Here is a 57,671-nt window from a genome sequence, read left to right on the forward strand (position 1 = left end):
GTCCACGACCTTGCGGAACTCTGCCGTGACGGCCGACTCCATCGCGTCGAAGTTGCGCCGCAGCTCCTCGGCGATCTTCGGGAGCATCTCCGCCCGCATCTTCGGCAGTTGTGCCTCAGCGTCGGCCAGCACCTTCCTCCTGGCCTTCTCCACCAGTCCCGAACCGCCGACGAGGATGCTGCTCACCGCGGCCACCGCCAGCGCCACCGGCCAGAACACCGCCGTGCCCACAAGCCCCGCCACGGCCAGGACGAACCCCGCGGTCAGGCCGCCGGCCGCCGCGCCCACCGCGCCGCGCAGTCCGCCCGCGCCGCCGCCGAGGGCGCTGGGGAGATCCCCGATGAGGACCGAGCCGACCGCGGTGAGCAGCCTCTCCTTGGTGGTGACCACGCCCTTCCCGCTGGCCTCGGGGCGCCAGCCGGTCAGCTCCAGGTGGATGTCCTCCAGCTTGGCGCTGATGAGCGTCGCCTCGGCCTCGATCTCCTCGGACAGGTTCTCGAGCACCGGGCCGATGTCGTCCAGCGCCTGCCCGGACGCCCACTGCTTGACCTGGTTGTCGAGGTAGCCGCCCACCTCCTGGTAGAGCTCCGTCACCAGCTTCTTCTGCTGGAAGACCTTCAGGAGATTGTCGCCCGTGGGCGGCTGCACGGTATCGAGATGGCCGGGCAGGTCCTGGAGGATACGGGCGTGCAGCGACTGGAAGCTCGCGGACAAGGTCGCCTCCGCCTCACGGCGCGCCCGCCGGAACACCGGGGCCAGCTTGCCGGGGCGCGTGGACAGTTCGTCGAGGCGCGGCTGCACCGTCCGGTACGCGGCGAGCAGCTGCTGCTGGTCGGCGGCCACCGCGGCCCGCCGCTGCCCGATGTGCTGCTCGATGCCGTCGGCGAACCCGCCTGCCTGGGTGGCGAACTTGCCCAGGTGGATCTGGAGCCGTTCCCGCTGCAGATAGGCACCCAGATACTGCTCGAAGTCGGTGAGTCCGGAGCGTACAGCGTCCGTCTCGTCGCCTCCGTAGCGGGCCTCGCGGGCGGCCTGGGCGTCGACGAAGAAGACGCCCTGTGCGGTGAGGTCCCGCTCGGGGGTGTACTTGGGGCCGCCCAGCTCCTCGTGCACGTACCGGTTCCAGATGAACGCCCGCAGCCGTTCGTCGACGCGGCGGCCGTTCCACAGGTTCACGACGGAGAAGACGCTGGCGCCGCCGTCGACGGCCTTGGCGGCGTTCATCCGCTCGCCCTTGCCCATGGCGGCACTGGTGCTGTAGACGACGATCGCGACATCGCAGCGGCGTACGGCCTCCAGGGTGATCCCGTCGAGTTCGCCCTCGTCGTCCAGGCCCGGCGAGTCGTAGATCGTGAACCCGTCGGAGCACAGCAGTGCGGGAAAACCCATCTCGAACTGGCGTATCGGCTCGAACCGCTCCCTGTTCTCGTCCCGGTCCACGCCGAGCGCGGATTCGTTGAGATAGCGGCCGAGCGTCCAGGTCTCGCTCTTGCCGGTCTTCGACCAGGCGCGCACGTACGGCTCATCGGCGTAGCGCACCTCGGTGAGGACCGCGGTCGCCGGCAGGTCGTCCACGATCATGGGCCCCTGGTGCCCGTGCAGCTCGACCGGCCTGGTCGTGCCGCCGAGCAGGGCGTTGAGCAGGGTCGACTTACCGTTCTTGAAGCGGCCCATGATGAGGATCTTGAACGTATCAGCGCGCAGCTGCTGGCCGGTCTCCCGCAGTCCGGCCGCCGTCTCGGTCATGCTGAGCGCCTGGGCGATCCCGGTCAGTCCCACGATCGCCTCACCGGCCTTGGTCCGGGCGGCTTCGACGGCGGGGCGGAGTTTGTCACCGAGCGTGCTCTTTGCTGGCGTCTTGGGCACAGCGCTCTCGTCTGACTGCGGCATGGGGACGTTCCTTTCACGGTGAGCGGGGCACCGGCGGCGCTCGCGGTGTGCGGAGCAGGCAGGCCGGGGCCCGGGGAGAGGAGAGCGAGAACGGGCGGTCCGGCCCGTTCAGGTTCCGGTCGCCGCCCGCAGGCGGTCCCGCAGCTCGGTGACGCGTTGGCGCGGTGTGACAACGGCTGTGTCGGAGGGCGCTCCGGCCGCTTGCTGCTCGGCGCGGCGTACGGCGGCGGCGAGTTGCTGGTCGAGGGCGTCGAACGTGGCGGCGGCGTCGGTGCGGGCCGACTCCGCCGCGCCGCGCAGCCGGTCGCGGACGGTGTCGCGGATTTCTCCGACGCGCTGGGCGACGTCCCGTCGGGCCTCGGCCGCCGCTCGCCGTCCGTTCCCCTGTCCCACGAAGTGGGCGCTGGCCGCGCCGCCTGCCGCGCCGGCCGTCCCGAGCGCGAGGGTGAGCAACGGGTCGTCGCTCGTCGCGATCGCCGCGCCGACGCCGATCGCGACGGCACCCACCACAGCCCGCGACGGCCATGCGGAACGGCCGCCCTGAGCCGGGCGGTCATCGGTGGGCCGCGCCGCGCGGTCGAGCCCCTCGAAGCCGACGGCAAGGCATCCGCCGCTCAACAGCCATTCCCTGTACGGCATTTCGGCTTCCGTGACACCGTCGATCACTTCCCAGTCGAGCTCGTCGGCGAGGTGTACGAGGTCGCGGCGGTCCTCTGCTGTGCGGCGGGCGGCAAGCTCGCGCGCGGCCGCGGCCCATCTGCGCAGCTCCCGGTCCAACCGGTCGCGCACCGGCTGGGCGTGGCGCGGGTGCCGCCGGGCGTCCTCGCGCAGGGCGCTGAGCAGTTCCTGCTCCAAGACGTCCAGGGAGGCCTCCAGTTGCCGGGTCAGCGTGGCGCGGTCCTCGTCGAGCCGTTTGAGCCAGCGCCGGCGCAACTCCGCGGCCTGCGTGCGCGCCTGGGTGAGCCGGCGCGCGGCCGTCCCGGCTTCGCCGGCGGGCTGCTGGTGCTCGGCGGTGTCGGCGGCGTGTTCCATGAGGTCCAGCAGGTGCGCCGCGCGCCGGGCCTGGAGCTCGGCACCCGCCGCGCCGGGGCCGTCCGACCAGGTGGCCAGCCGGTCCGCGTCGCGGGCGAGCCGTGCGGCCAGGAACGCGGCGGGCTCGGCCGACGGGTCGGCCCACAGCAGCACCCCGTACTCGGCGAGGTCCTGTCCGGCCCAGGCGAGCGGTGCGTCGGCGAACAGAGTGCGCCAGATGCCGCGCTGGACGAGGTCGAGGTCGTCGGGGCCGGTCAGGACCTCGGCGTGGCTCAGTACGGCAAGGCCGCTGCCGGCGGGCCTGCGCACAATGGCCGCGGCGGCCTCGACGGCGGCGGGCGTGAGCAGTTCACCGCAGCGCAGCACGGCCAGGGCGCGGTTGGGGTACAGGGCGAGCCCGGCGTCGGCGTCGATGTCCTCCAGCGCGGTTACGTCGATCCGCGCCGCGCCGGGCCGTTCGGCAAGGCGGCCTCGCAGCTGCTCGGCCCCGCTGTCGCCGGCGGCGGCGAAGAGCCGTACGGCCTGGTCGTCGGCGGCGGGCAGAGCGGCGGCGAACTCCACGACGGGGCGCCAGCCGCACTCCTGGGCCAGCGCGAGCGCGTCGGCGATGGTCTGCTCGGCGGGCAGTGCCTTGTCATCGGTCATCGGGGCGCACCTCCTGCGACGGGTCGATGCCGAGCCAGCCGAAGAAGTCCGGGGCGAGCGCCGCGTACCAGGGCAGCAGTTCGGCACGGAGCACGAGCGGCAGCAGCTCACCCAGCTCGTCGCGCTCGGCGCGGGAGGCCGCCTCGCCCCCCAGGAATCGGGGGGCGGCCTGCGCCATCACCTCGTCGAACATGCGCAGTTCCTCCCGTACGGAGGCGATCGGGCGGCCGACGGGGGCCAGGGTGAGGGGGCCGGTGAGCGGGGCACCGGTGAAGCTCGCCACGGCGGTGAGGTTGTAGGTGAGCAGGGCGTGCCGTTCAGCGTCGATGACCCACCAGCGGTCGGGGGCGCCGACGATCTGCGGGCGGCCCGGCTCCCGGCGGGACGGCGCGGCGAAGGCGGCGTAACCGGGGCGTGCCCAGCGGAGGGTGGGCAGCGGAAGCGAGACCATGTGCCCGACCGGCACCTCGTCGCGGGTGAGCCGGTGCGTGGTGAACTCCTTGCGCACCCGGTCGTACGGGGTGGAACGGCCTGCGGCCGGCTGCTCGGGGCGGGAGTTGTTCACGGTGTCGTCCTCGTCGCTCGCTGATGCTGTTCTGCTGTCTCCGCCACATCCGTGGCCGCGCCGATCGTGTCACCGCGCCCGGTGCCGACCAGATCCGTGACGACGGCGAGCCCCCCGGCCTCCAGCCAGCCGGACGCCAGGTCGGCGGCGCTGACGAAGCGGGCTTCCTGGCCGGTGCCGCTGTCGTTGATGTAGAACCCCTGGATCCCCCCGGTGGCCGGGGCCCTGGCGACACCGGTGACCTGCACGGCATGGTTGGCCTGCCCGTAGTCCCAGTAGTCGGCGTCGTTCCACAGCACGCCGGCGTTCGCGGCGATGATCGCGGCGCGGCCCTCTTCGAGCATCGCCGCGAGCTCCTCCAGGGAGCGGTACTCCATGACGGCCGCGGGCACCCCGAGATCACTGAGGATGCGGGCCTGCTGCTCCATGGTGGTGCCACCGCACTCCGCGGCGACGTCGGAGACATGGCACAGGCCGTTGCGGACCGCGTGGTCGACCACGTCGTGCTCGGTGACCTCGATGCCGAACCAGCGCAGTACGCCCTCACAGGCGCACAGCCCGCAGGTGCCGAGGAAGCCGTAGCCGTTCTGGCCCTGGCGGTGTCCCGACGCGGCGGCGCCCTCCACATCACCGATGACCAGCGTCTCGCTGCCGTCCGGCAGGGTGTCCAGGTGACGCGGGACATCGCCGTCACGGACGAAAGCCACCTCGGGGCCACCTGGGGTGTCGGCCTCCCACAGGCGGGCCGGGATGCCCGTTTCCATGTGCTCCTCCCATCGGCCGGAAGAATCACTTGTTCAGACCCGAACGAGCTGCCCGCCTTACACATATGACGATCCATCAGAAAATTCGGCGCGCCCCGTAGCGAACCTGCTTGTGGAACGCGAGGTGGCGGACTACTCCAGGAGCCTGAGGTGCGCGACAACCTTCCCGCAGGCGCCCCGCAGGGCGCTGCGCCAGCCTCGCGCCCGGTAGCCGGGCTGCTCGCGCAGCACCAGGGCACGGAAGGCCGCCTCCTCCGCGGGGCTCAGCGGGTCGGCCGCCTGCGCGGCCGCCGCCGCGCAGGCCGCGGCGAGCGCCTCGGCCCCACCGAACCGCTCGGGCCGGCCCAGCAGAAGGAACACACGGAGCTTGGGCACGGCCCGGGTGTGTGCCACGGCGCAGCTGACGGCGCCTACCCCGAGCCGTTCGGCGAGCCGCTCCCAGCCGTCATCGGGGCGGACCAGGCGGTGCCGCACCACCTCGTACTCCAACTCCCCGAGCACACCGGCGCGTCGGGCCTCCAGGACCGCATCGCCGATCCACGAGGTGTCGGCGCAAGGAGTGTCCGAGTCGGCGACGAGCAGGGCCGCGGCCGCGTCGTCCCACCCGGCCTGCCGCGCCCGCTCGTTGGCGGCCTCGCCCGCCATCCGGGCCGCCTCGCGCCGGGCTATCGCCATCACCCAGGTCAGGAACTGGGCATCGCCCCGGAAGGCCGGATACCCGCGCCAGGCCCGCAGGGCCACCCGCTGTAACAGATCCTCGGCATCCTGCCTGCTGCGTGTGGCCCGACGGCAGTACGCCCCGACCACCAGCCGCGCCTCACTCCAGGCCACGGCGAACTCCCGCTGCGAAACCGCCCTTGCCGGCATCGCCCACCCCCACGCGCCCCGCTTCTCGCGAGCAGCAGAGTGCCGTAAACGCATATGCGTAGGAAATGGTTCCGCAGAGTATTCTCGGAAATTGGCCGCGCACGTGAGCCTCCCTCACATTTACTCGACCATGCGTTCCATCCGGAATCCAGGGAAAGAGAACGTCCGTTCGCATAATCGCCACGCCAGGAAAGGCCACGGCCTTGCCCAACGTAGTCCCGACCGCTTATGCCGCGCCGTCCACCGGCGCCTGATGGGTTGCCCGGTGCCTGGCATGATCAACGTGTGACCAGTGAATCCATGCAGCCCGGCCGCCGCACAAGGTACGTCCTGTTCGATGTCGATGGCACGTTGATCGACGCCCTGGAGAACCAGCGCCGGGTGTGGCGAGCGTGGGCGGAGCGCTACGGACTGGACCCGGACGAGGTCTACAGGGTGGCCCTGCGGACCAGACCCACCGAAACCTTCGCGCAGGTCGCCGCCTGCCACGATCCGCACGAGTGCCTGGCCGCGCTGCACGAGCTGGAGGACGAGGACGTCCGATCCGGCTGCTACGCGGCCTTCGATGGTGCGGCGGAGGTGCTGCGCGGCCTGCCGCCGGGTTCCTGGGCGCTGGTGACCTCGAACTACGAGCACCGGGTGCGCGGCCGTTTCCTGCGGACGGGCCTGCCGGTACCGGGCCTGATCGTGGACGCAGCCGCTGTCGAGGAGGGCAAGCCCTCTCCCGTTCCGTATCTGCGGGCCGCTGCCCGACTGGGTGCCGAGCCGGGAGACTGCCTTGTCATCGAGGACGCCCCGTCCGGAGTGCGGTCCGGGCTGCGTGCCGGTATGACGGTGTGGGGCGTGAACTCCGCTACCGCGGTGGAGGGCGTGCACCGCCACTTCAAGAGCCTGCGCGAAGCAGTCCCGCACATCCTGGACTTCGCGTCCGAATCCCGCGGAAACACCGTGGCCTGAGCCCGTCCGCCGACACCGGGCAGGGTTGTGGTGGGGCGGTCGCGCCGACAGGGTGCCCCGTATGTGTTCGTTCGCACGAGCGCGGGGCACCCCGTCGATCCGGTTGGAGAGTCAGTTCTCCTCGGTTTCGAAAGTGCGCAGCAAATCGGCGGCGACGCTCACGGCAATTGTCGCGGGTTCCTTGCCGGTGATGTCGGCCAGCCCGATCGGAGTCTTGATCCGATCGATGGTGGCCTCGTCGTGACCGCCCTCGGTGGAAAGGCGTTTGCGGAACCGCACCCACTTGGCCGCCGACCCGATCAGCCCGATGGAGCCGAGATGGGTCGTGCGCAAGGCGGCGTCGCACAGAGCGGCGTCCTCGGCATGATCATGGGTCATGATCAGGATGTGGGTGCCGCGCGGCAACTCCTCCAGCACCTCCTCGGGCAACAGCGGCGTATGGTGCACGTGCACCTGCGCCACCGCGTCTGCCAGCACGTCGAGCCGCTCCTTGGTGAGGATGTCGGCGCGCGTGTCGATCAGATGGAGGTCGAGGTCCTGACGTGCCAGGATGCGCGCCAGTTCCAGCCCGACGTGCCCGACGCCGAAGATCGCCACCGCTCGTACCACCGGCAGCGGTTCGAGCAGCACCGAGACCGTACCGCCGCAGCACTGCACGCCGTGCTGGTTGGTCACCTTGTCGTTCAGGGCGAAATCGATCAGCTCCGGCTCCGGCTTGGACGCGGCGATGATCTCCCGAGCGCGGTCGATCGCGACGGCCTCGACATTGCCGCCACCGATCGAGCCCCACGTCTCGGTCTGCCCTACGACGAGTTTCGCACCGGCGTCGCGCGGGGCATGGCCGCGCACGGTCGCGACGGTCACCAGCACGCCGGCCTCCCGGCGTGCCCGCAACCGTGCGACCGCGGCGACCCACGTCATGTCAGGCACCGCTCAGCGCTTCTGCGTCGGTTCGGATCTTGCCGTTGGCGGCATTTCCGTTCATGGCGTGGCCGTTGGCGGCAGACCCGTTCACGGCGTGACCGTTCGGCGAGGTGTCACCCTGCCGAGCCGCCTGGATCGCCCAGTACACCGCCTCCGGCGTCGCGGGCGAGGCCAGATCGACGCTGACCCCGCTCGGCCCGAACGCCGCGGCGGCCTGCCGCAACGCCTCGCGCACCGAGAACGCCAGCATCAGCGGAGGCTCACCCACCGCCTTGGACCCGTAGACCGCGCCCTCCTCGGTGGCGTTCTCCAGGAGCGTGACGTTGAACTCCTCGGGCATCTCCGAGAAGCTCGGCAGCTTGTAGGTGCTCGCGGCCTGGGTCTGCAGCCGACCGCGGTTCGGGCCGTCGCTGGTGTCCCAGCGCAGGTCCTCGAGCGTCAGCCAGCCCGCGCCCTGCACGAAGCCGCCCTCGACCTGACCGATGTCGATCATCGGCGAGAGGCTGTCGCCGACGTCGTGGACGATGTCCACGCGGCGAATCCGGTACGCGCCGGTGAAGCCGTCGACCTCCACCTCGGTCGCCGCGGCGCCGTGGGCGAAGTACTTGAACGGCGAGCCCCGGAACGTCTTCGCGTCCCAGTGCAGCCCCTCGGTCCGGTAGAAGCCGGACGCCGACAGCTGCACTCGCTGGAAGTACGCGGTGTGCACCAGGTCGTCCCAGGCCAGCTCCTTGTCGCTGCCCAGGGCACGCGCGACGCCCTCGACGATGCGCACGTCCGAGGCGTTCGCACCCAGCTGGCTGGCGGCCACCTGCAGCAGTCGCCCGCGCAACTGCTCACAGGCGTTCTTGATCGCCCCACCGTTGAGGTCCGCACCGGAACTGGCGGCGGTGGCGGAGGTGTTGGGCACCTTGTCGGTACGCGTCGGGGCGAGGCGCACCTTGTGCAGCGGGATGCCCAGCGTGGTCGCGGCCACCTGCATCATCTTGGTGTGCAGGCCCTGGCCCATCTCGGTGCCGCCGTGGTTGATCAGGACCGAGCCGTCCTTGTAGATCAGCACCAGCGCGCCGCCCTGGTTGAAGGCGGTGAGGTTGAACGAGATGCCGAACTTGATGCCGGTGATCGCGAGGGCCCGCTTGGTGTTCGGGTGCGCGGCGTTGAAGGCCGCGATCTCGCGCTTGCGGTCGGCGATGCCGGCGTCGTCCTGCACCTGCTGCCAGATCTTGGAGATCCGCTCGGCCTGCGTGACCGGCTGTCCGTACGGCGTCGTCTGGCCCTGGCCCGGCTGGTAGAAGTTGCGTTCCCGCAGCTCCATGGGGTCCAGGCCGAGCTGCGGCGCGCAGCGGCCCAGGATGTCCTCGATCACCAGCATGCCCTGCGGTCCGCCGAAGCCGCGGAAGGCGGTGTTGGAGACCGTGTTGGTCTTGGCGATGCGACCGGCGACGCGCGCGTTGGGGATCCAGTACGTGTTGTCGATGTGGCACAGCGCGCGGGCCAGGACCGGCTCGGACAGGTCCAGGCTCCAGCCGCCGTCCGCGACCAGGGTGGCGTCCAGGGCCTGGATGCGGCCGTCCGCGTCGAAGCCGATCTTCCACGTGGCGTGGAACCCGTGCCGCTTGCCGGACATGGTCAGGTCCTGGGTCCGGTTGAGCCGGAACCGGACCGGCCGACCGGTCAGCTTGGCGCCGAGCGCGGCGACGGCCGCGAACCCGTGCGGCTGCATCTCCTTGCCGCCGAAGCCGCCGCCCATCCGCAGGCACTGCACGGTCACCTCGTGGGCGGGCACACCGAGCACGTGCGAGACGATTTCCTGGGTCTCCGACGGGTGCTGGGTGCTGCTCTGGATGAACACCTGCCCGTTCTCGTCGACCTGGGCCAGCGCCGCGTGCGTCTCGAGGTAGAAGTGCTCCTGACCGGAGAACTGGAACTCGCCGGTGAACACGTGCGCGGAGTCTGCGAAGCCGGCGTCGATGTCGCCGTGCACCATCAGGGGCTGGGCGCCGTGATAGCTGCCCGCCGCGATGGCCTCCTCCAGCGTGACCAGGGAGGGCAGTTCCTCGAGTTCCACCTCGACGGCCGCCGCACCGAGCCGGGCCGCCTCCAGGGTCTCGCCGAGCACCCAGGCGACCGCGTGGCCGTGGAACATGACCTCGTCGGGGAACAGCGGCTCGTCGTGCTTCATGCCGGCGTCGTTGACGCCGGGCACGTCGGCACCGGTCAGCACGCGGACCACGCCGGGCACGGCGAGCGCGGGCTCGGTGCGCAGCGCGGTGATCCGGCCGCGGGCCTTCATGACCTGGACCGGGTACGCGTGCAGCACGTCCTTGGTCCGCTGGACCAGGTCGTCGGTGTAGAGCGCGGTGCCGGTGACGTGCTGGAAGGCACTCTCGTGCGGCATCGAGACGCCGACGACGGGCTTCTCGGGGCGCTCGGACAGATGACTCATGACGACACCGCCTCGGTGGTCTGCGCGTACAGCTTGAGCAGGCTCTGGCCCAGCATCGCGGAACGGTAGAGGGAGCTGGCGCGATGGTCGTCCATCGGCGTGCCCTCGCCCCGCAGCACCCGGGCCGCGGCCTCGACGGTCTCCGCCGACCACGGCTTGCCCTCCAGGGCCGCCTCGGTGGCGAGGCCGCGGATCGGGGTGGCGGCCACGCCGCCCAAGCCGATGCGTGCCTTGCGGACGGTCCCGTCCTCGATGTCGAGCGCGAAAGCGACCGCCACGCTGGAGATGTCGTCGAAGCGCCGCTTGGCGATCTTGTGGAAGGCCGTGACCGGCGACAGCGGCAGCGGGATGCGCACCGCGCGGATCAGCTCGCCGGGACGGCGCACGCTCTGCCGGTAGCCGGTGAAGTACTCCGCGAGCGGGACCACGCGCTCACCGTCGGCGTCGGCGAGCACCAGCGACGCCTCCAGCGCGAGCAGTACCGGCGGGCTGTCACCGATCGGGGAGCCGGTACCCAGGTTGCCGCCGAGGGTCCCACTGTTGCGGATGAGCCGGGATGCGAACTGCGGGAACAGCTCTGCAAGGAGCGGGACTTCGCCGTCGAGGCGACGTTCGATCTCGGTGAGCGTCACCGCCGCCCCGATCTCGATGTGGTCGGATTCGACGCGCAGCTCCCGCAGTTCGGGCAGCCGGTCGATGGCGACCACGCAATCCGCCCGGCGGGAACGGATGTTCACCTCGACGCCATAGTCGGTGGAGCCGGCGACCACCACCGCGTCGGGTCGCTCGCGCAGCAGCTGCAGCGTTTCGGCCAGGGTTTCCTTCCGCAGGAACGCGCTGCCGTCCTGGGTGTACTCGGTGGCGACCGGTGCGGGCGGGGCCTGCTCGCGACGCTGTGCCAGCGGATCCTCGTCCGTGGGCTCACCGACGGCGAACGCGGCATCGCGGATCGGGCGGTAGCCGGTACAGCGGCACAGGTTTCCGCTCAGCGCGTGCAGGTCGAAACCATTCGGACCGTGCTCGTGGTCGGTGCTGCCGGCCGAGTCCGAGTCCGATTCCGCGTGCGCACAGCGGTCGGGCCGGTAGTACTCGGAGGCCATGCTGCAGATGAATCCCGGCGTGCAGTAACCGCACTGGGATCCGCCGCGGACCGCCATCTCCTCCTGCACCGGGTGCAGGGTGGGCGCCGTGCCGGGTTCGCCGGGGGTGGCGAGGCCCTCGGAGGTGATGACCTCCTGACCGTCGAGCGCCGCGGCCGGGATCAGGCAGGCGTTGACCGCCACCCAGTCGGTGGGCTTGTTCACCCCGGGCCGGGCCACCAGGACCGAACAGGCGCCGCACTCACCCTCGGCGCAGCCCTCCTTGGTGCCGGTGAGGCCACGCTCGCGCAGAAAGTCCAGCGCTGTGGTGTGGGGCGCAGCCGGTGAAATCGGTGTTTCTTTCCCGTTGACCGTGATCCGCGCCGCTACCATGACGGGCCTTCGTTCCGGTTAGAGATCTGTCGATTCATCATGTTGGCCAATTTCAGGCAGCTTTCTGTGTTCAGACGCGCCACGCGAGAGAAGGGGGCGCAAAGCGGCACGCAACAGCGACATGCTGGAAGATGATGACGGGAAACCCGGAATGTGCCACGGACGGGCACATCAGAACGGCGTGCTCAGCAGCCGTGCGCGATCCGACCCGGAACCCAGACGGTGCACTGGGCGAGGCGACCGAGATCAGAGCTGGTGTACATCCGCTGGTCGCCTCCTTTCGGTAGTTACGGGTCGACAGCTACCGCAAATTAGCGGCTGGGGCCACACAGGTCAAGAGGTCGGCGCATGGCACCCGACCCCAGGCCGCATCCGTCAGCTCACGACGACCCACCCGATCGGTTCTCAGGCAGGTCCTGGGCGCCGGTGTCGCCCGGAACAACCTGCTCCGTCCAGATGATCTTGCCGGTGGTCGTGTAGCGAGTGCCCCACCGGTGGGCGAGCTGGGCGACGATCAGCAGGCCCCGCCCTCCCTCGTCGGTGGTCCGGGCATGGCGCAGGCGCGGCGAGGTGCTGCTGGCGTCGGAGACTTCGCAGATCAGGGCCCGGTCGCGGATCAGGCGGAGACAGATCGGTCCGGTCGCGTGGCGGATGGCGTTGGTGACCAGTTCGCTGACGATGAGCTCCGTGGTGAACGTCAGATCGGCGATGCCCCACTCGGTCAGCTGCTGGACGGCGAGCGTGCGGGCGTGCGCGACAGCGGCCGGATCGCTGGGCAGGTCCCAGGTGGCGACCCGGTCCGCGGCCAGGACACGGGTCCGGGCGATGAGCAGGGCCGCATCGTCGGCCGGCTGGTCGGCCAGCAGATCATCGATCACCCTGCGGCCGGTCTCCTCCAGTGTCGGCCGGGGCATCGCGAGGACATCGCCCAGTCGGGAGAGCCCGACGTCGATGTCCTGGTCGAAGGACTCGATGAGGCCGTCGGTGTAGAGCGCGATGAGGCTGCCCTCGGCCAGCTCCAGTTCGACGGACTGGAAGGGGAGGTATCCGAGGCCGAGCGGCGGTCCGGCCGGCAGGTCCAGGATGTCGGCGCCGCCGTCCGGAGCGACGATCACCGGCGGGAGGTGACCGGCCCGGGCCAGCGTGCACCGCCTGCTGACCGGGTCGTAGACGGCGTACAGGCAGGTGGCGCCCATGAACGCGGTGCCCGCGGCCCCATCCTCGGCAGCCGCCGACTCATCACTGCCGTGCGCCTCCATGAGGCCGATGACCAGGTCATCCAGATGGGCCAGCAATTCGTCCGGGGAGAGATCGAGATTGGCGAGGGTGCGTACCGCTGTGCGCAGGCGCCCCATGGTCGCCGCCGCGTTGATGCCGTGCCCGGCCACGTCCCCGACGACCAGCGCGACGCGCGCCCCGGAGAGCGGAATCACGTCGAACCAGTCGCCGCCCACACCGCTGGGGACATCCGCGGGGAGGTACCAGGACGCCACCTTGAGGGCGGACCCTCCCGTCAGGTCCTGCGGCAGCAGGTAGCGCTGCATGGATCGGGCCGCTGTGCGCTCGCGGGTGAAACGGCGGGCGTTGTCGATGCACACCGCCGCGCGGGAGACGAGTTCCTCGGCGAGACGTACGTCGTCCTCCTCGAAGGGGCCCAGCCGCCGCGACCGAGCGAACGTCGCCGCGCCCAAGGTGACACCGCGGGCCCGCACCGGGACCACCATCACCGAGCGGAAGTCGTAATCGCGGAAGGAGGCGCCAAGCGACTCGTCCTCGGTCACCCATGGGCTGGCGGTGCGGTCCAGGTTCCGTTCCACGAGGGTCCTGCTCTCCAGCAGGCACCGGGTCACGGGCGACGAGGAGGCACGCCGAACCGTCTCCCCCACGGCCAGCGACGCCTCGGGGCATCCCTCACGCACCGACTGCTGCCCCGCGCGCCGGATCACGGGTGACATCCCGACGGGACCGGGTGCCGGTTCCTCGCCCCGCATGACCGAGTCCAGCAGGTCGACGGCGACGAAGTCGGCTACGGCCGGCACGGCGTCGTCGGCCAGTTCCTGCGCGGTCCGCGTCACGTCCAGGGTGCTGCCGATGCGGGTGGCGGCGTCGTTGAGCAGCGCCAGGCGTTCCTGGGCCCGCCAGCGCTCGGTGACGTCGATGACCATGTACCAGATCCCCACGTTCCGGCTGTGGCGGTCCTTCATGGCGAAGAAGGAGGCGGAGATCGCACGGCTGCTGCCGGAGTCCGTCTGGCTGGGGCCGCGGTATTCGTAGTCCATCACCGGATCCCCGGTCCGCAGGACCGTCCGCATCATCTCCTCGAAGGCATCGGCCTCCGCCTGGGGCAGCACTTCCGCCATCCGCCGTCCCAGCCGACGTTCGAGGGGGATCTCGCGGTCCAGGGGCTCGTTCACCCAGACGTACCGCAGATCCGTGTCGAGGACGGCGATGCCGACCGGGGCATGGGCGAGGAAGGGCGTGAGCATCAGCCGGCTCACCCCGCCGCCCGGCATCCGCCAGAAGGCCCGTTTCGGGGGCCGGCCGACGAACCTGCCGAACACGAGCGCTGCGGTCGTGGCGACCAGGACGCCCGGGACCATTTCGTAGATGCCCGATGCGAAGGGGCCGAGCCGCGGATTGATCTGCTTCCACAGCAGCACCGTGGCCGCACCCGACACGATCCCGGCCATGGCCCCCGCCCAGGTCATGCGCGGCCAGTACAGCGAGAGAAGGACGACCGGGCCGAAGGCGGCTCCGAATCCCGCCCAGGCGTAGGCGACGATGCCCAGCAGCCCACCGCCCCTGAGCGCGATCACGAAGGCCACCAGGGTCACGGAGATGACGGCGGCGCGGCCGACCCACACCAGGGCCCGGTCCGAGGCGCGCCGGTGGAGGAACGCCCGGTAGAAGTCCTCCGTGAGAGCGACGGACGACACGAGGAGCTGACTGTCGGCGGTCGAGATGATCGCGGCCAGTACGGCGATCAGCATCACTCCGGCACCCCAGGGATTGAGCAGTGCACGGCTCAAGCTGATGTACACCGTCTGCGGGTCGCGGAGCGGAGTGCCGGTCTGCGCGATGCCCACCAGACCGACGAGCGTGGCGCCGGCGAGCACGACGATGACCCACCCGGTTTCGATGCGGCGGGCCGCGGGGATGGCGCCGGTGCTGCGGATGCCCATGAAGCGGGCCAGGATGTGCGGCTGACCGAAATAGCCGAGGCCCCAGGCGAGCAGCGAGATGATCGCGACGGCGCCGAGGGATCCGCCCGCCGACCACCGTCCGTCCGTGAAGTCGACCTTGGCACCCATGTCGAGCAGGTCGGGTGTCTTGCTGTTGAGGGTGTCGCGCAGCGCACCGAAGCCGCCCAGCGCCCCGATGCCGACGACGGGGAGCGCGAGCAGGGCGAGGAACATCAGCGTGGCCTGCATCACGTGGGTCAGGCTCACGGCGAGGAAGCCGCCCAGGCACGAGTAGATGACGATCACCAGGGCGGTCAGGGTCACTCCGAGCCCGAATCCGACGTCGAAGATGTGCCCGAACAGGAGTCCGCCGGCCACGAGCCCGCTGGCGACGTAGACGGTGAAGAACACGAGAGTGACCGCCGCCGAGACCATCCGGAGCATCCGGGTGCGGTCCTCGAACCGCTCCTCCAGATAGGCGGACAGACTGACGGCGTTCCCTGCGCGCTCGGTGTAGGTGCGCAGTCTCGGCGCGACGAACAGCCAGTTCAGGTAGGTGCCCAGTATCAGGCCCACCGCGATCCAGCTGGCGCCGACACCGGCCGCGTACACCGCTCCGGGAAACGCGAGGAACAGCCAGCCGGACATGTCGCTGGCCCCTGCGGACAGGGCGGCGACGAACGCGCTGAGCCTGCGGCCCCCCAGCGCGAAGTCGGCGAAGGTGCGAGTGCGGCTGTAGGCCCAGACTCCTGTCCCGATCATGACGGCCACATACACGAGGAATGTGGCCACGATCGGCGCACTCAAGTCGAACATGCTGCCCTCGCCTGCGAGGTTTCAGGGCACGGGCGCGAGCGCCGCACGCCTTTTGCTCGAGCTCCTATTACACAAATGTACAGATTTCGCCCACCGTGAGCCGACAGGACCGCTCGCGCCGGGGCAGGAATGGGCACTGCGGGAGCCTGCCCCATCGGGACCCGGGCAGCTGTTCATCGACACCAGGCCCACCCCGGTCACGTACTCCAAGAGGGTCCGCTGGTGAGCGAGCGGAGCTCGTGGATCACGTCGGCGCCGGAGGGCGCGTGTTCCGGGTCCACCAGCCACTGCAGCATCAGCCCGGACAGCAGCGCGAGCGGCACCGAGCCGCCGAGTCCCTCCCGTCCCTGGCGCTGCCCTTCGGCGAGGTGCGCGCGTACTTCCGGTGAGCGCTCGGCCTGCACGGCGGCCTCGAGTTGAGCCACCCACAAAGGCCGGTGCGTGGTGAAGCTGTCGATCAGCGCCTGCCAGCGCTCTTCCGGCTTGTCCGCCGGGGTGCGTGAGCGCAGTTCTTCGTCTAGTTCGTCCACCGCTTGCACCAGGGCCTGGGTGAGCAGGGCGTCCTTGGAGCCGAAGTGGTAGCCGATGGCGGCATGGCTGACTCCGGCGGCCGAGGCGATATCCCGGACGGTGGTGCGGGCCCAGCCGCGTTCGATCAGGCACTGCTTGGCCCCGGCCAGCAGATCGTCTCGGTTTCCCATGGCGTACAGCATAGCGGAGTCTTGTCCGAATGGTTCATCCAAATGGATTGACCAAATGGTCAAACTCTGGCTACGGTGCTGTCCATGACGAAGACGAAGGTCCTGATCTCGGGTGCCAGCGTGGCCGGCCCGGCCCTTGCCCACTTCCTGCACCGCGACGGCTACGAGGTGACCGTGGTCGAACGCGCGCCGGCCCTCCGGGAGGCCGGGTATGCCGTCGACTTCCGCGGCGCAGTCTTCGACGTGCTGGAGGAAATGGGCGTCCTTGACGAGGTCCGCAGGCACGACACGAAGATGCGCGGCACCACGCTGCTGGACGAGACGGGCACCGAGACCGGACGCCTTCCCGCCGAGGTATTCGCCGGTGAACTCGAGGTGCCCAAGGAGGAACTGACCCGGATTCTGCACCGGCTTACCGCGGCCGACGTGGAGTACGTCTTCGACGACTCGATCAGCGCACTCAGCCAGGACGACACCGGCGTCATGGTCGAGTTCGAGCGAGCCCCCACCCGGCGCTTCGACCTCGTCGTCGGAGCGGACGGCATCTACTCGAAGGTGCGCCAACTCGCCTTCGGCCCGCACGCCGACGCCATACAGCACTTAGGCATGTCCGGCGCCGGGTTCACCGCCGCCAACCACCTCGGCCTCGACCACAGCGGTGTACTGAGGCAGACCAAGGGCACGGCGATCTACGCCTTCAGCGCGGCCGACCCCGACAGAATGACGGTCAGCCTGTCCTTCGCCACCGCCTCGCCCGTACTGGACCGGCGCGGCCGGGCGGAGCAGGAGCGGGCAGTGCGGGAGGCGTTCGCCGGGCACGGCTGGGAGACACCCCGCCTGCTGGCTGCGATGACGGCGGCGGACGACTTCTACTTCACCTCTGCCTGCCAGATCCACCTGGGCACGTGGTCGCACGGCCGGATCGTGCTGGTCGGCGACGCGGGATACTGTGCCGCACCCACCAGCGGCATGGGCACTTCACAGGCCCTCATCGGTGCGCGCACGCTGGCCCGGCACCTGGCCGTGGCGGCCGGCGATCACCGAACGGCGTTCGCCTCGTACGAGGCGGAAATACGCCCCTACGTCACCGAGAACCAGGCGAAGGGCCGGGAGGGCGCGGCGATGTTCGGCAGTTGAGGCATGCCGGCAGGCACCAGTAACAGAGAACCGAGCGACTGCGCTGCAAGTAATGAGGTGGGGCGTCACTGAGGGCCGGGATGGCGAACGAGGCCATTTTTGATAATCGTTACGTTTGTCAGGCTATAAAGTCGCTGTAAACCTCTGGGGTTGGGAGAGGGCACGGGAGTACGGTTCCGGCGCTCGGCAGTAGGAGATCAAGTGCGGCCGTAGGGGCGGCCGCGTCTTACGCCGAAGAAGCCGGAGACAGTCCATGCGTGTGTATTCCGCGCGGCGCAGACCGCGCCGCGGGGCGGAGAGCGCCGGCAGAAGGACACTCGCCGCCGCAGCCGCCGCACTCCTGATAGCGGGGACGGGACCCGTCGCCGCGTTCGGGGCGAATGACACGGACTCCAGCCGCCATGACGTGGCGGGCGAGGAGTCCCATGAACTGATGGAGTCCCTCGACGCGTTCAACGAGCCGAGGCTCTCCCCCAGCGGTCAGATCGCGCAGGGTGCGTACGCCGGCGCCTGGGCGCACATCAAGAACATGCCGGTCGCGGCCGGAAGTTGGTCCGAGGTCACCACCTCCCCGTACAACGAGGACGCACTGCACTACCGCGACCGGTCCGCCTCCAACTCCGGTGGCGGCGCCGGCCACTCGGCGGGCCGGATCGCCGCCCTGGCAACCGATCCGACGCACCAGGGCGTGGTCTACGCGGGCGCCGCGGGCGGCGGTGTGTTCCGCTCCAGCGACGACGGCAGAACCTGGACGCCGATCGCCGACCGGCTGCCCGCCCTGTCCGTGGGCGCCCTCGCGGTCGCGCCCGACGGCGCGCTGTGGCTGGCCACCGGCGAGGCGACCACCGCCTCCGACAACTACCTGGGCAGCGGCGTCTACCGGCTCGCGGACCCGGTCGCCGACACCTTCAGCGAGAGCGACAAGGTGGGCGGCTCCGAGCTGGACTCAGCCTCCATCCACACCGTCACCTTCGACAAGGCCGCCGGTTACGTCTTCGCGGCCTCCTCGCACGGCGTCTTCCGGCGGGCGCTGTCGGCCGGGCAGTCCACCGCCTGGACGAAGGTCCTCGCCCCGTGCGCGGGCGTCGGCATCAGCGGCGTGAGCTGCGGAGTGGACAGCCACTACGCGGACATCGCCAACGACATCGCCGTACAGCCCGGCAGCGACGGCAAGAAGCTGCTGGCCAACGTGGCCTGGCGCAGCGGCGCCGACTACAACGGCTTCTACTACTCCGCCGACGCGGGCGCCACCTGGAGGCGTGCCAACCCGACGGGTGCGATCAACCCCGCCGAGATCGGCAACGCCGCCTTCGCCTACGCGGGCGACGGCAGCAAGCTGTACGTCTCGATGGAGTCCCCGAAGCTCCTCAACAAGTCCTCCGGCTCCGGCGTGTACTCGGTCCTCGCCGGCGTGTATGTCAGCCAGAGCGGCGACGCCGGCGGCTCGTTCAAGCAGATCGCGACCTCCTCGTCACTGTCGACGACCGGCTCCGCGATGAAGGTCAACGAGATCGGCAGCGGGTACCAGCCCGGCTCCCAGGCGTGGTACGACCAGGTCATCGCGGTCGACCCGACCGACCCGAACCACGTCTACCTGGGCCTTGAGGAGATGTTCGAGTCCCGGAACGGCGGCGCCACCTGGAAGGCGATCGGCCGCTACTGGAACTTCGGCATGCCGTGCTACAGCTACGACCCGGCGCAGAACACCTGCGACGGCGACGTGATGCACTCCGACCAGCACGCACTGGCCTTCTCGCAGTGGAAGGGCGGCGCGCCGGAGGTGTTCGTCGGCAACGACGGCGGTGCCTACGCCCGCCCCACCACACAGACCGTCCCCGGCTGGCGCAACCTCAACGAATCCGGCACCCTGCGCAACCTCCAGTACTACTCGGTGCGTGCGGGCAGGATGACCGACGGCAGCGGCGAGGCCGTCTGGGGCGGCCTGCAGGACAATGGCGTTTCGCTGCTCGCGCCCAAGGGCGCCACGTACCAGGGGCAGCAGCTCAACCCGAACGGCGAGATGGTCTCCCCGTTCGGCGGTGACGGCGGCGACCAACTGGTCAACCCCGCCAATGGCTGCCAGACGGTCGGCGAGTACGTCGACCTCGCGCTGCAGATCACGAACAATTGCGGCTACACCGCCAGCGACGACGGCTCCGAGGACGTGATCACCGACATCGCGCCCGGCGACCCCGGAGCCCGCTTCATCGCCCCGTTCAGCGCGGACGAGACCGACCCGAACGGCCTGTGGGTCGCGGGCGGCCAGTACGTCTGGGGCAACACCAAGACCTGGAGCAGCACCTCCGGCGCCGACTGGACCAAGCTGTACGACCTGGGCGCCGGCCACTCCGCCTCGGCCGTCGCCAGCCGCAACCACGTGACGTGGGCGGCCTGGTGCGGCCCCTGCTCGAAGGTCGACGGCACCTTCGGACGAGGCATCGCCACCGACTACGGCGGCACCTGGCACCAGGTGAACCTGCCCGCCGCCTTCCCGAACCGCTACGTCTCCGGCCTGACCATCGACCCGTCCGACGCCTCCGGCAAGACGGTCTACGCGGTGATCAACGGCTTCTCGCGGCACTGGAACGAGGGCCCCGGCGCCGGCTACGGCCACGTCTGGAAGACCACCGACGGCGGCACGAGCTGGACGGACGTCAGCGGTGCCCCCGCGGCCACGGACTCCTTCCCGGACGCCCCGGCCAACGCGGCGCTGATCACCAAGAACGGCACCCTCGTGGTCGCCACCGACCTGGGCGTGTTCACCAGCACCTCAGCGAGCCACTGGGCGCGCCTGGGCACCAACCTGCCCACCTCCCCGGCGGTCTACCTCTCGCCCAGCCCCGACGGCAGCCAGGTGTACGTGGCCACGCACGGCCGCGGCATCTGGAAGGCGTCGACGCCGTAACGCCACACCCCGCCCCTCCACGCCGTAGCCGACGTCGCCGGGAGCGGCGCTGAGGCCCCGGACCGCTCATGGCCCGGGGCCTCAGCCGACTACCCGCCTCCTCCACATCGGCGTGCAAGCCGCGGTACGCATGGATCAGCGCCGAGGCGGAGTAATGGGCGATACCGATGCGGGACAGGCCGTTGGTGACGGCCGTTCCATGTCCCGGTCCAGGGCCGTGGTGAAACACCACGCCGGTGCGCTTGCCACTCGTTCCGACCCCCGCCGAGCCGCCGAACCACCGATTGGGCAGCCAGCACGGGGGAGACCGACTCGGTTGATCAGCCCGCCTCAGGCCGAGGGCAGCCCGATGCGTCCAGCCGGACGACTGCCGACCGTCTTCACTCCTCGCTGCGACCGCCCAAGAGACCGCTCACCTGTTGACGGACGACCTCCCACGCGACGGCCGGCAGGTCACCGAGGGAGGTGCCGCCCAATGCCCCAAGGGCCTCTTCCGCGTCGGCGCGCCGGACGGTATCGGCGCTGAGCACGTCGTAGCCGTACCGCACGGCAACACGAAGACGGTCACCTTCCCCGTCATCGGCGTGTAGCGCCGAGGCGACCACCAGGGGCGGCGGCCCGCCTGCCTCGGCGGCCAGTTTGCGGTAGGCGCAGGCGATCGGCTCACACCAGCAGAGGCTGAGGAGAACGGGGCGCTTGGCCACGACTTCGGCCAGGTCCGTTTCGCGGACACCGTCGGATTCCAGCACCGTCGCCCGGGCGTTCAGAACGAGCGCCGCAGGCAGAAGGCAGCGCAGCGTGCTGCCGACGATGTTGCCTCCGACCGTGGCCGTCCGCCGTACGGCCCCGGTGCCCACCGCGGCGGCCGCCAAGCGCAGTACATCCGGACACCGGTCGTCGATGCGGTGCAGGACCACGGCGCCACCCACGGTCTCTCGCCCCAGGACGTTGGCCTCCGGCACATCGCGCAGCGAAAGAGCCATTTCGGGGAAGCCGTCCCGCTGCCACGTGGCCCACAAGAGCGTCGCCCCACCGATCGGCACGGCCCCCTCGGCCAGACACTCCTGTGCTTCGGACACAGACGTGGGTAGACGCAACAGCACGGCGACCGACCTGCTTTCCTCGGGAGTTGGACGAATTCGGCGGTAAGGTTTTGGCCACCGGCCCGCCGGCAAGGCAGCCTTCCCGCCGGCACGGGGGCGCGTACAGGGCTCATGCCAGCACGGCATGCGCACGAGTCGCCGGCGATCGTTTGACCACCCAGCGCCTACCTCGCCGCGGAGGTCCGCGCGGGTATCTCCATGCTCGCCCAGACCGGCGAAGACGCCATCGCGCCCGGCCTTGGGCTACCGTCACCGGGCACCACACCGCCATAGGCGTGACCTGTCAGACGGCGCGCCCCGGTCGGCCACCCCATCGCGGGCCGTCAGGAACACCGTCGACTCGACCGTCCTGGAGCCGCGCGGCCGGTCGAGCACGACGAAGCCGTCGAGGTCCGGCAGCATCAGGCCGAGCACGACGATGTCCGGATGGAACTCGGGGGGCCAGCCGCAGCGCCTCCTCGCCCGTGTACGCGGTCGCCGCCTCCCAAGCCTCGTACCGGACGACCGTCGCCACGCGATCGGCGATCGGCCGATCGTCGTCCGGCAGGATCCGGCAGCCGGGAAACCGCCGGGGTCAGTGCGGGGCGGAGAGCCACTGGCTGAGCCAGGCGAAGGCCGGTGGGAACTCCGCGGACCAGGTGTTGTAGTTGTGGCCGCCGTTCGGCAGGATCAGCGTGCGCACCGTGACCGGCGAGGACGCCGCGGCCGCCTGGAACTGTGTGATGTAGGAGGGCGGGCTGAGACGGTCCTCGCGTGAGGTGGCGAGGAACAGGCTGACGTGGGACTTCGTGTGCCGCACCAGGTAGGTCGGGCTGTTGAGCCGGCGCACGGTCGGGTCCGGGAGGACGGACTTGTCGCCGGTCAGCGGGTCGGGGTCGAGGGCGGCGCCCGCGCCGAAGACCTTCGGGTACTGCAGGGGCAGTTTCGCGGCGCAGAAGCCACCGGTCGAGAAGCCCATCAAGCCCCAGCCACTGGCACCCCGCAGGGTGCGGAACTTGTGGCTGATCAGGTCCGGGACGTCCGCCGACATCCAGGTCGCGACCTTACGGTTGCGCAGGTCGGTGCAGTCGGTGTCCACACTGCCCGGGTTGACCACGGGCATCACCAGGATGAAGGGGTGCACCTTGTTCTGGTTCAGCAGGTCCGAGAAGGCGCCCGGCATGCCGCCGTGCTCCAGCCAGGACTCCGGAGAGCCGGGCACGCCGTGCAGCAGCATGATGACCGGGAACCGCTTGTTCTTGTAGGCCGGCTCGTCGTACTGCGGTGGCTTCCACACCAGCACCTGCCCGGACAGGGCGGACTTCTGCCCGTGGAAGTACGTGTCCAGGACGCCGCCCTTGGTGCTCTGGTTGAACTTCGCGCGCTGCACCGGCGGCCCCGGCATCGCGATCGCGTTGGCGTTGTCCGTGTTGCCCGTGAGGTCGTCCCAGGACGCATACAGCCCGTAGCTGTTGTTGATCCACGTGGCCACGACACTGATCGCGGTGAGCTGACACAGGCCGATCATCACGGTGTGCGCCAGCCAGCGCACCGGCCTGGGCCCGCGGATCCTGGTCCACAGGGCGATCGTGCCGATCATCGCCACGACCGTCGCGGCTATGAGGACGACGAAGAACGGCGTTCCGGTGAGGGACACGCGACCACCTTTCTGGACCACTGGACGGGGACGAAACGGGCGGTACCGGCTGTAGCGTCCGCAATGCCCACACATTCTGGCTGCTTGGATAGAGGGGACCGGACGATCAGCGGTTCCTTTCGGTCGGACTGGACCCGCGCTCGCGGCACGTCAATGCCTCGCCAGTGCGTGCCCACAATGGGCTGCGCCGTTGCCGTGGCCGCACTGCACCGGCAGCGCGGCGGCCCCGGCCAGGACCTGCACCTGGACCTACATCTGGACCTGCGTCAGACCATCCACCGCATCACGCCCCACGCCCTCTGGCGTCCCACTCTCGGCGACGAACTCCTGCCCCACATTCCATGGCGCCGGTCATTCATTCGCTGAAGCCTGTGCTCCCGATGGCCAGGCCCGCCATCGGCTCGTGCGTGCGGGCGGGCGGGCGGGTGAACCCTCCTGTGACCACTCAGGGCTGAGCTCGGGCGATGAGCAGAGCGACATCGTCCTCACCGCCGGGCGGCCGGAGAATCTCCAGGACGCGGTCGCAGGTCTCTTCCAGATCACGGCCACGCGTCGCCGAGAGGGCGTCGAGCAGGGTGTCGAGGCGGGCGTCGATGGGTTCGTCTCGCGTTTCGACCAGGCCGTCGGTGTAGAGGACCAGCTCGTCGCCGGGGCGGAAGGCGATGGTGGCGGCCTCGAAAGGGACCCCTCCGACGCCCAGCGGTGCGCCGGTGGGAAGGTCGAGAAGCTGCGCCGCCTGGCCGACCCGCAGCAGGGCCGGGGGCAGGTGGCCGGCGAGGCATATCCGGCACTGGCCCCGGTGGGGGTCGCAGACGCAGTAGATGCAGGTGGTGATGGCCTGCTCGACCCCTTCGGTCAGGTGGCCGAGGTGATACATCGCCTCGGCCGGGGCGAGATCGAGTTCGGCGAAGGCGCGGGCAGCGCTGCGGAGTTGACCCATGGTGGCGGCGGCGTTGATGCCGCTGCCCATGACGTCCCCGACGACCAGGGCGGTCTTGTCTCCCTGCAGGGGTATGGCGTCGTACCAGTCGCCACCGATCTCGCTCGCGGCGCCGGCGGGCTGGTAGCGGCAGGCAATCTCCAGGCCCGGCAGGTGCGATGTGAGCTGGGGGAGCATACTGCGCTGGAGGGTGAGGGCCGCATGGCGCTGGGTCTGGTACCCACGGGCGTTGTCGATGCAGACCGCGGCTCGGGCGGCCAACTCCAGGGCGAGGAACACGTCGTCGTCATCGAAGGGATCGGGGTTCCGGGTGCGTGTGAGGTCGAGGGCACCGAGGACTTCGCCCCGGGCCATCAACGGTACGGCCAGGTAGGAGTGCACGCCGGCCGCCGCGAGGAGGGAGGCGGCCTCGCCGTGGCGGGCGATGCACTCCAGATCCTGACGGGTGGTACGGGGCACCAGTACGGGCTGGCGGGTGCGCACGCACCGGGTGATCAGGCAGTCGCTGTCGTAGGTGGCGAGTCCGTCCGGCGGGGCGGCCGCGCTGGCTGCCTCGGTGGAGTGGGCCGCGCTGACGGCGAGGGCGCGGAAGAGGGCCGGGCCCTCGCGTGGCGCGATCCGGCCGTCAAGAGCGCTGTCGAGCAGGTCCACGGCGGCCACATCGGCCAGGACCGGTACGACGATGTCGGCGAGCTCACGCGCTGTCGTCTCCAGATCGAGGGTGGAGCCGACGCAGGCCGAAGCCCTGGCGATCAGTGCCAGCCGTTCCCGGGCCCGTGCCGCCTCGGCGGCGGCTCGATGACGCTCGGTGACATCGATGACGGAATAGGCCAGGCCCAGCACCCGCCCGCCGGAGTCCTCGAGCCGGTAGTACGAGACGGACCAGGCATGCTCGTGGTCCGGGTCGCCGGGGGGACGGCAGACGATGTCCCGGTCAACGACCGACTCGCCCGTCTCCAGGACACGGCGCAGACGTGCCTCGGGGTCCGTGTCCAGGAAGGTCAGGACCTCGCCGACCGGTCGGCCGATACGCTCCGCGGCGGACTGACCGGTGATGCGTTCGAGAGCGGGATTGACGGCCACGTACCGCAGGTCCGCGTCCAGAATGGCGAGCCCGACCGGGGACTGGGACACGAGGCGCACGGCCAGTGCGGCATCTCTCTCGACCCGCTCCACAGCGGCCTGATCCGCGGCGAGCCCCAGGGCGTAGACGTCGCCGAGGTCGTCCAGCAACCGCATGTTGCGGAACTCCACCAGGCGGGTGCTGCCGTCCTTGTGCCGGATCGGGAACGCCCCGGCCCAGTCGGTGCCGGATTCCATGACCTCGGCGAACAGCTTGATCACCTCGTCCCGATGCTCCTCGTGGACCGTCAGCCGAGCTGCGGACTGACCCAGCGCTTCCGCCGCGGTGTAGCCGAACAGCTCCTCGGCCTTCGAGCTCCAGAAGACCACCTGGCCGTTCGCGTTCAGCACCACCGCGGCGACGCTGAGCAGATCGAGCAGGCCACTGGGTGGCGTGGCGGGGCCGGCCACCGACCGGCCGGCGACTGCTCGGGAGGGGTCCGTCGTGCCCATGCCTCATTTTGACTCCCGCTCGGCGCATTGGCTCGTGCCAGAAGGGACACCCGGCACCCGCACCGCGGCTGGACCCGAGTTCCCGGGCCGGGCGGCGCGGCCCCTGTGCCAAGCTGGAGCTGATCACGAGCATGACGCTCCTCCGTGTCGCGCCCGGAGAACGGTGAGTACAGATGACTTCGAAGTCCGCCGATGCCCCCGATCCCGGATCAGCCGTCACCGGCAACGGGCCCGCCGTCTCCCGCCGGGAGTTCGACGTGCTCTTCGAGGCGCTCCGCACGTGGGGTCGCTGGGACCCGGCCGACCGCGGTGCCTGGAACCGTGTGACCGCGGACCATGTGCGGCGGGCCACGGCAGCGGTGCGGTCCGGGACGGTCATCCCGTTGGCGCTGCCGTGGAACACCCGCCCCGGGCCCGACAACCGCAAGCCCGCTCTGCACCACATGACCGATCTCGGTGACGTGGAGAGCCCGGAACCCTCGACCCACAAGGACTTCATCGCCGCCGACTACCACGGCAAGGGCATCACGCATCTCGACGCCCTGTGCCATATCGCCTACCGGGGGCGGCTCTACGACGGCCGGGCGGCCGGCGACGTCGTCGGCACCGCAGGTGCCCGCTTCGGAGCGGTGTCGACGCTCGGGCCCCTCGTCACCAGGGGTGTGCTCCTCGACCTCCCCGCTGTCCTCGGGATCCGCTGGCTGGAGCCGGGACAAGCGGTGCACGCACCGGACATCACCGCCGCGGAGAAGGCGCTCGATGTGACGATCGGCGAGGGCGACGCAGTGCTGCTGCGGTCTGGGCACGTCCGCCGCCGAGCGGAGCTCGGTGCCTGGGACCCCGACACGGCGAGCGCGGGCTTCCACGTGGACGCCGTACCGCTGCTCGCCGAGCGTGGCATCGTACTGCTGGGCGGTGACGGCGACAGTGATGTACGGCCCTCACCTGTGGAGGGCGTGCACTCGCCGGTCCATGCCCTGGCCATGGCCGCGATGGGGGTCCCGCTGCTGGACAACCTCGATCTGGAAGCCCTCTCCGCCGCCACCGCAGAGGCCGGGCGGTATGAGTTCCTGCTGGTCGTGGCGCCGCTGAACGTCCCGGGCGGGACGGGTTCACCCGTCAATCCGGTGGCGGTCCTGTGACGACCGACAGCCGCCCCGATCAGTCATGTACATGAAATATCTATCACATCGTGACCAATACCCCCAATCTCCGTACTCTTGTATATGCCAGATTTTTCCGAAAAAGCGGGCTATCGCGAGTGAGGCGAAGCGTGGTTCGGTTCGGCGGGGCAGCGAGGCCCACGGGACGTGGTACGGGCGGCAGGGGGCCCGTACGTTCGCGTGAGCGATTTCTGGAGGGTGGGCCGGTCGAAGCGGGTGTGCGCACGCCCATCTCGAATTCGTGGCAGCGCTGCCGTTCCCTCGGGCTCTCACCGGACCAGTCCGACCTCCCCTTCCAAGAGGATTTCGACACGGACGCACGGATCATCCACGCGGCCGTGCCGGTGCTCGACCGGCTGCAGTGCAGCTTCGCCGGCACCAGGATGAACATCTGTGTCGCCGACGCGAGCGGAACGGTCCTCCTACGCCGTTTCGGAGAGCCGTCCCTGGCCAGAAGCCTCCCGGCGATCCAGCGCATGCCGGGGTTCGTGTTCGCCGAGCAGGTCGCCGGCACGAACGGCATCGGTCTCGCGCTGGCCGAGCGGCAGCTCATCCGGGTCTACGGTGCCGAGCACTTCGCCGAGCGCTCCCAGACAAGCGCCTGCCGCGCGCTCCCGGTCCGCGACCCGCTCAGCGGCCGCATCGAGGGCGTCCTGTGCTTCGGTTATCCACGCAGCTTCGACAACCCAGCCCTGGCCACCGTGATACGCAAGGCGGCGCGAGCCATCGAACGGCGGCTGCTGAGCCACAGTTCCGCACGCGAGCGCGCTCTGCTGCGGGCCTATCTGGACACCGAAGCCGAAGCCGCCGCCGGCCGTCACCGCACCATCGGATGGGACGAACTCGCCCTCGGACAGCACCCCGGTGACCATGCGCTCCTCATGGAGAAGGCCACCGAGTTGATCTCCTGCGCGCAGCGTGCCGCCGTTCACGTCCCCCTGTCCGACGGACAGCGTGTCACGCTGCTGAGCCGTCCGATGACGAGTGCCACCGGGGTGCAGGGCCTGGCCATCGAGGCCGTCATGCCCGGGCCCGCACCACCCAATCCCCTCATCGCCGCGCGGCAGGTCCACGAGTCGCCGGGCTCCCCTGCCGAGCCTGCCGCCTCCCGTGACGTCCTGTCGTCCGGGGCCGTCGCCATCGCCGCACCCGGCCAGGTCACCGCGGCCGGCAAGGGTGGCTCCGCCGTCGGAGCGGGAACCGATCACCCCGCCTCCGCGCCGCCGTCGAGAGGGCTGCTGCTCGTGGGGGAGCCGGAGGTGGGGCGGTACGCCCTCGCCGCACGACGCCGCCTGGAGCTGCTGTCCGAGGCCAGCACGCGTATCGGCACCACCCTGGACGTGCGCCGCACCGCCCAGGAACTGGCGGAGACGGCGGTGCCCCGACTCGCCGACTACGTCACGATCGACCTGCCCGGGTCCGTACTGCACGGCGAGGAGTCCAGCGACCCGCACGGTGACCTGCGCCGTACGGTCGTCCACGGCATCCGCGACGACTGCCCCTTCCACCCGGTCGGCCATCAGGTCGGCTACGGCCCGACCACGCCACAGCTGCGCTGTCTGACCAGTGGGGAGGCGGTGCTGGAACCGGACCTGAAGGCCGCCGCGGGCTGGCTCGCCCACGACCCCGAGCACAGCGGGGAACTGCTGTCCCATGTCCACTCCCTCATCGCGGTCCCCCTGGTCGCCCGCGGTGTCGTCCTGGGAGTCGCCGCCTTCTACCGCGGGCGGGACCCCGCCCCCTTCGGCGACGACGACCGTTCGCTGGCCCAGGAACTCGCCGCCCGCGCCGCCCTGTCCATCGACAACGCCCGCCGCTACACGCGCGAACGCACCATGGTGCTGTCCCTGCAGCGCAGCCTGCTCCCACAGGGACTGCCCGACCAGGACGCCGTCGAGGTCGCCCACCGCTATCTGCCCGCCGAGTCCGACGTGGGCGGGGACTGGTACGACGTGATCCCCCTCTCCGGCACCCGTATCGGCCTCATGGTCGGGGACGTCGTCGGCCACGGCATGCTCTCGGCCGCCACCATGGGACGACTGCGCACCGCGGCACGCAGCTTCGCCGAACTCGACTTCCCCCCGGACGAAGTCCTCACCCACCTCGACAATCTGGTGGGACGCCTGGACCGGGAGGACCCGGCCGCCGACGAAGCGGACATCATCGGCGCGACCTGCCTGTACGCCATCTACGACCCGACCACACAGCAGTGCACCATGGCCCGCGCCGGGCATCCTCCCCCCGCGCTGGTCCGCCCCGACGGCACGGTGTCCTTCCCCGAACTGCCCGCCGGGCCTCCGCTCGGTCTCGGGGGACTGCCCTTCGAAGCCATCGAGATCGACCTCCCCGAGGGCAGCCGCCTGGTTCTCTACACCGACGGACTCATCGCGGACCGGGACCGCGACGTCGACGCGGTCCTCGACCAGTTGCGCGGGGCCCTGGCCCACCCGGAACACACGCCCGAGGAGACCTGCCAGGTGGTGCTGAACAGCGTGGCGCCCGCCCACCCAGGCGACGACATCGCCCTGCTCGTCGCCCGCACCCATGGCCTGGCCCCCGACCGGATCGCCACCTGGGACCTGCAGCCCGACCCGGCCCTCGTCAGCGAAGTCCGCGCCCGCGCCATACGGCAGCTGGCCGACTGGGGACTCGACGAGGCCGCTTTCGCCGCGGAGCTGATGCTCAGCGAGCTGGTCACCAACGCCATCCGTCACGGCTCCGGCCCCATCCGCGTACGGCTGCTTCACCACCGCACCCTGATCTGCGAGGTCTCCGACACCAGCGACACCGCCCCGCACCTGCGCCGGGCGGCCAGCACCGACGAAGGCGGCAGGGGCCTGTTCCTCGTCGCTCAACTGGCGCAGAGCTGGGGGACGCGCTACCTGCCTCAGGGCAAGGTCATCTGGGCCGAGTGCGGCCTCGACGGTATCTGAGGCCGACGGCGCCGCTGATCCGTTGGTGTCACAGAAGGCGCCGTATGTCCCAAATGCCATTGATTGGCCCAGTAGGATCAGCGGCGACAGTCGGGAAAAACTCGCCAGGCCGACCCCCGGAGATGTCCGTGCACGACCCTCCCGACACCTCTGCGGAACCCCTCGTCCGCATCCACGGGCTCGCCAAGCGGTTCGGCGGGACCCTCGCCCTGGACGGGGTCGACCTCGACGTCCACGCGGGCAGCGTCCTCGCCCTCCTCGGCCCCAACGGAGCCGGAAAGTCCACACTCATCAAGGTGCTCGCCGGCATCCACCACGCCAACGCGGGACAGGTCACGGTGGACGGGCACCCGCTCGGGAGTCATACCGCCTCCCGCGCCATGTCCTTCATCCACCAGGACCTCGGTCTCGTGGAGTGGATGACGGTCGCCGAGAACATCGCCCTGAGCACCGGATACCGCCGCCGGGCCGGACTCATCTCCTGGCAGCGCACCCGGGAGCGCAGTACCGACGCCCTGCGGATCGTCGCCCGACACCTCGACCCCGCCGCGCCCATCGCCCGCCTCTCCCCCGCCGAGCGCTCGCTGGTCGCCATCGCCCGAGCCCTGGCTGCCCAGGCGAAACTCATCGTCCTCGACGAGCCGACCGCCCGTCTGCCCGCAACGGACTGCGCCCGGCTCTTCCGCGTCCTGCACACCCTGCGCGACCAGGGGCACGGCATCCTCTACGTCACCCACCGCCTGGACGAGGTGTACAAGGTCGCCGACGCCTTCGCCGTCCTGCGCGACGGCCGCCTCGTCAGCCACGGCACCCTGGCGGGCCACAGCCCCGCCCGTCTGGTGCATGACATCGTCGGCGAGGAACCGGCCCCCTACCGCCCCGCCACCGTCCCCGCCGACGGCCCGGCCCTGCTGACCCTCGACGGCGTACGGACCCCCACCGCGGGACCGGTCGGCCTGGAGCTCAGGGCCGGGGAGGTCCTGGGACTGGTCGGTCTCTCCGGCGCCGGGCACATGGACCTGGGCCGAGCACTCGCCGGTGCCCGGCCCCTCCTCGACGGCCAAGCCTTCCTCGGTGGCCGGCCGTACCGGCCCCGCTCGGTCGCCGACGCCGTTCGGCTCGGTGTCGGCCTCGTGCCCGGCGACAGACAGCGCGAGGGCTGCGCGGCCGAGCTGACCGTACGGGAGAACCTCCTGGCCAACCCGCGTGCCGGAGGCCTGCCGGCGCTGCACTGGATCACCCCCCGCCGTGAACGCGCCGAGGCCGCCCGCCTGATCGAACGGTTCTCGGTGCGTCCACGGGACAGCGAGGCCCCCATCGGCACGCTGTCCGGCGGAAACCAGCAGAAGGTCATGATCGGCCGGTGGCTCCGGGTGAGCCTGCGGCTGCTGATCCTGGAGGAACCGACCGCGAGCGTGGACGTCGGAGCCAAGGCCGCCGTCTACCGCCTGCTCGACGAGGCACTGGCCACCGGCCTCGCGGTGCTGCTCATCTCCACGGACTTCGAGGAGATCGCGGGCGTGTGCCGGCGCGCCCTGGTGTTCGTCGACGGGTCGGTGACGGCCGAGCTGAGCGGTCCGGCCCTCACGGTCGCCGGGCTCACCCGGGCGGCCTCGGGCATGCCCCCTTCCGGAACCGCGACCACCTCATGAGCGCGTCGCCCGCTTCCCCCGCATCCCCGTCCCCACCGCACCGACGGGGCCTCGCCGGACAACTCGTCAGCGCCTACGGCCTGCTGGCCCTGATCGGTCTGCTCTTCCTGGTCTTCTCCCTCTTCCTGCCGCGTACGTTTCCCACGCGGGACACGGTCGACTCGATCCTGTCCAACCAGTCGATCCCCGCCGTCCTCGCGCTCGCCGCCACCGTCCCCATCGTGACCAGCGCGTTCGACCTCTCCATCGGCTACGGCCTCGGCCTGGCGCACGTCATGGTGATGCAGCTCATGGTCGACGAGCGGTGGCCCTGGCCGTGGGCCTGTCTCGTGGTGATCGCCGGAGGGACGGTCGTGGGCGTCCTCAACGGTGTCGTCGTCGAGTTCGGCCGGATCGACTCCTTCATCGCCACCCTCGGGACCGGCGGCATGATGTACGCCGTGACCGGCTGGGTCACCGGCGGCGGACGGATCGTCCCCGGTCCGCAAGGTCTCCCCGCCGCCTTCACCGATCTCTACGACTCCAGGTTCCTCGGCCTTCCGGTTCCCGCCTTCTACGTGCTCGCCCTCGCCGTCGCCCTCTGGCTGGTGCTGGAGCGGCTGCCGCTCGGCCGGTACCTCTACGTCATCGGCTCGAACCCGCGCGCCGCCGACCTGGTCGGCATCCCGACCCGCAGGTACACCGTCTACGCGTTCACCGCATCGGGACTGATCGTCGGCTTCGCCGGTGTGCTGCTCGCGGCCCAGCAGCAGATCGGCAATCCCAGCGTCGGCCTCGACTATCTGCTGCCCGCCTTCGTCGGCGCCCTCCTCGGCTCCACCGCGGTCAAACCCGGCCGGCCCAACGCCCTGGGAACGCTCGTCGCCGTCGCCGTGCTCGCCGTCGGCCTCACCGGCATCGGCCAGCTGGGCGCCGACTTCTGGACCGTCCCCCTGTTCCACGGCGGCACCCTCCTTCTCGCCGTCGGCCTGGCCGGCTACTCCGCCCGCCGCCTTCGCGCCGGGGCGGGCGCGTCGCGTGACGCCCCCACCCCACCCCCAAAGCCGCCGTCCTCGGCGCCCGATGGCACGGCGGGCACCACTCCATGACCCACGCCACGGCCCCTGCCTCCCCTTCCCGCCGCGGCGTCCTCATTCCTCGGCGAGGAACTCCCGTGCACCGCAATCGCAAGGCCGCCCTCGGCGTCGTCAAGGTGCGATCCGTCTGCCTCGCCCTGCTGGCAGCGGCCACCGCCCTCGCGGGCTGCGAACGCGGCTCGTCGAACGGCCCCGGGGTCTCCACCACCGGTCCGAGCGGCTGCCCCGCGGTCCAGGCCAGGGCCCAGGCCGCCGTCACCCGGGCGGAGAAGACCGACGTCCCCTGGAACGGGCCGACCAGTGGCCCCGCGGCGGTGTCCGGCAAGTCGATCGTCTACGTCGCGCAGACGATGACCAACCCCGGAGTCGCAGGCGTCGCGGCGGGCGTGCGGGAGGCCGCGAGGATCATCGGCTGGAACGTCCGGGTGATCGACGGCGAGGGCACCCCCGCCGGCCTCCAGGCGGCGCTGAGCGAGGCCGTGGCACTCAGGCCCTCGGGCATCGTCATCGGCGGGTTCGACCCCAACTCGGTCTCCCAGCAAGTCGCGCAGGCCACTGCCGCGCGCATCCCGCTCATCGGCTGGCACGCGGTCGCATCGCCCGGCCCGAGCGCGAAGCCCCGGCTCTTCACCAACGTCACCACCAACGTGGACGACGTCGCCGCGATCAGCGCGCAGTGGGTCATCTCCGGCTCCCACGGCAACGCCGGAGTCGTCCTCTTCACCGACGCCTCGATCCCCTTCGCCAAACACAAGTCCGACCTGATCAGGAAGGGGCTGGCCGCCTGTGCCGGCGTGCGGATGCTGGCGTATGAGAACATCCCGATCCCGGACGCGAGCAGCCGTACCCCCAGGGAGGTCTCCGTCCTCCTCTCCCGCTTCGGGAGCCGGTGGACCCACTCCGTCGCGATCAACGACCTGTACTTCGCCGACGCCGCCCCCGCCTTCCGCTCGGCCGGCGAGAAGGGCTCCGGCCCGCCCTTCAACATCGGCGCCGGGGACGGCGACCCGTCCGCCTTCCAGCGCATCAACAGCGAGCAGTACCAGGCGGCCACCGTCCCCGAACCGCTGGCACTGCAGGGCTGGCAGATCCTCGACGAGTTCAACCGCGCCTTCTCCGGCCGTCCGGCCAGCGGATATGTCGCGCCCGTGCACATCTCCACCGCGGCCAACAGCGCAGGGGCCACGACCTGGGACCCCACGGGCTACCGAGAGGCGTACCGGAAGATCTGGGGCCGGTGACAGAGACGTCGCACTCGAGGTGTGCCTCGCTGCGGGAAGATCCGAGCATGGGACGAGGACAGACGGTGACGGTCGGCATTGATCTGGCCGCCCGTGCACGGCGCACGGCCGTGTGCCGGGTGGTCTGGGGATCCGGGGACGACTTGGCGGTGGAGTTCGTCGTGCCCGAGGGGGACGAGCAGCTGCTCGCTGTGGTCCGGGAGGCCGACAAGACAGGCCTCGACTGTCCCCTCGGCTGGCCGTCGCGCTTCGTGGCGACCGTTCTGGCCCACCACCAGGGCATGCCCCTGCCACCCCCGGTCCGGTTTGAGGAGCGTGCCGATGGGCGGCCCGGTCTGGACGCGCTGCGGTTCCGCCTGACCGACGACCTGACCTGGAAGGCGACCTCCATGCGGCCGCCACTGTCGGTGTCCACCGACCTGCTGGGTGTCGTGGCGCTGCGAGCGGCCTATCTCCTGGACGCGCTCGCGGCATCGGGCGTCCCCGTGCCCAGGGACGGGTCCGGACCGGTCGCCGAGGTGTATCCCGCCGCCGCGCTGCGGCGCTGGGGGATCCGCCTCACCCGCAGTTACAAGGCCCCCACGCCCGCGGCACAGGCCGTCCGGGAGGACATCGTCCGCTCCATCGAGGCGGGTCTGGGGTCGGCCCTCCCCCAGGCCGTGCGTACGAGGTGCGTCGACAGCCACGACCACCTCGACGCCCTGGTCTGCGCCCTCGTCGCCCGCGCCGTCCTGGTCGGGGACACACTGTGGCCGCGCTCCACGGACGAACGCGCCGCCGCCCGGCAGGAGGGCTGGATCCATCTGCCCGGCACGGATCTCGCCGTCCTCCAGGCGTAATACCGCGTCACCACTGCTGCGGATGCCATTCGAAGAGCAGGATGGTCACGTCGTCCCGCAGTTGGTTGCGCTGGTAGTCGAGGATGGCGTGGATGAGCAGCCGCAGCACCTCGGCCGGGCGCTGGCCCGCGGCGTTGGAGCGGATGATGAAGTCGGTGAACCGGTCGAGGCCGAACTCCGCACCGTCCGCGTCGCGGGCCTCCACGACACCGTCGGTGTAGAGCAGAACGCAATCGCCCGGTTTCAGGGCCGTCTCGTGCACCTGCCGAACGGCCGGGGCGAGTGAGCCGGCCAGGCCGATCGGCGGCTGTGGGGGGCTGTCCAGCGCTCCGGCGAGCACCCGCTCGGCACGGATCAGCAGCGGTGGCGGGTGACCGCAGTTGACCCAGCGCAGCACCCCGGTCACGGCGTCGAGCCGGCACAGCACGCCGGTGCAGAAGTGGTCGGGCAGCCACTGGGCGAGCGCCTGGTCGACGGAGGCGACGATGTCGTCCAGGTCGCCACCGCCGCGGCGGGCGTTGCGCGCCGCCGCCATGGCGACCGACGTGGTCAGGCCGGCGGTCAGATCGTGCCCCATGGAGTCGAGGATCATGGTGTGCAGCACGTTCTTGACCACCGAGTGGTCGTAGGCGTCGCCGGCGATGTCGTACGCCGGTTCCAGGACCGCGGTCGAGACGCACCTTCTGCTGCCGACGGTGTGGGGTGGCAGGAAGGCCCGCAGCATCTCGGCCGGCAACTGCATGGGCGCGGTGCGGGAGCGGGCGGCGAGCCAGTCGCTGTAGGCGCGCTTGGAGGTGATCAGCATGGCGGACAGATGGGCCAGCATCCGGCTGCGGCGCATCCACACCTCGTCGAGCGAGGCGGTCCTCACCGCCAGCACGCCCAGCCGCTCCGCACCGTCGACCATCGGCATCCAGACGGTCAAGGCGTCGTCGGCCTCGGCCACCCGCGGGGAGACCGTGCGGTACGCCCGGCCGGCCGGCGAGCGGTCCACCGGCAGCGGATCCAAGGCCTCGTCGAGGGGGACGAGCAGTTGTTGTTGCAGGTCGACGAGGTAGATCAGCGCGGTGTCCAGGCCCAGGGCCGAGGCACACCGGTTCGCCAGGGCGGGCAGTTCGAATGGCAGGGCAGTCTGCGCCTCGATCATCAGCTCTGCCAGTCGATTCTCGTCGACGGCGGTGTCGGGACCGGAGGACGCGTGCGATGGGTCCGGCACGGGGATCACCCCTTCCCGCCCAGTCTCACACCGATCCCGTCCCCTCTCACGTCGGGCAAGCCGCCCACCCGGCGACGCGATCGGCGACGACGGGCTCAGGCACGGGCCCCGCGAAGCCAGGCCGGTCCCCGCGGCTCGCGCCCCCGGGAACCGGCCCCCGCCGTCAGTGTCTGCCGGGTCTCACTGGCCGAAGCCGTAGGCGAACAGGTGGTCGCTGCCTGTCGAGCCCGTCACCGGCAGGGTGATCGATGCCACCTGCTTGGACGCGTCGAGCGGGACCTTGGTGGCGAAGACGTAGGTCTTCACGCCGTCCCGGCCCCCGCTGCCGGTGTTCCGGTAGCCCGTCGTGACGGCCGTGGTGTCACCCGCGATCGGCTTGCTGGAACCGGCGTTGAGCGTCCAGTCCGAGAAGCCGACCGTCGCCTTCGAGGTGGTGCCGTCGGTATAGGTGACGGTCATCGTGCCCGAGACCCCGCTGCCGTCGGTCGGTGCGTTGGCCGCCGTGCCCAGCAGGCCCAGCGACGCACCCGACGTGCCGGCCGGCATCGGGATGGTCTGGCCGGCCATCTCCAGGTTGTCCAGGTGACCGGCCGTCACCGTCGGCCATGTGTAGGAGATGCCGTCGACCGTGACGGTGGAGCCGTTCGTGACGCCGGCCGCCGAAAGGGCGTTCTGCGAGAACGCCCAGCCGTCTGCGTCGAAGCCGCCCGAGAAGCTCGTGCCATCGGGGTAGATGCCTTCGTTGGTGTCGTACGGCCACAGCTCGCCGGCCTTGGCCACGGCCACGCGGAGGGCTGCCCCGCTCAGTGCCGCCCCGGTGCTGTGGTCGGTCAGCGCGAAGGTGACCGGAAACGTTCCTTCGCTCGTGCCCGCCGTCACGTGGACCCTCGCCTCGACGCTGCCCGAGGCGGGCACCTCCACCGAGCCGGACGCGGGATCGAGCGTGACGCCGGAGGGTGCCGTCGCCTTCCAGTCGACGGTGACGTCCTTGCTGCCGAGGTTGGTGAGGTCGAGCGTGCCGTCACCGGACGCGCCCGGTTGGAGCACCAGGCCGTCGCTGGAGGGGCCGGTCGCGGCCAGGACGCGGTCGCCGCCCGTGGTGTCCGACGGCGGCACCGCCGACGGGTCGGAGGCCCAGGACTTGTCGGGCTGGGTGCCGAGGGTGAAGTCGACCGTACCCGCGCCCTTGAACTGCTGGTACGTCAGCCAGGAGGTTCTCCACTCCTTGCCCTTGACGTCGAGGGACTGCACGTACGGGGCCCCGGGTGCCGCCTGCGGCGCGTTGATCTGCACCGTCTTGCCGCCTGTCAGGCTCACCTCGGCCACCGGGAACGCCGGGCTGCCGAGCGCCAGGGTGTCCGTGCCCGGGGTCTCGGGGTACATGCCGAGCTCGGACCAGACGTACCAGGAGCTCATCGCGCCGAGGTCGTCGTTGCCGAACGAGCCGACCGGAGCGTTGAAGTACAGGTTCTGCTGGGCCTTGCGGACGGCCTCCTGGGTCTTCCACGGCTGGCCCGTGTAGTCGTACTCCCACGGGATCTCCACACTGGGCTCGTTGCTCAGGTTGGCGTTGGTGTTGCCGGGGTTGGTGATGTTGTCGAGCAGGCTGTCCAGGAAGGACGAGTACGCCTTGTCACCGCCGCGCGCCTGGATGAGCTGCCGCAGGTTGAACGGGACCATCGGCGTGTACTGGGCCGACGTGCCCTCCACGAAACCGTTGGAGGTCCCCGGGGTGAAACCGCCCGCGAACTGGCCGTCCTTGTTCTTCGCCTGCATGTAGCCGGTCTGCGGGTTGAAGACGTTCATCCAGTCCTGGGCGCGGGTGGCGAACTTGTTGTAGACGGTCGTCTTGCCCAGCGACTTCGCGAAGGCGGCGAGGGCGTAGTCGGCGGAGTCGTACTCGAGCTGCGTGGACACCGGGCCGTAGAAGTTGCAGCAGCCGTAGTCGTTCTCGTCCAGCGGGAGGTAGCCCCTGGTGTCCCGCACCGACTCGCCCGGCCGGTCGTTGTTCGGTGCGGTGGCCTCGTGCTGCAGGGCGGCGAGCGCCTTGCCCGCATCGAAGCTCCGGGCGCCGAAGGCGTACGCGTCGGCGATGATGCCGGCGGCCGGGTCACCGACCATGACGTAGCTCTCGCCGTTGTTCGAGGCCCATTTGGGCAGCAGGCCCGTCTGGTCGTAGCCGTTGAGCATCGAGGTGACGACGTCGCTGGTGACCTTGGGTTCGACCATCGCCATCAGCTGGGTCTGGGAGCGGTAGGTGTCCCAGCCCGAGTAGTTCGCGTACTGGGCCTGCTGGCCCTTGGCCAGCTCATGGATCTGGTTGTCCATGCCCATGTACTGGCCGTTGTCGTCGGAGAAGACGTTCGGGTGCAGCAGCGCGTGGTAAAGCGCGGTGTAGAACTGCACCTGCTGGTCCGAGGAGCCGCCGCCGATCTGGATCTTGTTCAGCACCGCGTTCCAGGCGTCGTGGTTCGCCTGTTCGACGGCGTCGAAGTTCCAGTTCTCGACCTCGGTGGCGAGGTTGTCCGCCGCGTTGGCGTCACTGGTGTAGGAGATGCCGACCTTTGCTCTCACCGTCGTACGGGAGGAGGTGTCGAACGTCAGGTACATGCCGTTCGCGCCCGTCGTGGGGGGCTGGACGGACTTGCTCGCGGCGCTCCCGTGTACGGTCGGGGACGGGGTGGCGGGCACGGTGAAGTGCTTTTCCTTCAGCGGCTTTGACGGGTGTGCCTGCAGGTTCTGCCGGGCCCTGCCCGCTTTCAGCGACGTCGCGTCGGGGTTGATGGTGCTGCCGACCCAGGTGCCGCTGGCGGTGAACGGCTGGTCGAACTTGATGTCGAAGTGCAGGGTGTAGCGGTTGTTCGCGCCGCAGAAGTGACCGCTGTCGATCGAGCCGGTGATCTCCTTCTTGTTCACCACCTGGACGCGGGTGGCGTCCACCTGTGTGGCGCCGCCGCTGAGCTTGAACAGCAGGTTCGCCTGGCGGCCCGCGGGGAATGTGAAGGTGCCCAGGCCGGCGCGGGTGGTGTCGGTCAGCTGGGTCGTGACCCCGCCCGCGTCGGTGACCTTGTAGTACCCGATGCCGGTCTGCTCGTCGTCGTGTCTGAAGCCGACGGATGCGTTGCCGAGGTTGCCCGACAGCGTGCCGGTCACCGGCAGGATGGGCAGGTCTCCCGCTACGCCGCAGCCGGGTCCCGAGACGTGGGTGAGGCTGAAGCCCGATATTTTGTCGTCGTTGTACTCGTAGCCGCCGCCGGAGGGGCGGTCGGGCGTCGTGTCGGGACCCCACTGCACCATGCCGGCCGGCATGTCGGGGCCGGGGAACGTGTCCACCTCTCCGGAGGTGCCGATGAGGGGGTTGACGAGGGACGCGGGGTCCTTCACCAGGGCCGGTGGTGCGGCGCTCGCGGCGTGGGCGTCCCCGATCGCCGGGAGCGGGAGTGCCGCGATGCCCAGGACGGAGATCACGGCCAGGCGTTGCCGGAGTCTTTTGCGGTTACGTGGCGCAGCTGAACGTCGGGGTCGGACCATCGGTTGCCTCCGCAGCGGTTCGTGCTTCGCACAGGTGGTGACGTTTCGAAGGACGGGGACGTCGGTGACCGGCAACGGTGCCGACCGCTTCGGACGGTCTGACAACGTTGCCATGCACGAGAGTCGAGTGAAACGCCTGAGCTAACGGCATGTCAACGAGGCCAACCGCAGTTTCTGAGAGCGAAGTTCACAGCCGGTGTCTTCGGCGCCCGTGCCCCGGCCGGCCGGCGGTCCCGGCCTCGAGGTGTGTCCGAAGCCAACCGGGGCGGGCGGTGAACGTCCGTCACCGCGCTGTCCATCGCGGAAGCCTGCCGAGGCAAACAGGAATGAGCGACCCCGTCAGGGATCTGGACGCGTGATGTCCGTCCGGCGTTTTCAGTGCCGGACCGCGCACAGCGCATGGTCGGTGAGGGTCTGCACGGCCTTGTTGAGCCGGTCCTCGTCGACGAGCGCGGTGGTGGATGTCACCGACAGGGTGACCGCCCGCCTGCCGTCCGCGCCGACCGCCGGCCGTCCGTACACCCCGAATCCATCGCCCTCGTGCATGTAGTAGACGCCCCCGCAGGTCAGGGGCACGACCCGCAGCCCGAGTCCGTATCCACCCTGCTTGCCCGCGGGCGGTACCGGCAGGTCGTCGTACGCGACCGTCTGCCGCATCAGCGCCCACTGCGTGGCGGGCAGCAGCCGCCCGGAGGCCAGGGAGCGGAAGAACGTGTCGAGGTCCGACGGGGTGCTCACCACTCCGGAGTCCGCGGTGTGCTGGTAGCTCTCCTCGGTCAGGTCCACCGGTTCACCTCCGGGGCCGTTGATGGTCACCCGCTCGTGCGGGCCGATGAGATACGGGTTCTCGCCGGGGATGTAGGTGTGCCTCAGGCCAAGCGGTGCGATGATCCGGTGCTCGACCAGCTCCCGCCAGTCCGCGCCGCCCGCCTTCTCCGCGATCATCGCAGCCAGCAGGTAGTTGGTGTTCGAGTACGCCCACCGGCGCGGCGAACCGCTCGCCGGTGGGGTGAAGAGCGGGGCGTGTCGCATTGCGATCGCGACGAGTTGGGACGGCGGGGTGGCGTCGTACCGGTTCTCGTCGAAATGGTTCAGCAGCTTGTCCTGGACGCCGGGATCGGTGATGTAGTCGTAGATTCCGCTGGTGTGCTGGAGCAGGTCGCGTACGGTGATCCGCGAGCCGTCGTTGCCGTGGCCTCGAACCACCCCGGGCAGCCATCGTTCCACCGTGTCGTCCAGCGAAAGCCGTCCCTCCGCGGCCAGTTGGAGCACCACCACCGCCGTGAACGTCTTGCTGGTGCTTGCCGCCCGAAACTCCGGGTCCCACGGCACGGGCGCGGTCGAGCCCACGCCTGCGGTCCCGTACCTGGCCCGCAGCACAGCGCTGCCCGGCCCGTCCACCCGGGCCACCACGTTCACATCGCCGCCGCCGGCTGCCCGTACCGCCGCCAGATCCCGCTTCAGCTCCCCCGCCGTGTAGCCGCCGCCCGCCGGATGCGCGCCGGCCGGCACCTCGCCCACCCCGCACGCCATGAGCGCCGCGACACATGCCACGACTGCCGTACGCTTCCCCGCCACGCTTTCCCCCTGAACTCGGCCCAACCCTGTCCGGACTCGTGCCAGTCAACTCGCCGCCGATCCCCCAAGCGAGTGATTTTGCGCCGGTTTCACGGTGGGCTACCGCAGGTCAGCACCTTGGATGGGGGGTGCTGGGCGTAGATTCCTCGCCGACCGGGTTTTTAGTCATAGCTAAAGGTGGCATGCTGATGGAGTGGCAACGAGCGTTGTCTCTCCATGAGTTGGGGGTGAATCATGGGCATTTTTGCCCGTGACGAGAGCCGCACGACCTCAGCTGCTTCCCGGATAGCGAGACAGGCGACGGCCTCCCTCGCCGGCCTGCTGGCGGGACAGGGCAAGACCCGCTCCGATCTGGCGGCGGCCATGGGCGTCAGCCCGGGTCGTGTCAGTCAGATCATGTCCGGCGATGCGAACCTGACCGTCAGGACACTCGCCGCCGTAGCGGAGGCGCTGGATGCCGACGTCCAGATCACATTCCGTGCCCGGCCGCAGTCGGCGGACGCCAAAGGCAGCGGCAGCACGGATGCATCGCCCATCAGAAGCAGCGGACTCCCGGCCCATCGCTGAGCCGCGGCACCGGCACGTGTGTCGCGAGGTCATCCCGCTCACGGCTGGCCCGCCTTCTTTCAGCGGGTGAGCCAGCGGTCGAACCAGCGACGCTGCGGCGGCAGAGCCGGACTGTGGAACGCGTCGTTGGACATCGCCTTGGCACGCAGGGTCTGGAACTCTTCGTTCTGGCTACGGCGACCGTGGACGTACGCGAAGCGCAGCAGATGTCCGCACTGCGCGAGGGCGGTGCCGAATGCCTGGCGCCGGGCAACGAGTTCATCACCCGTCGGTTCACGCTCGGCCTGACGGCACGCCTCGTCGATCCCTGTCTGGACGTCCAGTGCCACGTCAATCGCCGTCTCCACATCCGCGTAGATGGCGTTGATCGTCTTGGTCTCGGCAGCGATCGGATGCCGCTCCAGCAGGTACAGCTTGAGATCGTGGACGAACACCCTGAGCTGGGCAGACGTTTCAATGCCGCGAAGAAAGTCGTCCGACCAGGTGCATGCGTCGAGGTGCACACGCTGCACCAGTCGCTCCCTGACCAGGGCGATGCCGAGGGTCATGAACTTGACGTAGGGCTGCGCTGTCTCGTCCTGTTTGCGCCGCGGCAACGCGGTGGCCCCCGTCGCGGCACCCGCAATCACCGGAGGGATCGACGCCGCGTGCGGCAGCAGCACCACCGCGCCGGCCGCCACCGCGCCCATCAGCGCCAGCACGAGCAGCACCAGAGAAGACGACGCCCAGCTGCCCAGCAACCGCCCCTTGCCGGAGAACTCGCGTGCCAGCCCCACCCACGCGATGGCCGCGCTCACGGCAGCGGGTAACACGTAATCAGCCAACCAGGTGTGGTGAAGCCAAATCATCGACGGCGCCCCCAAGCGTTTCACGGACAGGCCGCACCGCCCTCAGCGTGCGAATGCCAAAAAGCCTCGCCGCCCACCTGTCGTCGAGAGCTTTCGCGAGTGAAGTCGATGATGTCAGCCAACGTAGTACTACGCCGTTACTTTGAGCGACAACCGCCCAGCGTGTCCGTCCCGTCCAGGAATCCGCCTCCCAGTCCGACACCTGCTGACCTGACGATCGTTGAATCGGACCGCCCAGCCAACCGAGGCACTCAACGCAAAGGTGGGCCACCCCTGATGGGGCGGCCCACCTTCGTGGCGCCGACGTCACGTGCGGACGTCACTCGGCGCAAGTCCGCTCACAGAACGGCGACGGTTGCCTCGCGGGCGTAGCTGAACCCGTCGTTGTCGAAGTAGAAGACGCTGACCTCGATCTTGTCTCCCTTGACGAAGTACGTGCCCTGGGCCAGGCGCATGTTCACCTGGGTGGTGTGATTGCGGAAGTCACAGACGAGCTTGTCCTTCTTGATGGTGCCGGCGGCGTTCCCCTCGCGATGGCTGCCCGTGTCGAGCGTCCTGGCGTTGGCCACGAGCTCGTGGTCCAGGCCAGGGTCACAGGAGTAGGTGACCTTCACCTGTACGTTCGGCTTGTGAAACGACACCTTGTCGATGGTCAGCATATTGGCCTTCGCCGTAGCCGTGGGAGCCGCCGCGAGGACACCCGCACCGACCATCAGGGCGGTGACCGCGGTCCCGGCAAGGCGCCGCCGGGTACTGGTCGACTTCATCGATTCTCTTCCTTCCCCCCTGCGCAGCCACCCTTGGTCCGAGGCTTGGAAAAATCTCCAATGAGGCGGATGACTGCAACAGTTGATCGACTTTCCATCTGAGACGTCGTTGTCGGGGTCGACGTTCCACGTCCGTGACGGGGCTGGCGGGGCTGAGTCCCTGGTGAGGGCGTCAGCGGCTGGTGGAGGTCCGTCGTCGCTGCGCCCGCCGTCTCCAGACGCGGTCCCGTGAGCCGGAACCGGACGACAGGCAGGTCTACGACGTCGGCACCCGGATCGGCGAAGGCCTCGACCTCTGCGGGGTCCCGAAGCACCCGAACGGAGTCAGGTCAACGAGTGGTGTAGCCGCCATTGATGAACACGGTCTGGCCGTTGGCCCACCAGCCATCGGTGAGCAGGTGGCGCACCCACGGGACGATGTCCTCGATCTTGGTGAGGTCGCCGTTCATGGCCGAGGATTTGTGGTAGGCGATGGAGTCGTCGTCCTCAGCCGGGTAGAAGAACGAGGTGTCCATCGGCCCCGGCGCGATGTTGTTCACCGAAACGTTCCGGCCGAACAGCTCCTTGGACAGCGCACGGGTGAAATGCTCAACCGGAGCCTTGCTGCCGGCGTAGCAGGAGTACAAGCCGGTGTAGGCGGCCAGCAACGAGGTGACAATCGTGATGATCTTGCCGCCGTTCTCGATCCTGCGAGCCGCTTCGCGCATCACGAAGAACGCGGCCTTGGAGTTGACCGCGAACATCCGGTCGTACTCCTGTTCGGTGATCTCCGACAGGGGCTTCTTCAGCACCATACCGGCGGTGTTGATGCTGTAGTCGAGCTTCCCGAACCGGCCGACGACCTCATCGAAGACCCGTTCGACCTCGGCAGGCTTCGTCAGATCGGCCTGGATGGCGAACGCCTGACCAGGTCCGGCATTGATCTGCGCGACCACGTCCTCGGCCTTGGCACGGGAGGAGTCGCTGTTGTAGTGGATGGCCACCTTCGCGCCCTCGGCGCCCAGGGTGGTGCTGATCAGTCCGCCGAGATTGCGGGATGCGCCGCCGACGAAGGCGACCTTGCCGCCGAGCGTCTTGTCCGGAGCGTTGACCATGACAGCCTCCTTGATCATGCGTCGACAGGCCGCACCTGATCGCCGACCAACAGCCGGAGACCAGGACGTGCCCGTACCAAGGAATCACCGTCCGGGCATCGCAGCATCCCGGACGATCCGATCGGCTCTCCAGCCGCCCGTCCTGGTGGCCAGGACGGCGTACGGCTCACTAGGCAGGCGCCACAGCCGCCGGTTGCCCGGCCGGACAGCGGACCGGCGCCCTGTCAGTCGAAGAAGCAGCGGTTCTGGCGCACGAAATCGGCAAAACCGAGGGCTTCACGGCCCGTAAGGTCGGCCACGGTTGAAGTGACGGTGTCGGCACCGCCGTCGCGGTAAGCGCGGGCAACTCCTATCAGGGCATCTACATGGAACTCGGGCATCCCGCGACTCAGCATCGCCGCGCGCGCTTCGTCGTCCGGCAGGCCCACATAGCGCACCGGCTTGCCAAGGACGTCGGAAAACTCTTCGGCGGCTTCGGCATAGGTCAGTGCCTTCGGCCCGGTGAGAGCATAGACCCGGCCGTCGTGGCCATCAGTGGTGAGAACCCGCGCTGCGACACGGGCGATGTCTCCGATGTCGATGAAGCTTATGGGTGCGGTGATCAAGGGGAGGCTGAACTCCCCGGCCTCGCGGATGGACGGCTGGCGCAGGAAGTTCTGCAGATAGAAGTTGGGGCGCAGGATCGTCCAGGGCAGACCGGATGTGACCAGCGACTGTTCGACGGGCCGATGCAGCCGGGCGATCGGTGAGAGTCCTTCGTCGGCCCGCCAGACCGACAGCTTCACCACCCGAACACCCACCGCACGGGCTGCTTCCAGCATGTTGAGTTCGTGCGTCGTTTGGGCGGGACTCGTCGCGCCGAGCAGGAATACGGCCTCGATGCCGTCGAGTGCGGGACCGATCGTGTCCGGCATGGCCAGATCCAGCGTCACTGCCTGACCGCCCGACTTGATCACCTCAGCCGTGGTGCCCGGATCACGGTAAGCCGCGCGCGCGGCCACGCCGTCGGCATGAAGACGAGCGAGGAGAGCCGTTCCGACGTTCCCACTCGCGCCAGTCACCAGAATCATCGTCACATCTCCAGGCGATAGCAGTGAGTAGGCCAAGAGTAGGAACGCACCATCATGAGAGCGGTCCAGGGCTCAGGTCCGTGCGGGGTAGGTCGGCGTGAAGCACAGCTCGGCCTTGTCCTTCTTCGCCCCAGCGGCGGATGTCGGCGTCGGTGTACCCGGCCTGCGCACCGACGGCACCTACTCGATCCAGACCCTGACCGGCCCCGCCGCCCGTCCCCGGCTGGCCACCACCAATCAGTCCGGCGCCGACCGCCGCCCGGGACGCCGCCGGTGGAGGTGCAGGGTCACGCAGCAGACCGGGCACGCCTCCGCGGTGACGGCGCCCGCGGCGTCCTGATCCCGTACGTCACACAGTCGTTCGACTTCACGTTGTCGTCGCCGGGCCGCGACCTGGTCAACGACAGCACACGCCCGCCTGATTTGCGCACCGCTCGGGGCTTGCTCGAGCCGGACGCGGTCACTGCTACACGTCCGGTTCCGAGGGGCCCACTTCCCGCCGGCGAGAGTGAATCGGGCGGCGCATTATGATCTTCGGCCTGGTCGAGGAGGAGGTCATATGGCGTTCCAGGAGCATGTGGAGCGGGTCGCCGACGAGGTCGTCGGAACGTTTCCGGCCAACAGCGGGATCTACGCGGTGACGTTCCGCATCGACAGTGTCGATCAGGACCCGCGGTTTCCGTACGTGGCGATCGGCTACACCACCGAAGCCGACGCCGCGGAATCGGTGGAGCAGGCGTCGGACGCCTGGGAGGCGCGCTGGAGCTACGCGTTCTTCCCGGAAACGGGGCTTGAAGGGGTCAGGATCGTAGGGCGTGAACCGGATGGTGCACACGCGCACCGGCGGGAGGCGGAGTCCCGGGGGCTCTGGTACGAGGACGACGATGAGCCCGACGATCGCCACGAGCAACTGGTCGAGTGGTTCTACGAGGTGTGCGTCGCGGCCGCTCGGCACCTCCACGACAGCGGCCGGATCGCGGAGGTACTGGGACGGCCGGCTCCGGTGATCCTGTACGACATGTTCGACCCGGACGCAATGTTCCGGCTGACCTCGGAGGCCAATCCGGCGGAGTTGGTCACCGAGTTCATGACCCAGGACCCGGGGTAGAGAAGGGATCGCCGTCCGCGCCCGTCACGCACGGTCCTGGGGCCGCCGTACACCGTCCGCCTTCTTCACCGGCCGCCACGCCGGCTCCTTCTCCCTCTGCGCGTCTGCGGCGATCTGCATCCACCCGTGCTCCTCGGCGAACACCCCGCCAGTGGCTTCGTCCAGGGCGCGACGCACGATGCCGCACACATAGACGGGTCCGGCCTGGAGCGCGGGGTCGACGATCACGGCGGGGTCGTCCGCCGGGTATCCCGAGCACTCCCAGTGGCCGCCTGCCGTGTACAGGATCGCCTCCCCGAGATAGGCGCCCAGGGCGCGGATGAGGAGCTCGACGTTTCCTCCCCGCTCCTGGTGGGCGAGGGCGGCGGCTTCCAGGACCGGCAGGGATTCGGGGCTGAAGTCGTCGGCGAAGTCCTCGGGCAGCGGGAGCGCTCCGAGTTTGCCGAGTTCGATGAGGATCTCGTCCAGCCACATGGTCAAAGACGCTTCGCTGTCGGGGGAGGAGTCGTCGCTCATGGGGCCGAACCCTACTCTGCGGGCCGTCAACTCGCCTGTGGAGATGCTGTGTTGCGGCACGCCGAAGCTGTGTATCTGCTGTGTCCGCGTGACGCCAGTGGCTAGGGTGCTGGGGTGTGACTGCACCGACGGGGGGCGTGCAGCACACCCGCCCGGCGAGGCCGAGACCCGCCCTGGCGCACAGGTTCTGCCCCCATGAGGGACTGATCAATGCATTCTGCGATAGGCATGCGTGGCCGCGCATGGCTGCGGGCGACGGCCGTCGTCCTCGGCGCGACCGCGCTGATCACCGGGCCCCTGCCCGGCATGCACGAGAACGCCGACGCAGCCCCGCCGAAACCGATGCTGGGCCGCTGCATGGACAAGTACGGCACCAGTGCGACGCCGCCGCCCAGCTACAAGCTGCCCGGCTACAAGCCGGCCGGACTGAACGAGTGGAAGACCCCGAACGCGGAGGACCGCTTCTACTCCTACGACAACCTCGCCCAGGGCTACGGCCTCCTCAAGGACCCTGCCGAGATACACATCCCCGAGGGAAAGACGAAGAAGGACTTCGAGTGGGGGAGCCCGGAGAACGCGAAGCTGACCTGGGAGGAGAACCAGGCCGGCGACAAGAAGTACCCGGGGACATTCAACGAGTGGCTGAACAACGTCTACTCCCGTAACGAGGGCAACAACAAGCGGGGCAACGCCTTCGAATCCGAGGTCGTGAAGTACTTCGACCTGGGAGGCGTGGACTGGCTGTGCCAGAAGAACCTGAAGGACATCAACCCGGACCTGCAAAAGGAGCTTGAGCAGGTTCTCGGGAAGCAGACGATGAAGGACGGCCGGGTCTTCGATGCGGTCAACCAGCGCACCAAGACCGTCTACGAGATCAAGTCCGGCATCGACAAATACGACGCGCGCCAGATCAAGATCGACGCCGAGCTGGTCAAGCGCGGCTGGAAGGTCGTCTACATCACCGGTCAGGCGCCCGACGCCGGGACGATCGCCAAGTACAGGGAAGCGGGCGTCAACTACTACCGGCACGGCGCCACTCCGAATCCGCGGTTCGAGACCGGCAAGTGGACACCACGGAACGCGAACCTGCTGACCCCGGACCCGAACAAGCCGTCGTTCGGATCCGGTACCAACGTGATCCGCCAGTCTCCGCCCAACCCCAATGACGTTCGCCGCATGCAGGAACGGGCCAACCCGTTCATCCGCAATGCCCAGCAGAACATGCGCTCCTACGGCGGCATCGACTTCTCCACCCTCGACCTGTCCTACATCGGACAGACCAAAACGGGGAACGTCTCCTACGCCTTCAGCGCCAAGAACGTAGAGGAAGGCACGGGCGGCTGGGGCGGCAAGGAGAAGGCGCAGCTCATCAACGACGCGTTCTTCACCTGGCTCGCTCTCACCCCGGACCACTTCTGGGTCAACCTGAACCCGGACGATCCGAACACCATCATGAAGGCACCGTTCGACAAGACCGACGCCGGTCGTGTCCTCCTCCAGGCCGACATGGAGATGAAGCGGGACTTCGGCCGTGCCGAGGACCCCAAGACCGACGCCGGCAAGCGGTTCTGGAACGAGATCAGCAAGGTCGACGGCAAGCCCTGCATGGGCTCGACGAGGAACTGGATCACGCCCAAGAAGGCCGTCGTACGCATGGAGGACGACGGCCTGTACATCCTGGACGCCCCGCTCGAGGTCAAAACGGTCGCCCAGGACTACGCCACTCAGCCCGCCGGCGGCATGCCGTGCAAGCTGACCAAGGCACAGACCACCCACAACATGGACGTCTACCGGCGTGCCCTCCTGCCGGTCGTGGAGAAGCAGGTCAACACCGACCCCAAGTACGCGGACCTGCGACGCGTCTACAAGGCGCGCATCGGCGCCGAGTACGTCCGCCAGACCGTCACCGCCAACCCCAAGTCGTTCGGCGGCTCCTTCAACAAGATCCTCAACTCCAACAACGTCAAACGGTGGCCCCTGCGCGGCAAGAACGCCGACTGGGACAAGATGACCGTCTGGCGCGAGATGAAGAAGTCCTACACCGAGGGCGACTTCAAGTACGAAATCCCCGTCGGCGGCGAGGTCTGGGTGTACACCGTCGGCGGTGTCGACCTGACCAAGCAGCCCCAGCGTCCCATCAGCCAGGCCCGCTTCCATGCGGAGAAGCCCAACCTCCCCTCCGTCACCCTGGGCGCCCGGAACGAGGTACTCGGCTACCAGGACACCGGGACCACGCTGATCGGAGGCGACAACTCCAGCGCGGCGGGCGGCACGCCCACCCCGCACCCCACCCCGACCCCGACCCACACCGGCGGTGGCGGAGACAAGCCCACCACGAGCCCGACTCACACCCCCGGGCCCACGCCCATAGGAGGCGGCCACACGCAGCCCCCGGTCACACCCCCGGCCGACGGCGACAACGGCAGCGGTGGTCTCGCCGACACCGGCACCCAGGTGCTCGGCGTTGCTGGGATCGCCGTCGCACTGCTTGCCGCCGGGGCAGCGCTCGTGTGGTGGAAGCGCCGCCGCAACGCCGACAGCTGACCCGACCGTGCGCATGAGGGCGCCTCTGTGACAAACGGCCCTCGCACCCGCTACTTCCCGGGTGCGGGGGCCGACGCATGCCGTTGCCCGCTCCTTTCCGAGTCCGGCCGCGGCGCGCGGTCTCCGCCGCTGGTCATGCCAGACGGATCTCTCTCGAATGCCCCGGCTCACGCGCGACCACCTGCGGCGGATACTGGAACGCGGGCAAACGCAGCCGCTGCGTCGACGAGAAGACCGCACGCCAGGCGCTCACGGACGGCGTCGCCCCCTCCCCCCGCTGCCGACGGTCACGGCATGACAGACCACTCCCCCGCCGGGCCGGCCGTGCCCTCTGCACAGGCCGGTACCACGGTCCTCGACCCGGCGGTGCGAACAGAGTTTTGGGACAGGTTTTACGCGACGCATCGCAACTACGGGCCATGCCTTCGCTGTCTGACAGGGGGTCGGGCCCGTCAGGGCCGAGGAGCGAGAGAGCGGGGCAGGTCGTGGGACGGCGCAAGGGCGGCATAGGGATCGCACTCATCACGGGTGCGATGCTGGTGGGCGTTAGTGCCTGCGGGGGCGGCAGTGACAAGGCGGGCGGGGACGACGCAAAGGCGCCGGGCAAGCCGAGTGCGAGCGCCTCTCCATCACCGACGAAGCCCGCGGGCCCGCCGATGCTGCTGGACACGATCACCCCGCAGACGGGAACCACGGTCGGCGTGGCCATGCCGATCTCGGTGGTCTTCACGAACCCGGTGGCGGCAAAGGCACGGGCCGCGGTGGAGAAGCACATGAAGGTCAGCGCGTCGCAGCCGGTGGCCGGCGCCTGGCACTGGTTCGGCGACAAGCGCGCCGACTGGCGGCCGAAGACGTACTGGCCCTCCGGCACAAAGGTGAAGATCGACGCTGACATGAAGGGCGTCAGCAACGGCAACGGACGCTACGGCGTGCGCACCTACACGCACACCTTCACGGTCGGCGACGACGTGCGCGCGGATGTCTCCGTGACCGGCCACACCATGAAGGTGACCCGGAACGGCAAGCTGGTGCGCACCCTGTCGATCAATGCGGGCAGCCCCCAGTATCCGACGTGGAACGGCACGATGGCCGTCATCGACAAGGAGGAGAAGGTCCACATGACCTCCTGCAGCGTCGGCATCAGCTGCGACAAGGGGAGCCCCAACTACTACGACCTGACGCTGCCCTGGGACATCCACCTGACCCAGTCCGGCACGTACGTGCACTACTCGACCGGCGACCCCAACCCGGGCAGCGGCAGCGCCCGCGGCTCGCACGGCTGCGTCCACCTGTCCATGTCGGACGCCAAGTGGTTCTACGGCCAGGTCAAGCAGGGCGACCCCGTCACCATCACCGGCTCGACCCGTGCCAAGGCGCCGGCCGACAACGGCTACGCCGACTTCAACCTGGGATGGGACGAGTGGCTCGCGGGCAGCGCCTCCGGGGAGGGGACGACCGCGACGCTGTGATGCGCTGCGCCGGCGGCGCGAGTCAGCACTCGATGACGCCGGCGAACAGGGCACTGAACTCCCCCATGAGCGCCGCCTCCCCGCGTGGCCACGTGCGCTCCCGGCGGGTTCCGGGCTTCGCAGCGGCTCCCGGGCCGGCCGCAGCAACGCGCGGCTGAGCCGGCCCGGGGCGAACCCGACGGTCACTTGGACGAGTCACGGGTGACGCCGTCGCTGTCGTGGCGTCCGGCGCCGGTGGCGGGCCCGTGGTGGATGCGCACGTCGTGGGCGGCGCATCGGGTGCGGAACTCGGTGCTTACGGTGGACAGCTCTCCGATGAGTTCGCGCAGTTCCTTGTCGTGTGGACAGCGACCGGCCTCAGTGCGGAGCAGGGTGACGGTCGTACTGGCGGCACTGTCCCAGTCGTCGGCGAAACGGTGTGCGCCTGGGTCGAGGAAGGAGTAGCGGGCGAAGTTGGGACGGCAGCGTTCGTCCGCGGTCCGGCTGGTGAACAGGGGCACGAACAGGGCGCGGGCGAGGGCGTTGGTGGCTACACCGGGCCAGCCGGATGCGGAGCTGATCCCCTCGCTGCCGGCCGCCTCCGACGTGCTCGGCACCGGCTGGTACGGCGCCGTCGCGGCCCAGGCCGCCCCGGCAGGACGGTGGCGGTCGTCGGTGACGGTGCGGTCGGCCTGATGGCCGTCCTGGCCGCCAAGCGGCTGGGCGCCGAGCGGGTCATCGCGATGTTCCGCCACCCCTAGCGGCAGGAACTGGCCCAGTTCTACGGCGCGACCGACATCGTGGAGGAACGCGGTGACGCGGGCGTGGCGAAGATCAAGGAACTCACGGGCGGCCTCGGGGCGCACTCGGTGGTCGAGGCCGTCGGCACCCAGGAGTCGACCATGCAGGCGATCGACGCCAGCCGTCCGGGCGGGCACTTGGGCTTCGTCGGCGTCAACTACGACGTGGCCATCCCCGGAATGAACTTCGACCTCACCTGCCACTGGAGCAGGCTCCGGAGGGCTACAAGGCGATGCACGAGCGGCGTGCCACCAAGGTGCTCCTCACCCTGGGATGAGGTGGAGCATCCAGCGGGCTCGGGCACAACACGGCGAAGGCGCTGGCCGACGACGGGCACGACCTAGTCGTCCACGTCCGCAGCCCGGTCCGTCTCACCGTCGCGCAGGACACCACCCGGTGAACGGGAATCGTCAGCGGCGTCTCCATCAAGGCTTCCGGTGTCGGGAAGTGACGGTAGACGGTGGCCACCCCCCACCTTGGCGAGGTGGGCGACGTCGTTGAGTTGCAGCGGGGTGCCGTTGTCCCGCCGCAGCCGGCTACGACCTCGGTCTGTGGAGCGGAAGGACCGACACGACATACGAAACCCCGCTTATCCCAAATCGCCACAAAACGCGCATATATGCTCACGTTGAGTAGTCAACCCCGGGGCTTGATGCCCTGGTACGAAAGGGTCGAACCATGCGCAAGATTCAGCGCGTTGCCGTCGTAGCCGCAGCGGTCGCGGGGCTCTCCGTCCTCGGCACCGGCGTCAGCGCTGCCGGTGGCTACGGCGCCCCTCCGCAGATCACCGCCGTGGCCAACTCGGAGGCCACCGCCGTGGCCATGGGGGGCGGCACCGCGGTAGCCAACTCGCAGGCCACTGCCACGGCCTCGTGGGGCGGCTACCGGTACAACCAACCGCTCTACGCCCCGCAGTCGGCGCCGTACTCCGCCCCGCAGGCAGCTCCAGCTTCCTACCCCGCTCCGCAGGCAGCTCCAGCTTCCTACCCCGCCCCGGAGGCAGCCCCAGCTCCATACTCCGCCCCGCAAGCAGACCCCTATTCCGCTCCGCAGGCAGCCCCGGCTCCCAACTCCGCGCCGCAGTACGTCGCCAACTAACGGCTCGGGCTTGCCGCCGGGGCCGGGCGGTCATTGCCGGGTGTCAGGTCCAGGGTTGCCCGGGCGCCGCCTTCCGGCGGGTTCTCGTAGGTCACCTGGGCGCCCAGGACCTGGGCCTGGCCCATGACGATGGTCAGGCCCAGACCGATCCCGGTGCCACGTTCCCGTGCCCCGGTGCGGAAGCCTTGCGGGCCTTCTGCCCGTCGACCTCCAGGGTCACTGACGGGACGCCCTGCCGGTGGGCGTTGGTGACCAGGTTGGCCAGGATCCGCTCGACCCGGCGCGGATCGGTCTCCACCACCGCGTCCTGATACACCCGTACGTCGGCTTCCCGGCCGGTAGCGGCCACGGCTCCGGCACGCCAGCTCGCCCAGCCGTACCTCCTCACGCTGGGCCTGCTCGATGCCCTGTACGTCGTGGCCTGCCACCCCCAGTACGTCCTCGACGAACCGGCGCAGGTGGTGCACGCCGCCGCTGACCAGCTCGACGGGTCGGCCGGGGGCAGCAGGCCGACGGCGGTCACCAGACCGACCACGGGCGTACGCAGTTCGTGGGCGATGTCGGCCGTGACATGCCGTTCCACCTCCAGCCGGGCGTTCAGTGTAGGTGGCCCGCACCGGCCGACGGGTGACGGTCGTACGCAAAGGGGCCGGCAGATCCTTCCGCGTGCGCCGCATCCGCGCGCTGCTGGGTGTCGGTGCGCTGGTGCACAAGGAGCCCGATGAACGCCGCAATCGGACGGTCACGCAGCCGCTGCACATGGACGCTCCGGGCTGGCCGAAGTGGTCCAGCCGCGCCGCGACAACCCTGGCTATGAACGGAAGGAGCCAGGAGCCCGTCGACGCGATGGCCCCTCACCGGGGCAGACACAGCCCCGACACCGCTTCCAGCCGTCTACGCAGAGCTGTCTTGAGCCCTGGGGCACCTGCAGCGAACGGCGACGGCCGCGATGTCGTCATCCAGCCTTCCGCCGCTGTAGTGGAGCAGGTCTCGGTGAAGCCGGTCCAGCAGCTCACGGGGCGCCGCCGGGCCGAGCTGCCGCATCCACTCCGGTAGTGGGAAGAACGTGCCGGTGCGGTCCCGGGTCTCGGTTACGCCGTCGGTGTAGAGCAGCATCTGGTCGCCTGAGGCGAAGGCGATGGTGTCGACGTTGTAGTCGTCGTAGTCGTCTCCGAGGAGCGCCGCGAGGTTGAGGGGCGGTGAGGGGACGGTGGGCTCGAGGACGCGGATCTCTCCGTTCTGCATCAGCAGGGGCGGGGGGTGCCCACAGTTGAGGATTTTCACGTGCCCGCCGACGTACGGGATCTCGGCGATCAGAGCGGTGGCGAAGTGCTCAGGCTGATCCGGGTCGAGGATCGCGACGCTGTAGCGGCACATGCTGGTCTCCAAGCGATGGATGATGCCCCTCAGGTCGGGCTGGTCGTACGCGTTCTCCCTGAAGCAGTTGATCACCGCCGAGGCCGCCCCCACCGCCGAAAGGCCCTTGCCGCGCACGTCACCGATAAGCAGCCGGACCCCGTACGGCGTGTCGGCGACCTCATAGAAGTCGCCTCCGATCCGGGCCTGCTCCTGGGCCGCGAGATACAGCGACTCGATCTCGACGTCCTGGACCCGGCGCGGTAGCGGACGTAGCAGCACCTGCTGCGCCGCGTCGGCGACGAGCCGGATCTGGAAGAGTGTCTCCTCTCGCTGGAGCCGGAGATGGCTCGTGTAGGCGGCCGCCAAGGTGACCGCGACGATCGCGGCCGCCGTGTAGGGCGTCCCCAGATCGGAGTAGACGAGGCTGAGCCCGATCATGACCATCAGGCAGAAAGCCCCCAGCAGGATCGTCGCGAGCACGGGCCACATCGCGGCGGCGAGGGCGGGTGCGGCGGGCAGAAGACGGCTGAAGGCGATCTCCCTGGGGGTGGCGAAGGCCAGGCCGGTGATGAGGACGGTGAGAATCACGGGAGACAGCAGTACGGTCTCGCGTCGGCCACCGTATGGAGGGCGGTGACGCGGAGGCCGTCCTGTCCTGATCACAAAAGGTATCTTATCGGGGCATACCGGACTTGGTTCCGTGAGAGCGGATGCTCCCATGCCCGCCGACCAGCTGCCGGGCCGGGCCACAGCAGCCGCGCGACGGGCTTGATCAGCGACGGCTTCCCCGCAGTGGTGTTATCAAGGGTGTATGGAGGTATTTTCCGGGCACCCTCGGGGCCCGGAACGTCATCCGCCCGTCGGACGCTCGCGCGAACGTCGCGCCTCCCTGCTGGACCTGCACAGTGCGGCCGGTCAGGTGTTCCTTCTGCAGGTCGTCATCGTGGTCCTGCTGGTCGTGGCCGCGATGGTGGGCATGATGCTCCAGGCGGCGAGTCAAGCTCTGCAACAGGGGCGACGGGAGTCGGTCGTCGCGGCCCAGTCGTTCGCGAGTGCCCCTGGTGTGGCCGAGGCGCTGCAGAGCCGGGACCCGACGGCGGTGCTCCAGCCACGGGCCGAGGAGGCGCGCAAGCGCGCCGGCGTGGATTTCGTCATCGTCATGAGCACGAAGGGGATCCGTTACACGTACCCCTATCCGCAGGAGATCGGGAAGAAGTTCGTCGGCACCATCGCACCGGCGCTGCAGGGCCGTACCGTCGTCGAGCAGGCCGGTGGGCCGCCACTGCCCGCGGGCAAGGGGACGGACGTGCAGGCGGTGGTCCCGGTGACCGACCGGCGCGGCAAGGTGGTCGGCCTGGTCTCCGCCGGAATCACGGTCAAGAACGTGGCGGGAATGTGGCTGCCGCAGCTGCCGATCATCCTGGCCAGCGGCGCGGCCGCGCTGGCGCTGGCCATGACGGGAACGACGCTGGTGTCCCGGCGGCTGCGGCGGCAGACGCACGGCCTGGCCCCGGTGGAGCTGGCGCAGCTGTACGAGCACCACGACGCGGTGCTGCACGCGGTGCGGGAAGGGGTGCTGATCACCAGCGCCGATGGACGACTGCTGCTCGCGAACGACGAGGCGGGGCGGCTGCTCGGACTGCCGGCGGACGCGCTGGGGCGTCCGGTGCGGGAGCTGGGACTGCCGGAGCCGGTCTTGCGCCTGCTGTCGTCACCGGAGGCGGTCACCGATGAGGTGCACCTCGCGGGGGACCGATTGCTCGCGGTGAACAAGCGGCCGACGTACCCGCGGACCGACCGGGGAGGCAGCGTGGTGACCCTCCGGGACACCACGGAGCTGGCAGCGGTCTCGGGGCGGGCCGAGGTCGCGCGGGAGCGGCTGAAGCTGCTGTACGAGGCCGGGGTGGGGATCGGGACGACGCTGGACGTCGAGCGTACGGCCCAGGAGCTGGCCGACGTGGCGGCGCGGCAGTTCGCCGACCTCGTCACGGTGGATCTGCTCGACGCGGTGCTGCGGGGGTGGGAGCCGACGGCGGAGGGCTGGCGGCATCTGCGCCGGGCGGCGATCGGCGGCGAACAGCGGATGATGCCGGTGTATCCACTGGGCGAAGTGATCACGTTCTCGGCCGGCACCCCGCAGATGCGGACGCTGCAGGAGGGGCGGGGCATGCTGGAGGCGGACCTGCGGCAGGCACGCGGCTGGCTGGAGCAGGATCCTGAGCGTGCCCGGAAGGCCCTGGACTGCGGGCTGCGATCGCTGGTGGCCGTGCCGCTGCGGGCGCGGAACGTAGCGCTGGGCGTGGCGAACTTCTACCGGACGGTGGATTCCCCGACGTTCGAGCCGGAGGATCTCGCCTTCGCTGAGGAACTGGCCGTACGGGCGGCTGTGGCCCTCGACAACGCCCGCAGGTTCACCCGGGAGCACGCGATGGCGGTGACCCTGCAGCGCAGCCTGCTGCCGCGGGGGCAGCCGGAGCAGGACGCGCTGGAGGTGGCCTGGCGGTACCTGCCCGCGGAGGCGGGGGTGGGCGGGGACTGGTTCGATGTCATCCCGCTGCCGGGCGCGCGCGTGGCCCTGGTGATGGGTGACGTCGTCGGCCACGGGCTGCACGCGGCGGCGACAATGGGGCGGCTGCGCACCGCGGTGCACAACTTCTCCACCCTGGACCTGCCCGTGGACGAGGTGCTCGGGAATCTGGACGACCTTGTCGTCCGCATGGACAACGAGGAGAACACGGGCGACGCCGCGGACAGCCACGAGGGGGAAGGAGTGACCGGAGCGACCTGTCTGTACGCGGTCTACGACCCGGTGGCCGGGGTCTGCACGATGGCCCGTGCCGGACACCCGGAACCGGTGGTGGTGCTCCCGGACGGGACGGTCGTCTGTCCTCGTGTGCCGGCCTCGGCACCCCTCGGTCTGGGCGGCTACCCCTTCGAGACCGCCGAGGTCTCCCTGCCCGAGGGTTCACACCTGGTGCTGTACACCGACGGTCTGCTGGAGAACCGCACCCACGACATCGACGTCGGGATGGAGAAGCTGAGCCGGGCGTTGGGCGGCTCCGGAGACCGCACTCCGGAGGAGACGTGTCAGGCGGTGATCGACGCGCTGAAGCCGTCGCACTGCTCGGACGACATCGCTCTGCTGACGGCACGTACGCGGATGTTCCCGCCCTCGCGGGTGGCCGAGTGGGACGTGCCGCCGGACCCGGCGCTGGTTCCCTCGGTGCGGGCGCGCTGCAGGGAGACGTTGCTGGAGTGGGGGCTGGAGGAGACCGGATTCGCCACGGAACTGATCGTCAGCGAGCTGGTCACGAACGCGATCCGGTACGGCTCGCCGCCGGTCGGCGTACGGCTGCTGCACGGACGCTGTCTGATCTGCGAGGTGTCGGACGGCAGCGGCACCTCGCCACGCCTGCGGCGGGCGGCGACCACGGACGAAGGCGGACGGGGCCTGTTCCTGGTGGCGCAGTTCGCCCAGCGTTGGGGGACGCGGTACACGCCCCGCGGCAAGGTCATCTGGGCGGAACAGGTTCTTCCCGACGGCACTTCCGCCCCCTCGGGCCCCGCACCGGTCGACTTCCTTCTCGACCAGTTCGACCTCGACCAGTTCGATGATCCCGGCATGTGAGCCTAAGTGAACTCCGAGCGCCGTGGCTCCGTGATCG

General features: G+C 69.8%; 40 protein-coding genes and 3 pseudogenes (2 of these 43 cut by a window edge). 17 read left to right on the forward strand and 26 right to left on the reverse strand.

Features of this window, described 5'->3' with window-relative positions; translation table 11 throughout:
• The 5 genes from ACWC0C_RS09230 to ACWC0C_RS09250 form a co-directional block, all read right to left on the reverse strand.
• Positions 1–1,890 carry the 5' portion of a dynamin family protein gene (locus ACWC0C_RS09230; protein ID WP_450862809.1) on the reverse strand. Its footprint begins 156 nt before the window's first position, so the window shows 1,890 of its 2,046 coding nt (coding positions 1–1,890); its start codon is at positions 1,888–1,890; the stop codon falls past the left edge of the window.
• A gap of 108 nt (positions 1,891–1,998) precedes the next feature.
• Positions 1,999–3,567, reverse strand: coding sequence for a hypothetical protein (locus ACWC0C_RS09235; RefSeq protein ID WP_450862810.1), 1,569 nt, complete (start codon positions 3,565–3,567; stop codon positions 1,999–2,001).
• On the reverse strand, positions 3,557–4,132 hold the full coding sequence (locus ACWC0C_RS09240; RefSeq protein ID WP_449196564.1) for a hypothetical protein: 576 nt from the start codon (positions 4,130–4,132) through the stop codon (positions 3,557–3,559). The genes ACWC0C_RS09235 and ACWC0C_RS09240 overlap by 11 nt, the downstream gene beginning before the upstream one ends.
• Positions 4,129–4,896, reverse strand: a complete 768-nt coding sequence (locus tag ACWC0C_RS09245) for a hypothetical protein (RefSeq protein ID WP_450862812.1) — start codon at positions 4,894–4,896, stop codon at positions 4,129–4,131. Before ACWC0C_RS09245 ends, ACWC0C_RS09240 begins: the two co-directional genes overlap by 4 nt.
• A 132-nt stretch (positions 4,897–5,028) precedes the next feature.
• A complete protein-coding gene (locus tag ACWC0C_RS09250; RefSeq protein ID WP_450862814.1) occupies positions 5,029–5,727 on the reverse strand; it encodes an RNA polymerase sigma factor in 699 nt (232 codons plus the stop codon).
• 321 nt (positions 5,728–6,048) lie between these two features.
• On the opposite strand from ACWC0C_RS09250, the gene ACWC0C_RS09255 reads away from it, so the two are divergent.
• Positions 6,049–6,720: an HAD family hydrolase gene (locus ACWC0C_RS09255; protein WP_450862816.1), complete on the forward strand. Its 672-nt coding sequence runs from the start codon at positions 6,049–6,051 to the stop codon at positions 6,718–6,720.
• Between the two features lie 111 nt (positions 6,721–6,831).
• Here ACWC0C_RS09255 and xdhC read toward each other — a convergent pair whose 3' ends face one another.
• The 5 genes from xdhC to ACWC0C_RS09280 form a co-directional block, all read right to left on the reverse strand.
• Positions 6,832–7,641 (reverse strand): xanthine dehydrogenase accessory protein XdhC, encoded by an 810-nt coding sequence (gene xdhC, locus ACWC0C_RS09260; protein ID WP_449196560.1) that lies wholly within the window; start codon positions 7,639–7,641, stop codon positions 6,832–6,834.
• Position 7,642: 1 nt separating this feature from the next.
• The gene (gene xdhB, locus ACWC0C_RS09265; RefSeq protein ID WP_450862818.1) at positions 7,643–10,090 is read right to left on the reverse strand and encodes a xanthine dehydrogenase molybdopterin binding subunit; all 2,448 of its coding nucleotides are present in this window, start codon (positions 10,088–10,090) and stop codon (positions 7,643–7,645) included.
• Entirely contained in the window at positions 10,087–11,562 is a 1,476-nt protein-coding gene (locus ACWC0C_RS09270; protein WP_449196558.1) for a xanthine dehydrogenase small subunit, read from the reverse strand. Before ACWC0C_RS09270 ends, xdhB begins: the two co-directional genes overlap by 4 nt.
• Positions 11,563–11,942: 380 nt before the next feature.
• Positions 11,943–15,560 (reverse strand): sodium/proline symporter PutP, encoded by a 3,618-nt coding sequence (gene putP, locus ACWC0C_RS09275; RefSeq protein WP_450862821.1) that lies wholly within the window; start codon positions 15,558–15,560, stop codon positions 11,943–11,945.
• A gap of 197 nt (positions 15,561–15,757) precedes the next feature.
• A complete protein-coding gene (locus ACWC0C_RS09280) occupies positions 15,758–16,261 on the reverse strand; it encodes a TetR/AcrR family transcriptional regulator (RefSeq protein ID WP_449196556.1) in 504 nt (167 codons plus the stop codon).
• Positions 16,262–16,345: 84 nt separating this feature from the next.
• On the opposite strand from ACWC0C_RS09280, the gene ACWC0C_RS09285 reads away from it, so the two are divergent.
• Positions 16,346–17,398: an FAD-dependent monooxygenase gene (locus tag ACWC0C_RS09285; RefSeq protein ID WP_450862823.1), complete on the forward strand. Its 1,053-nt coding sequence runs from the start codon at positions 16,346–16,348 to the stop codon at positions 17,396–17,398.
• 253 nt (positions 17,399–17,651) lie between these two features.
• A complete protein-coding gene (locus tag ACWC0C_RS09290; protein ID WP_450862825.1) occupies positions 17,652–20,303 on the forward strand; it encodes a glycosyl hydrolase in 2,652 nt (883 codons plus the stop codon).
• Positions 20,304–20,683: 380 nt separating this feature from the next.
• Here the strand turns inward: ACWC0C_RS09290 and ACWC0C_RS09295 are convergent, their stop codons facing one another.
• The 4 genes and pseudogenes from ACWC0C_RS09295 to ACWC0C_RS09310 all read right to left on the reverse strand — a co-directional run bounded on the left by ACWC0C_RS09295 (position 20,684) and on the right by ACWC0C_RS09310 (position 25,557).
• Positions 20,684–21,406, reverse strand: a complete 723-nt coding sequence (locus ACWC0C_RS09295) for an FAD binding domain-containing protein (protein ID WP_450863176.1) — start codon at positions 21,404–21,406, stop codon at positions 20,684–20,686.
• A 291-nt stretch (positions 21,407–21,697) separates the two neighbouring features.
• Positions 21,698–21,956: pseudogene (locus tag ACWC0C_RS09300) on the reverse strand (response regulator); the annotation flags it as partial.
• A gap of 24 nt (positions 21,957–21,980) precedes the next feature.
• The gene (locus tag ACWC0C_RS09305) at positions 21,981–23,042 is read right to left on the reverse strand and encodes an alpha/beta hydrolase (RefSeq protein ID WP_450862827.1); all 1,062 of its coding nucleotides are present in this window, start codon (positions 23,040–23,042) and stop codon (positions 21,981–21,983) included.
• Between the two features lie 445 nt (positions 23,043–23,487).
• On the reverse strand, positions 23,488–25,557 hold the full coding sequence (locus ACWC0C_RS09310) for a SpoIIE family protein phosphatase (protein WP_450862829.1): 2,070 nt from the start codon (positions 25,555–25,557) through the stop codon (positions 23,488–23,490).
• Positions 25,558–25,730: 173 nt separating this feature from the next.
• Here ACWC0C_RS09310 and ACWC0C_RS09315 point away from each other — a divergent pair, with 173 nt between their 5' ends.
• The 6 genes from ACWC0C_RS09315 to ACWC0C_RS09340 all read left to right on the forward strand — a co-directional run bounded on the left by ACWC0C_RS09315 (position 25,731) and on the right by ACWC0C_RS09340 (position 34,461).
• Entirely contained in the window at positions 25,731–26,699 is a 969-nt protein-coding gene (locus ACWC0C_RS09315; protein WP_449196550.1) for a cyclase family protein, read from the forward strand.
• A 131-nt stretch (positions 26,700–26,830) separates the two neighbouring features.
• Positions 26,831–29,653 carry a SpoIIE family protein phosphatase gene (locus ACWC0C_RS09320; RefSeq protein ID WP_450862831.1) on the forward strand — a complete coding sequence of 941 codons (2,823 nt, stop codon included), beginning with the start codon at positions 26,831–26,833 and terminating at the stop codon, positions 29,651–29,653.
• A gap of 122 nt (positions 29,654–29,775) precedes the next feature.
• Entirely contained in the window at positions 29,776–31,305 is a 1,530-nt protein-coding gene (locus ACWC0C_RS09325; protein WP_450862833.1) for a sugar ABC transporter ATP-binding protein, read from the forward strand.
• On the forward strand, positions 31,302–32,393 hold the full coding sequence (locus tag ACWC0C_RS09330; protein WP_450862835.1) for an ABC transporter permease: 1,092 nt from the start codon (positions 31,302–31,304) through the stop codon (positions 32,391–32,393). The genes ACWC0C_RS09325 and ACWC0C_RS09330 overlap by 4 nt, the downstream gene beginning before the upstream one ends.
• Positions 32,394–32,458: 65 nt before the next feature.
• Entirely contained in the window at positions 32,459–33,622 is a 1,164-nt protein-coding gene (locus ACWC0C_RS09335) for a substrate-binding domain-containing protein (protein ID WP_450862837.1), read from the forward strand.
• 47 nt (positions 33,623–33,669) lie between these two features.
• Positions 33,670–34,461: a DUF429 domain-containing protein gene (locus ACWC0C_RS09340; RefSeq protein WP_450862839.1), complete on the forward strand. Its 792-nt coding sequence runs from the start codon at positions 33,670–33,672 to the stop codon at positions 34,459–34,461.
• Positions 34,462–34,468: 7 nt separating this feature from the next.
• On the opposite strand, the gene ACWC0C_RS09345 is transcribed toward ACWC0C_RS09340, so the two are convergent.
• From ACWC0C_RS09345 to ACWC0C_RS09355, 3 genes are all read right to left on the reverse strand, one after another.
• Positions 34,469–35,686, reverse strand: a complete 1,218-nt coding sequence (locus ACWC0C_RS09345) for a PP2C family protein-serine/threonine phosphatase (protein ID WP_450862841.1) — start codon at positions 35,684–35,686, stop codon at positions 34,469–34,471.
• A 171-nt stretch (positions 35,687–35,857) separates the two neighbouring features.
• A complete protein-coding gene (locus tag ACWC0C_RS09350; protein WP_450862842.1) occupies positions 35,858–39,145 on the reverse strand; it encodes a lectin in 3,288 nt (1,095 codons plus the stop codon).
• A gap of 438 nt (positions 39,146–39,583) precedes the next feature.
• On the reverse strand, positions 39,584–40,786 hold the full coding sequence (locus ACWC0C_RS09355; protein WP_450862843.1) for a serine hydrolase domain-containing protein: 1,203 nt from the start codon (positions 40,784–40,786) through the stop codon (positions 39,584–39,586).
• A 234-nt stretch (positions 40,787–41,020) separates the two neighbouring features.
• Between ACWC0C_RS09355 and ACWC0C_RS09360 the strand changes: the two genes are divergently transcribed.
• Positions 41,021–41,353: a helix-turn-helix domain-containing protein gene (locus ACWC0C_RS09360; RefSeq protein ID WP_450862845.1), complete on the forward strand. Its 333-nt coding sequence runs from the start codon at positions 41,021–41,023 to the stop codon at positions 41,351–41,353.
• A 59-nt stretch (positions 41,354–41,412) separates the two neighbouring features.
• Here the strand turns inward: ACWC0C_RS09360 and ACWC0C_RS09365 are convergent, their stop codons facing one another.
• The 4 genes from ACWC0C_RS09365 to ACWC0C_RS09380 all read right to left on the reverse strand — a co-directional run bounded on the left by ACWC0C_RS09365 (position 41,413) and on the right by ACWC0C_RS09380 (position 45,132).
• Positions 41,413–42,177 (reverse strand): hypothetical protein, encoded by a 765-nt coding sequence (locus tag ACWC0C_RS09365; RefSeq protein ID WP_450862847.1) that lies wholly within the window; start codon positions 42,175–42,177, stop codon positions 41,413–41,415.
• Between the two features lie 362 nt (positions 42,178–42,539).
• On the reverse strand, positions 42,540–42,968 hold the full coding sequence (locus ACWC0C_RS09370; protein WP_450862848.1) for a hypothetical protein: 429 nt from the start codon (positions 42,966–42,968) through the stop codon (positions 42,540–42,542).
• Between the two features lie 329 nt (positions 42,969–43,297).
• Entirely contained in the window at positions 43,298–44,062 is a 765-nt protein-coding gene (locus tag ACWC0C_RS09375) for an SDR family oxidoreductase (RefSeq protein WP_450862850.1), read from the reverse strand.
• A gap of 224 nt (positions 44,063–44,286) precedes the next feature.
• A complete protein-coding gene (locus ACWC0C_RS09380; protein WP_450863178.1) occupies positions 44,287–45,132 on the reverse strand; it encodes an SDR family oxidoreductase in 846 nt (281 codons plus the stop codon).
• A gap of 157 nt (positions 45,133–45,289) precedes the next feature.
• Between ACWC0C_RS09380 and ACWC0C_RS09385 the strand changes: the two are divergent.
• Positions 45,290–45,472, forward strand: a pseudogene (locus ACWC0C_RS09385) (hypothetical protein); the annotation flags it as partial.
• Positions 45,473–45,709: 237 nt separating this feature from the next.
• The gene (locus ACWC0C_RS09390) at positions 45,710–46,240 is read left to right on the forward strand and encodes a hypothetical protein (protein ID WP_450862852.1); all 531 of its coding nucleotides are present in this window, start codon (positions 45,710–45,712) and stop codon (positions 46,238–46,240) included.
• A gap of 24 nt (positions 46,241–46,264) precedes the next feature.
• Here the strand turns inward: ACWC0C_RS09390 and ACWC0C_RS09395 are convergent, their stop codons facing one another.
• Positions 46,265–46,756 (reverse strand): hypothetical protein, encoded by a 492-nt coding sequence (locus ACWC0C_RS09395; RefSeq protein WP_450862853.1) that lies wholly within the window; start codon positions 46,754–46,756, stop codon positions 46,265–46,267.
• Positions 46,757–46,966: 210 nt separating this feature from the next.
• Between ACWC0C_RS09395 and ACWC0C_RS09400 the strand changes: the two genes are divergently transcribed.
• Together ACWC0C_RS09400 and ACWC0C_RS09405 are read left to right on the forward strand one after the other, a co-directional pair.
• Positions 46,967–49,300 carry an LPXTG cell wall anchor domain-containing protein gene (locus ACWC0C_RS09400; RefSeq protein ID WP_450862854.1) on the forward strand — a complete coding sequence of 778 codons (2,334 nt, stop codon included), beginning with the start codon at positions 46,967–46,969 and terminating at the stop codon, positions 49,298–49,300.
• Between the two features lie 485 nt (positions 49,301–49,785).
• Entirely contained in the window at positions 49,786–50,769 is a 984-nt protein-coding gene (locus ACWC0C_RS09405; protein ID WP_450862856.1) for a L,D-transpeptidase, read from the forward strand.
• 182 nt (positions 50,770–50,951) lie between these two features.
• Here ACWC0C_RS09405 and ACWC0C_RS09410 read toward each other — a convergent pair whose 3' ends face one another.
• Complete coding sequence (locus ACWC0C_RS09410; RefSeq protein WP_450862857.1) at positions 50,952–51,365, reverse strand: MmyB family transcriptional regulator; 414 nt, start codon at positions 51,363–51,365, stop codon at positions 50,952–50,954.
• On the opposite strand from ACWC0C_RS09410, the pseudogene ACWC0C_RS09415 reads away from it, so the two are divergent.
• Positions 51,292–51,826: pseudogene (locus ACWC0C_RS09415) on the forward strand (zinc-binding dehydrogenase); the annotation flags it as partial. The gene ACWC0C_RS09410 and the pseudogene ACWC0C_RS09415 sit on opposite strands and share 74 nt — an antisense overlap.
• Before the next feature lie 401 nt (positions 51,827–52,227).
• On the forward strand, positions 52,228–52,647 hold the full coding sequence (locus ACWC0C_RS09420; RefSeq protein ID WP_450862859.1) for a hypothetical protein: 420 nt from the start codon (positions 52,228–52,230) through the stop codon (positions 52,645–52,647).
• Between the two features lie 133 nt (positions 52,648–52,780).
• On the opposite strand, the gene ACWC0C_RS09425 is transcribed toward ACWC0C_RS09420, so the two are convergent.
• Complete coding sequence (locus ACWC0C_RS09425) at positions 52,781–53,230, reverse strand: hypothetical protein (RefSeq protein ID WP_450862860.1); 450 nt, start codon at positions 53,228–53,230, stop codon at positions 52,781–52,783.
• 311 nt (positions 53,231–53,541) lie between these two features.
• The gene (locus ACWC0C_RS09430) at positions 53,542–54,594 is read right to left on the reverse strand and encodes a PP2C family protein-serine/threonine phosphatase (protein WP_450862862.1); all 1,053 of its coding nucleotides are present in this window, start codon (positions 54,592–54,594) and stop codon (positions 53,542–53,544) included.
• A gap of 223 nt (positions 54,595–54,817) precedes the next feature.
• On the opposite strand from ACWC0C_RS09430, the gene ACWC0C_RS09435 reads away from it, so the two are divergent.
• Positions 54,818–57,634, forward strand: a complete 2,817-nt coding sequence (locus ACWC0C_RS09435) for a SpoIIE family protein phosphatase (RefSeq protein ID WP_450862864.1) — start codon at positions 54,818–54,820, stop codon at positions 57,632–57,634.
• A 2-nt stretch (positions 57,635–57,636) separates the two neighbouring features.
• Here the strand turns inward: ACWC0C_RS09435 and ACWC0C_RS09440 are convergent, their stop codons facing one another.
• On the reverse strand, positions 57,637–57,671 hold the 3' end of the coding sequence (locus ACWC0C_RS09440; protein WP_450862865.1) for a metallophosphoesterase family protein. It continues 865 nt past the right edge of the window; 35 of the gene's 900 nt are visible here — the last part of the coding sequence; its start codon lies off the right edge, out of view; its stop codon occupies positions 57,637–57,639.

Source organism: Streptomyces sp. NPDC001709, assembly GCF_053596375.1.

Coding starts and splice junctions, on each gene's coding strand:
- ACWC0C_RS09235 (WP_450862810.1), bottom strand. CDS start 3,567: ATGACCGATGACAAGGCACTGCCCGCCGAGCAGACCATCGCCGACGCG.
- ACWC0C_RS09245 (WP_450862812.1), bottom strand. CDS start 4,896: ATGGAAACGGGCATCCCGGCCCGCCTGTGGGAGGCCGACACCCCAGGT.
- xdhC (WP_449196560.1), bottom strand. CDS start 7,641: ATGACGTGGGTCGCCGCGGTCGCACGGTTGCGGGCACGCCGGGAGGCC.
- xdhB (WP_450862818.1), bottom strand. CDS start 10,090: ATGAGTCATCTGTCCGAGCGCCCCGAGAAGCCCGTCGTCGGCGTCTCG.
- ACWC0C_RS09270 (WP_449196558.1), bottom strand. CDS start 11,562: ATGGTAGCGGCGCGGATCACGGTCAACGGGAAAGAAACACCGATTTCA.
- putP (WP_450862821.1), bottom strand. CDS start 15,560: ATGTTCGACTTGAGTGCGCCGATCGTGGCCACATTCCTCGTGTATGTG.
- ACWC0C_RS09280 (WP_449196556.1), bottom strand. CDS start 16,261: ATGGGAAACCGAGACGATCTGCTGGCCGGGGCCAAGCAGTGCCTGATC.
- ACWC0C_RS09285 (WP_450862823.1), top strand. CDS start 16,346: ATGACGAAGACGAAGGTCCTGATCTCGGGTGCCAGCGTGGCCGGCCCG.
- ACWC0C_RS09290 (WP_450862825.1), top strand. CDS start 17,652: ATGCGTGTGTATTCCGCGCGGCGCAGACCGCGCCGCGGGGCGGAGAGC.
- ACWC0C_RS09310 (WP_450862829.1), bottom strand. CDS start 25,557: ATGGGCACGACGGACCCCTCCCGAGCAGTCGCCGGCCGGTCGGTGGCC.
- ACWC0C_RS09315 (WP_449196550.1), top strand. CDS start 25,731: ATGACTTCGAAGTCCGCCGATGCCCCCGATCCCGGATCAGCCGTCACC.
- ACWC0C_RS09325 (WP_450862833.1), top strand. CDS start 29,776: ATGTCCGTGCACGACCCTCCCGACACCTCTGCGGAACCCCTCGTCCGC.
- ACWC0C_RS09330 (WP_450862835.1), top strand. CDS start 31,302: ATGAGCGCGTCGCCCGCTTCCCCCGCATCCCCGTCCCCACCGCACCGA.
- ACWC0C_RS09340 (WP_450862839.1), top strand. CDS start 33,670: ATGGGACGAGGACAGACGGTGACGGTCGGCATTGATCTGGCCGCCCGT.
- ACWC0C_RS09360 (WP_450862845.1), top strand. CDS start 41,021: ATGGGCATTTTTGCCCGTGACGAGAGCCGCACGACCTCAGCTGCTTCC.
- ACWC0C_RS09370 (WP_450862848.1), bottom strand. CDS start 42,968: ATGAAGTCGACCAGTACCCGGCGGCGCCTTGCCGGGACCGCGGTCACC.
- ACWC0C_RS09375 (WP_450862850.1), bottom strand. CDS start 44,062: ATGGTCAACGCTCCGGACAAGACGCTCGGCGGCAAGGTCGCCTTCGTC.
- ACWC0C_RS09380 (WP_450863178.1), bottom strand. CDS start 45,132: ATGATTCTGGTGACTGGCGCGAGTGGGAACGTCGGAACGGCTCTCCTC.
- ACWC0C_RS09395 (WP_450862853.1), bottom strand. CDS start 46,756: ATGAGCGACGACTCCTCCCCCGACAGCGAAGCGTCTTTGACCATGTGG.
- ACWC0C_RS09400 (WP_450862854.1), top strand. CDS start 46,967: ATGCATTCTGCGATAGGCATGCGTGGCCGCGCATGGCTGCGGGCGACG.
- ACWC0C_RS09420 (WP_450862859.1), top strand. CDS start 52,228: ATGCGCAAGATTCAGCGCGTTGCCGTCGTAGCCGCAGCGGTCGCGGGG.
- ACWC0C_RS09435 (WP_450862864.1), top strand. CDS start 54,818: ATGGAGGTATTTTCCGGGCACCCTCGGGGCCCGGAACGTCATCCGCCC.